The organism is Phocaeicola plebeius DSM 17135 (assembly GCF_000187895.1).
Taxonomy (GTDB): Bacteria; Bacteroidota; Bacteroidia; order Bacteroidales; family Bacteroidaceae; genus Phocaeicola; species Phocaeicola plebeius.
The window spans coordinates 1-57,671 of the sequence record NZ_DS990126.1 but is presented as its reverse complement, the minus strand read 5'-3'; the positions used below and the strand labels follow the sequence as shown (position 1 = coordinate 57,671).

At 41.5% G+C, this 57,671-nt stretch carries 42 protein-coding genes and 2 rRNA genes (1 of these 44 running past the window's edge); 30 read left to right on the top strand and 14 right to left on the bottom strand.

The genetic code is table 11. From position 1 onward, the window contains the following. Positions 1-46: the 3' end of an AraC family transcriptional regulator gene (locus BACPLE_RS06870; RefSeq protein ID WP_007560193.1), read on the top strand. The gene continues 848 nt to the left of window position 1, outside the view; 46 of the gene's 894 nt are visible here — the last part of the coding sequence; its start codon lies beyond the left edge, outside the window; the stop codon is at positions 44-46. An 85-nt stretch (positions 47-131) separates the two neighbouring features. On the opposite strand, the gene BACPLE_RS06865 is transcribed toward BACPLE_RS06870, so the two are convergent. The 5 genes from BACPLE_RS06865 to BACPLE_RS06845 form a co-directional block, all read right to left on the bottom strand. Beyond that, positions 132-3,548 carry an alpha-L-rhamnosidase gene (locus BACPLE_RS06865; RefSeq protein ID WP_007560191.1) on the bottom strand — a complete coding sequence of 1,139 codons (3,417 nt, stop codon included), beginning with the start codon at positions 3,546-3,548 and terminating at the stop codon, positions 132-134. A gap of 122 nt (positions 3,549-3,670) precedes the next feature. Beyond that, on the bottom strand, positions 3,671-5,137 hold the full coding sequence (locus tag BACPLE_RS06860) for a RagB/SusD family nutrient uptake outer membrane protein (RefSeq protein ID WP_007560189.1): 1,467 nt from the start codon (positions 5,135-5,137) through the stop codon (positions 3,671-3,673). Between the two features lie 12 nt (positions 5,138-5,149). Next, the gene (locus tag BACPLE_RS06855; RefSeq protein WP_007560187.1) at positions 5,150-8,461 is read right to left on the bottom strand and encodes a TonB-dependent receptor; all 3,312 of its coding nucleotides are present in this window, start codon (positions 8,459-8,461) and stop codon (positions 5,150-5,152) included. Between the two features lie 230 nt (positions 8,462-8,691). Continuing rightward, the gene (locus BACPLE_RS06850; protein WP_007560183.1) at positions 8,692-9,696 is read right to left on the bottom strand and encodes a FecR family protein; all 1,005 of its coding nucleotides are present in this window, start codon (positions 9,694-9,696) and stop codon (positions 8,692-8,694) included. 67 nt (positions 9,697-9,763) lie between these two features. After that, positions 9,764-10,372, bottom strand: coding sequence for an RNA polymerase sigma-70 factor (locus BACPLE_RS06845; RefSeq protein ID WP_235777911.1), 609 nt, complete (start codon positions 10,370-10,372; stop codon positions 9,764-9,766). Between the two features lie 449 nt (positions 10,373-10,821). Here BACPLE_RS06845 and BACPLE_RS06840 point away from each other — a divergent pair, with 449 nt between their 5' ends. From BACPLE_RS06840 to BACPLE_RS06815, 6 genes are read left to right on the top strand one after another with little or no spacing between them, the layout of a single operon-like run. Next, positions 10,822-11,142 (top strand): DUF3836 domain-containing protein, encoded by a 321-nt coding sequence (locus tag BACPLE_RS06840; RefSeq protein ID WP_007560181.1) that lies wholly within the window; start codon positions 10,822-10,824, stop codon positions 11,140-11,142. A 25-nt stretch (positions 11,143-11,167) separates the two neighbouring features. Next, positions 11,168-12,037, top strand: coding sequence for a CPBP family intramembrane glutamic endopeptidase (locus BACPLE_RS06835; protein ID WP_007560180.1), 870 nt, complete (start codon positions 11,168-11,170; stop codon positions 12,035-12,037). After that, positions 12,024-12,638 carry a DUF2975 domain-containing protein gene (locus tag BACPLE_RS06830; protein ID WP_007560179.1) on the top strand — a complete coding sequence of 205 codons (615 nt, stop codon included), beginning with the start codon at positions 12,024-12,026 and terminating at the stop codon, positions 12,636-12,638. The genes BACPLE_RS06835 and BACPLE_RS06830 overlap by 14 nt, the downstream gene beginning before the upstream one ends. A gap of 16 nt (positions 12,639-12,654) precedes the next feature. Next, positions 12,655-13,302 carry a DUF2975 domain-containing protein gene (locus tag BACPLE_RS06825; protein WP_007560178.1) on the top strand — a complete coding sequence of 216 codons (648 nt, stop codon included), beginning with the start codon at positions 12,655-12,657 and terminating at the stop codon, positions 13,300-13,302. Between the two features lie 14 nt (positions 13,303-13,316). Next, the gene (locus BACPLE_RS06820) at positions 13,317-13,559 is read left to right on the top strand and encodes a hypothetical protein (RefSeq protein ID WP_007560177.1); all 243 of its coding nucleotides are present in this window, start codon (positions 13,317-13,319) and stop codon (positions 13,557-13,559) included. Positions 13,560-13,565: 6 nt separating this feature from the next. After that, complete coding sequence (locus BACPLE_RS06815) at positions 13,566-13,775, top strand: helix-turn-helix domain-containing protein (RefSeq protein WP_007560176.1); 210 nt, start codon at positions 13,566-13,568, stop codon at positions 13,773-13,775. A gap of 62 nt (positions 13,776-13,837) precedes the next feature. On the opposite strand, the gene BACPLE_RS06810 is transcribed toward BACPLE_RS06815, so the two are convergent. Then, positions 13,838-15,046 carry an ROK family transcriptional regulator gene (locus BACPLE_RS06810; protein ID WP_007560175.1) on the bottom strand — a complete coding sequence of 403 codons (1,209 nt, stop codon included), beginning with the start codon at positions 15,044-15,046 and terminating at the stop codon, positions 13,838-13,840. 299 nt (positions 15,047-15,345) lie between these two features. Here BACPLE_RS06810 and BACPLE_RS06805 point away from each other — a divergent pair, with 299 nt between their 5' ends. The 22 genes from BACPLE_RS06805 to BACPLE_RS06700 all read left to right on the top strand — a co-directional run bounded on the left by BACPLE_RS06805 (position 15,346) and on the right by BACPLE_RS06700 (position 46,599). Then, positions 15,346-16,428 carry a cyclically-permuted mutarotase family protein gene (locus BACPLE_RS06805; RefSeq protein WP_007560174.1) on the top strand — a complete coding sequence of 361 codons (1,083 nt, stop codon included), beginning with the start codon at positions 15,346-15,348 and terminating at the stop codon, positions 16,426-16,428. 91 nt (positions 16,429-16,519) lie between these two features. Further along, entirely contained in the window at positions 16,520-17,437 is a 918-nt protein-coding gene (locus tag BACPLE_RS06800; protein WP_007560173.1) for a dihydrodipicolinate synthase family protein, read from the top strand. Between the two features lie 10 nt (positions 17,438-17,447). Then, on the top strand, positions 17,448-18,632 hold the full coding sequence (locus BACPLE_RS06795; protein WP_007560172.1) for an AGE family epimerase/isomerase: 1,185 nt from the start codon (positions 17,448-17,450) through the stop codon (positions 18,630-18,632). A 38-nt stretch (positions 18,633-18,670) separates the two neighbouring features. Beyond that, entirely contained in the window at positions 18,671-19,909 is a 1,239-nt protein-coding gene (locus BACPLE_RS06790) for an MFS transporter (RefSeq protein WP_007560171.1), read from the top strand. Between the two features lie 19 nt (positions 19,910-19,928). Beyond that, positions 19,929-20,375 (top strand): YhcH/YjgK/YiaL family protein, encoded by a 447-nt coding sequence (locus BACPLE_RS06785; RefSeq protein WP_007560170.1) that lies wholly within the window; start codon positions 19,929-19,931, stop codon positions 20,373-20,375. Positions 20,376-20,390: 15 nt separating this feature from the next. Then, the gene (locus BACPLE_RS06780; protein ID WP_040312564.1) at positions 20,391-22,013 is read left to right on the top strand and encodes a sialidase family protein; all 1,623 of its coding nucleotides are present in this window, start codon (positions 20,391-20,393) and stop codon (positions 22,011-22,013) included. 342 nt (positions 22,014-22,355) lie between these two features. Continuing rightward, the gene (locus BACPLE_RS06775) at positions 22,356-25,721 is read left to right on the top strand and encodes a SusC/RagA family TonB-linked outer membrane protein (protein ID WP_007560168.1); all 3,366 of its coding nucleotides are present in this window, start codon (positions 22,356-22,358) and stop codon (positions 25,719-25,721) included. A 13-nt stretch (positions 25,722-25,734) separates the two neighbouring features. Beyond that, entirely contained in the window at positions 25,735-27,288 is a 1,554-nt protein-coding gene (gene nanU / locus BACPLE_RS06770; protein WP_007560167.1) for a SusD family outer membrane lipoprotein NanU, read from the top strand. Between the two features lie 73 nt (positions 27,289-27,361). Next, complete coding sequence (locus tag BACPLE_RS06765) at positions 27,362-29,374, top strand: family 20 glycosylhydrolase (protein WP_007560166.1); 2,013 nt, start codon at positions 27,362-27,364, stop codon at positions 29,372-29,374. A gap of 27 nt (positions 29,375-29,401) precedes the next feature. Then, on the top strand, positions 29,402-30,064 hold the full coding sequence (locus BACPLE_RS06760; protein WP_007560164.1) for a GDSL-type esterase/lipase family protein: 663 nt from the start codon (positions 29,402-29,404) through the stop codon (positions 30,062-30,064). Position 30,065: 1 nt separating this feature from the next. Continuing rightward, the gene (locus BACPLE_RS06755; protein ID WP_007560163.1) at positions 30,066-32,141 is read left to right on the top strand and encodes a GDSL-type esterase/lipase family protein; all 2,076 of its coding nucleotides are present in this window, start codon (positions 30,066-30,068) and stop codon (positions 32,139-32,141) included. A 299-nt stretch (positions 32,142-32,440) separates the two neighbouring features. Then, on the top strand, positions 32,441-33,961 hold the full coding sequence (locus BACPLE_RS06750; RefSeq protein ID WP_007560162.1) for a THUMP domain-containing class I SAM-dependent RNA methyltransferase: 1,521 nt from the start codon (positions 32,441-32,443) through the stop codon (positions 33,959-33,961). 13 nt (positions 33,962-33,974) lie between these two features. Next, positions 33,975-36,218 carry a S9 family peptidase gene (locus BACPLE_RS06745; protein WP_040312562.1) on the top strand — a complete coding sequence of 748 codons (2,244 nt, stop codon included), beginning with the start codon at positions 33,975-33,977 and terminating at the stop codon, positions 36,216-36,218. A gap of 23 nt (positions 36,219-36,241) precedes the next feature. Then, positions 36,242-37,516: a phosphoribosylamine--glycine ligase gene (gene purD, locus BACPLE_RS06740; protein WP_007560159.1), complete on the top strand. Its 1,275-nt coding sequence runs from the start codon at positions 36,242-36,244 to the stop codon at positions 37,514-37,516. Positions 37,517-37,519: 3 nt separating this feature from the next. Further along, complete coding sequence (locus BACPLE_RS06735; RefSeq protein ID WP_007560157.1) at positions 37,520-38,455, top strand: hypothetical protein; 936 nt, start codon at positions 37,520-37,522, stop codon at positions 38,453-38,455. Then, on the top strand, positions 38,431-38,895 hold the full coding sequence (locus tag BACPLE_RS06730) for a YqaA family protein (protein WP_007560155.1): 465 nt from the start codon (positions 38,431-38,433) through the stop codon (positions 38,893-38,895). Before BACPLE_RS06735 ends, BACPLE_RS06730 begins: the two co-directional genes overlap by 25 nt. Before the next feature lie 88 nt (positions 38,896-38,983). Next, positions 38,984-39,967 (top strand): metallophosphoesterase family protein, encoded by a 984-nt coding sequence (locus tag BACPLE_RS06725; protein WP_007560153.1) that lies wholly within the window; start codon positions 38,984-38,986, stop codon positions 39,965-39,967. Between the two features lie 54 nt (positions 39,968-40,021). Beyond that, a complete protein-coding gene (gene mnmD / locus BACPLE_RS06720) occupies positions 40,022-40,684 on the top strand; it encodes a tRNA (5-methylaminomethyl-2-thiouridine)(34)-methyltransferase MnmD (protein WP_040312589.1) in 663 nt (220 codons plus the stop codon). 71 nt (positions 40,685-40,755) lie between these two features. After that, entirely contained in the window at positions 40,756-41,625 is an 870-nt protein-coding gene (locus tag BACPLE_RS06715) for a metal ABC transporter solute-binding protein, Zn/Mn family (RefSeq protein ID WP_007560149.1), read from the top strand. An 11-nt stretch (positions 41,626-41,636) separates the two neighbouring features. Continuing rightward, a complete protein-coding gene (locus tag BACPLE_RS06710; RefSeq protein WP_007560147.1) occupies positions 41,637-42,404 on the top strand; it encodes a metal ABC transporter ATP-binding protein in 768 nt (255 codons plus the stop codon). Positions 42,405-42,515: 111 nt separating this feature from the next. Beyond that, positions 42,516-45,848, top strand: a complete 3,333-nt coding sequence (locus BACPLE_RS06705; RefSeq protein WP_007560145.1) for a DUF2723 domain-containing protein — start codon at positions 42,516-42,518, stop codon at positions 45,846-45,848. A 139-nt stretch (positions 45,849-45,987) separates the two neighbouring features. Continuing rightward, complete coding sequence (locus BACPLE_RS06700; protein ID WP_007560144.1) at positions 45,988-46,599, top strand: polysaccharide deacetylase family protein; 612 nt, start codon at positions 45,988-45,990, stop codon at positions 46,597-46,599. Positions 46,600-46,666: 67 nt separating this feature from the next. Here BACPLE_RS06700 and BACPLE_RS06695 read toward each other — a convergent pair whose 3' ends face one another. The 6 genes from BACPLE_RS06695 to BACPLE_RS06670 all read right to left on the bottom strand — a co-directional run bounded on the left by BACPLE_RS06695 (position 46,667) and on the right by BACPLE_RS06670 (position 52,644). Continuing rightward, complete coding sequence (locus BACPLE_RS06695) at positions 46,667-47,902, bottom strand: DUF4861 domain-containing protein (protein ID WP_007560142.1); 1,236 nt, start codon at positions 47,900-47,902, stop codon at positions 46,667-46,669. A gap of 94 nt (positions 47,903-47,996) precedes the next feature. Then, positions 47,997-48,791, bottom strand: coding sequence for a gluconate 5-dehydrogenase (locus BACPLE_RS06690; protein ID WP_007560139.1), 795 nt, complete (start codon positions 48,789-48,791; stop codon positions 47,997-47,999). 216 nt (positions 48,792-49,007) lie between these two features. Continuing rightward, entirely contained in the window at positions 49,008-50,423 is a 1,416-nt protein-coding gene (gene dacB / locus BACPLE_RS06685; protein WP_007560137.1) for a D-alanyl-D-alanine carboxypeptidase/D-alanyl-D-alanine endopeptidase, read from the bottom strand. Positions 50,424-50,436: 13 nt separating this feature from the next. After that, complete coding sequence (lpdA, locus tag BACPLE_RS06680) at positions 50,437-51,777, bottom strand: dihydrolipoyl dehydrogenase (protein ID WP_007560135.1); 1,341 nt, start codon at positions 51,775-51,777, stop codon at positions 50,437-50,439. 24 nt (positions 51,778-51,801) lie between these two features. Next, entirely contained in the window at positions 51,802-52,194 is a 393-nt protein-coding gene (locus tag BACPLE_RS06675; RefSeq protein ID WP_007560133.1) for a hypothetical protein, read from the bottom strand. 27 nt (positions 52,195-52,221) lie between these two features. Further along, complete coding sequence (locus BACPLE_RS06670; protein WP_040312587.1) at positions 52,222-52,644, bottom strand: PH domain-containing protein; 423 nt, start codon at positions 52,642-52,644, stop codon at positions 52,222-52,224. Between the two features lie 177 nt (positions 52,645-52,821). Between BACPLE_RS06670 and nadB the strand changes: the two genes are divergently transcribed. After that, positions 52,822-54,408 (top strand): L-aspartate oxidase, encoded by a 1,587-nt coding sequence (nadB, locus tag BACPLE_RS06665; RefSeq protein ID WP_007560129.1) that lies wholly within the window; start codon positions 52,822-52,824, stop codon positions 54,406-54,408. A 417-nt stretch (positions 54,409-54,825) separates the two neighbouring features. Here the strand turns inward: nadB and rrf are convergent. Next, a 5S ribosomal RNA gene (gene rrf / locus BACPLE_RS06650) occupies positions 54,826-54,934 on the bottom strand. A 106-nt stretch (positions 54,935-55,040) separates the two neighbouring features. Beyond that, positions 55,041-57,671 (bottom strand): 23S ribosomal RNA (locus BACPLE_RS06645); the annotation flags it as partial.

Sequence of the window (57,671 nt, the reverse complement as noted above, 5' to 3'; positions counted from 1 at the left end):
AGGATACACCCCACAATCCTACCGAAAAAAATTCGGAAGAGAATAAAAATACAACCTCCTTCTGCGCTGAAGAATTGCTCACAGCAAGCAGAAGGAGGTTGTTTTGTTTTATACCGATGTATAGCCGAGAATTATTTCACTACAAAATGGTAAGTTCCCGACAACAATTCCGCCTTGCACATTCCATCCTGATATGTCACTTCTTTTATACCCTCTTTTCCAGCTTGTAACGCGCGACCATTTTCAGTTACGCTATCCATTGAAGCAGCAGGCAAATAAAGTGTTGCACTGGTATTAGCCGGAACAGTGAATGAATACCTCACCTCTCCATCCTTCACTTCCCATGCACTTTCTATACGTCCATACAGCGAATCATAATATCCTCTGGCAAAAGTCATCTTTCCTGTAGGGTCTACCTTCGGACAAAGCACAAAATGCTTGAATCCCGGATGGTTCTCATCCCGCATAATACCCAGTGAATAGGCATACATCCATGCCCCGACGGCTCCAAAGGAATAATGGTTAAACGAGTTCATCCGGTTGTTCTCGCCAAATCCGTCGACATGCGTATACGAGTTCAGGCGTTCCCAAATGGTCGTAGCTCCCTGCTCCACAGAATACAGCCACGAAGGATAAGTCGTCTGTTGCAACAAGTTGTAGGCCACCTCATCATATCCATTGTCCGAAAGTGCCTTGTTAATCCATGCCGTACCGATAAATCCCGTCATCAGCGAATAAGCCGGATAAGTCTTTCCATCGTCTGCCACATTCTCCCTCTGCACCGTATGCGCCAGATTAGCCGCAAACTGTTCTTTCCATTCCGGGTTCACAATGCCGAAAGACAAAGGAAGTACATACGAGGTTTGTATATCCACCAATTTTCCCCTTTCCGGACCGTTTGCCCCAGAAGAAATCGTTTTCGTTGTCTGCGGGTCAATATATGTACGGTTGAAGAACGCCTTACGTTCGTCATACAACTTCCCAAACTTTTTCGCATCCTCCTTATTACCTAAAATTTGAGCCACTTTTTTCATAATGTCCAAATCATAGAGGAAGTATGCTTCCCACATCAGTGTTTTGTCATTCTTGTTATCCTCCGGTCCCAGCCAGTCGCCCAAGTTTCCCCAGACCTTTTCCTGTTCCAATATGCCCGTCTCCGGATTGATATTCCTGGTCCGTACATAATCCACATAACGGCACATCGCCTCATAGTGCTCTGCCAGCAAGCTCTTGTCACCATATTGCTGATACACTTCCCACGGCACTGTAATACCAGCACTACCCCACAGCAAGCCACCAAATCCGCCACCTAGAGGAGCCACATCCGGGAAACGGCCATCCTCACGCTGTACGTCCCTCATGGCACACAAATAACGACGCAAGAACTGCGGAACATCTGCCAGGTAAGTGGCCGTACGGGAGAACACCGATATATCACCCGCCCATCCCAAACGCTCGTTACGCTGCGGACAGTCGGTCGGAATGGAGAAGAAATTGGCATAAGTAGACCACACAATATTGTGCCACAACTTATTAACCTTCTCATTAGATGTTTCATACTTGGATGCCAGTCCGTCAATCGAACTTAACACCACTCCTTTCACATCCTCCAGCGGCAAAGCTTTGTCTATGCCCGTAATCTCAATGAAGCGGTAGCCATGATAGGTAAATCTCGGAGCAATCGTTTCATTTCCTCCTTTCGTAATGTATTTATCCTGCGCCATGGCTGCACGGATATTTTCCAGCATAACCATCCCCTCGTTTCCGGCATAACGCGGCAGGTCGGGATATTTCACCTCGGCATAACGCAGATTGATTTCCTGTCCTGCCTTCATTCCCTTGAGTGTGATTTCTGGCACTCCTACCATATTCTGTCCCATATCGTACACAAAAATGCCCGGACGAACCTCTTCTACCGATTGTGCCGTCAGCTTCTGAATGGCCTTTACCGTCTGACCGTATTGAGCCATCAGGTGGAAATTGGAATAATCATCGACTTTAGGCATTGTTCCTCCACCTAACCGACTGACATGACCTCCAAGCGAGACTTCTACAGCTTTCTTCCAGGCCGAATCATCATATCCCGCTTTTGTCCATCCTTCAATCGCTTTTTCTCTCAAGGCATCATATACCTCTCCCTGAAAGAAACTACCATACACCACAGGCCCCTGATTAAAATACTTCCACGTATCTGGAGAAGTTACAATCGTCTGTACCTTTCCATCCTCATAAGTCACAACCAACTGTGCCAGCAATGACTGACGGTCGCCAAAGAAATTCCAGTTTTCTCCGGCATAAGTTGCTCCTCCACTCCACCATCCTTCGGCCAAAATGGCTCCAACAGCATTCTTTCCTTTCGCAATCAACGTCGTCACATCGTATACCTGATACAGATGCGTTTTATTATACTGTGTCACGCCCGGGTTAAAATAATCCTCTCCTACGCGCTGTCCGTTGAGATACATTTCATAAATACCACGAGAGGTAACATACAAACGGGCCTTCCGAACCTTATTAGAGGAAGTCTCAAACTCCGTACGCAACATCGGCATAGCGTTACGGCTGGGATTCTGTACATAGCACTTCTTTACGCCATTCAACTGTGTAGCATCCAAGGTTACAGAAGCTAACTTGTTCTCCGGACTCCGAAAATTGCGAATATCCGTTCTGACTTCTGAAAAATCAGTTGCATGCTCCAACGCATACCCCACATCACCGACTACCGGAAAAGCCACAAAATCACCTCCTTGCCCCAACGGGTTCAGATTCACTTCTCCAATCTGCACCTCTCCTTTTTTCAGTGTGGTGAAGCCCAAATTGGAATACAAAGAGAACGTATGCGGCTGATATTGATTCTTCGCATTCAGCACATCAACGGGTAGCATAAAAGATTTCAAAGGAACAGAAGGTTTATCATCCGGCTGATAACCGGCACGATAAATATGTATCCAGGCATTTCGTCCGTCTTTCAAAGGAGACAAATCAAACTCCACTTTTATGTATGACTCATCCTTTCCACTGGCAATGTGATAGATGTTCTTATTCGCGTCCATCAGACGTTCATCGTTAGCACCATACACAAAGGCTATCTTGCGCGACGTGGCCTGTTTTTTCATCTGAAATGAACAATCCAGTCTGAATACTGGCAAATAATGTGAATACAGCACCATATCCTCGTCGCCGCCTCCAATCCAACGCGCTCCATTCCAGCCTTCTTTATCATTAGACGTCATCAGGCTTGTCTCAAACCAAGAATCTTTTTCCGCAATTTCTCCCTTATTGTTCCAGATTTTTACTTTCCAGGTATAACGGGTAGCCGGCTTCAACGCATCTCCCTGATAAGTCACATGCTGAGACACATCTGTTGGCACTTTTCCGGAATTCCAGACTACCTTACCAGCCTCATCCTTTACCTCTAATTGATAAGCTGTCTGATATATGCCTCTTTCGTGTGGATTGCTTACAAGTTGCCAGCCGAATCTAGGAGATGGCACATCCAAAGCAAGTGGACACTGATTATATTCTACCTCTAGTTTCTGTAACCCCATTGAGAGTGCAGGAGAAATTAACATGCTACATAAAAAATATAAGCAAAAAAGAGATCGGTACTTCATAAGTTTCATAGGTTAAAAACGAGACAGTATAATACTGTCTCGTTTTTCATTATAAATTAAAAATAAGGACTCAACGCTGCCTCCGAAGCTGGTAACGGGAACAAGATACGAATATCCGTATAAGAATTAGGTGCAACCGAATATCCTGCCGGGAAATAATAAGCAGAAGGATTAGACTTCACTCTCTCTCCATACGCTTTCATCACCGTTTCGACTTCTCCTGAACGAGTTAAATCCAACCACCTTTTATTTTCAAAAGCAAGCTCAACCCGACGTTCTTGTAAAATAGCCTTCCTTACAGCTTCTTTCCCTGTCGCCTGACTATCATCCAATCCAGCTCTATTTCTAACCTTATTCAAATAAGGTAAAGCTTCATCTGTTTTATCTTGTTCATTTAACGCTTCTGCTAAAAATAGTAATACCTCTGAATAACGATAAACCGGCCAATTATCATTCGTATTATTCGTTAGAGCATGTGCATGGCAATATTTCTTTATATAAGGATATGGATTCCCTGATGCTGTAAGCCAACCTATAGAAGCATCCTTTCTTTCATCACCTTGCTCATAAGCAGCAATAATATCTGGAGTTGGAATATTATATCCTTCTACAATGTAAGAATTCTCTTTTATTCCAGTGATAGCCGAAACTTCTTCTGCAGTAATAGGTTGTGGCAAAAATACATAAAAGAAATTACTTGCATAGCCTTCATTACCTTCTTTAAACTGAACTTCAAAAATAGATTCTATTCCATTCTTATTGGCTGGTTCAAAGGCATCCGCATAATTATCCCATAAATCATATCCGGTTACTTCTTTCAATACTTTTTCAGCTTCACTCCAATTTTTTCGAGCAATATATACATTTCCTAAAAGAGTTCTCGCTGCCCCAGAAGTAGCCCGTCCAAGTTCTTGTTTACTTTTATCAGGCAACAACTCAATAGCTAGTTTTGCATCTTTAATAATCTGTTCATAAACAGCATCTACTTCTGATAAAGGCAAAGCTGTTTCTTCCATGGTCTTTACTGGAGTCAAATGTAAAGGCACAGAACCAAAATATTGAACCAAATCAAAATAAGCCAAAGCCCGTAGAAAATATGCTTGCCCTTTAATATTATTCTTTACAGATTCATCAAAATCAACTCCATCTATTGGTTCCAAAAGATAATTGACATTAGAGATAATACTATAATTTGTCACATATTTATGATAAGGAACACTGTTATTCGCATCATCCAAAAAATCTTTTACAAATTCAGCTGAGATTGTTCCTCTTTCTGTTGGATTATACACATAAGTTGTATTATCAGACCTTAATTCACCCATTGCCCATGCTCCATTACTTCCACTATATAAATCTCGTAACAAAGCATACGCACCATTTATTCCCTGTTCAAAATCACTTTGTGATTTATAATAAACTTCAGAACTTAGTGATGTCTCAGACGGTATATCTAGGAAATTATCACAGCTTCCTAATAATGAAGCAAATAATATTGTATATAAAGATACTCTAATTTTCATAACTTTTTTCTTTTAAAATGAAACATTTAGTCCAACAGTAAATGTCCGCGGTATAGGATAAGTAGAGAAATCTATACCTTGCAACAACGCATTAGGAGCATTTCCGTCAAAATCAACCCCAACTTCCGGATTTGCATATTTATATTTAGTAAAAACAAACGGTTGTTGTACACTTGCATACAAACGTAAACTCTTTACATACTTAAGAATATGAGTAGGGAATGTATACCCGAAAGTAATATTTTTAACAGTCAAATGACTTCCGTCACAAATAAACCTAGAATGTAAAATATCTCTTTCACGACCTGTACCACTAGTACTCTTTCCGTATTTCCCTGCACCTGGATTTTCGGGAGAACGCCATCTGTCTTTTACTTCTTTCAATACATTAAAGTTACCATCCAAATTGGTTGTTCCTTGTTCACTCACAGCCACAATCTTATTTCCATAAGAACCTGAGCAAATAATAGATAAATCAAAATTCTTATAAGAAAAATTATTTGTAAACCCAAAAGTAAACTTAGGATATGGATTTCCTAATTCAGTCTTGTCTCCTCCCATGTCATCATAAGTTATACTTCCATCTCCATTTACATCTTTAAACTTAATAGTACCAACTTCAGAGTCTACAGCCTTCGGAGAGCTATCATAATCTGCCTGATCCACATATACCCCTTCTTGTACCATACCATAAAATTGACCTATTCTGCCTCCTACCTTGGTGATAGTTTGCACAATTCCTGTAGACGCCAGCATATAATCACTCATACCTGATAAAGCCAGCACCCTATTATCACTAAAAGCGATATTGAAATTAGTATCCCATTTGAAAGCTCCCACGAGGTTATGTGAGTTAATACTAATTTCATGACCCCAGAATTTTATTTTACCCACATTTCCTGTAATTGTAGAAAAACCCGATTCTCTTGGGACAGACAAGGAATAAAGCAAATTATCCGTAATTTTTTTGTAATAGTCATAAGTAAGAGTAATACGATTATTCAGGAAAGAAAAATCTATACCTAAATCTAATTGTTTTGTTTTTTCCCATCCTAAATTTGAGTTTCCCAAATTAGTTACCTGACTTCCGTTCACAACCGTACTCCCAAATACTCCCCCTTTTGTAATATTGATTGTGTTATATTGGGTATAATTCCCTATATTATTATTACCTATTACTCCATAACTACCACGTAATTTCAACAATGAAACCCATGAAAGCTTCTTCATAAAGGCTTCATCACTAACTAACCATCCCGCAGATATAGCAGGGAAATTACCCCAGCGGTTATTCATTCCAAAACGTGAAGAACCATCCCTACGTATACTAAATCCCAACAAATAACGTCCTTTAAAATCATAATTAAATCTACCCAAATAAGACATCATACTCCATTCTTGAACATCCATTGTTGGATTATTCTTTATTAAAGCAGCATTTATTGTCTGAATACGGTCATCAGCAAAATTATACCCAGACACAACTCCATATTGAGCATGATACTTTTGAACAGTAAATCCAAGTAAGGCATCAATATGATGGTCACCAAAATTTTTTGAATAGTTAGCTGTCGTTTCCGAAAGATAAGAATAATAATCATTATCTTCTTCCCTCAAATTAGCATTAAGAGCGCTTGGTTCTGAATTAAAAGCCCTTCCAGCAGTAGAAGGCTGAAAATAATGTCTGTCTTCATACCCTAAATCTGTACTAATGCTAGTTTTTAAAATTAAATTCTTAACAGGTTCATATTCAAAATAAGCATTAGCCAATATACGCAATGTTTTATATGCATTCTCTGTATCCTGAATAGAGCGTACCCAGTTAGGAGTAGGATTCATAGTAACCCCCTCCGTTGTTACAGATACAGGCATATTTCCGTCCTCATCTTGATATGGAAGAATGGGAGGAGTTAAATTTGCATTAGCCAATAAGCCGCCACCTCCAAAAAATGCTCCATCACTTAATGGGCGATTCTCAAAAGTATAAGTAGGTGCGATATTAAAGGCTACCTTCATCTTGGGATTTATTTTATACAATGTATTAGAACGCAAAGAAATACGTCTATAATCTGAGTTTAAGACCACTCCATCCTGATTAAAATATCCTAAGACAGTTGAATTCTGAAGTTTTTCAGAACCAGACTGAATAGAAACATTATAATCTTGTATTAAGGCATTCCTCAACATTGTATCATACCAATTATATCCTTCTCCGTATTGAGATGGATTTTGAAAAGCTTCTGGAACAGGCTGTCCTAAATCTTCATAATGTTCTTTTCGGAATTGTGCCCATTCTGTTCCATTCATCATATCTGGCCTACCTTTTTCAGGAACAACCTGAACTCCCCAATATCCATTAAAACTTACGTTTGTTTTACCTGTTTTTGCTCCCTTTGTCGTAATCAATACAACTCCAAATGCAGCCCGCGAACCATATAAGGCTGTTGCAGCAGCATCTTTCAATACGGTCATTGACTCTATCTCATTAGGGTTCAAATTATTAATATCACCCACAATCGGAAAACCATCTACCACATACAATGGGCTTGAATCTGTGGATAAAGATGCAGCACCACGAATTCTAATATTCATTCCCTGTCCTGGAGCACCAGTCCCTTGATTAATCTGAACTCCAGTAATCTGACCTTGAAGTTTTTGCGCAAATTGTGCTGCCGGAATATCGCCAAGCTCATCAAATTTCACCGTTTCCATTGAACCCGTTACATTTCGTTTTGTTTGCGTTCCATAAGCCAAAATAACAACTTCATCTAGATTCTGAGTATCCTCTTTCAATACCACAGAAAGAGGTTTTACTGAAGATGCAATCTCTACCGAACGATAACCTATATAAGAAATATCCAGTAAAGCTCCTTTACCTGTTTCCAAAACAAAATTTCCATCTAAATCTGTGATTGTACCGTTTGATGTCCCTTTCTCTTTAACAGTTGCACCTATAATCGGCTCTCCATTCGCATCAACAACCCGTCCTTTTACCTTAGAAGTGACAGCTGTAGCTGTACTTGTCCCTTTCTTTAAAATAATCTTCTTATTCTGAATCTGATAAGTTATTCCGTCTTGCCCTGCTAAAATTTGCTTAATCGCATCTTCTATTTTCCCATTTTGAACAGATATAAACACATTTTTTTGGGTATCCAAGTCCTCAGATGAAAATACAAATGAATACCCTGACGACTTCTTCAACTGTTCCATCGCCTCCTTTACCGTTACATTACCGGTTTTCAGTGTAATATTCTGAGAAAAGACCGATAAGTTCAGGCAAAGCGCAGCCGAGGCTACTAACATAGCCTTATTGAAATATCTCATAATTCTGTTGATTTTTAATTAAATAACTAAAAGTAAGAATTGTAAGAATCGAAGAATACCTATCTTTGCGGCATCTTTGATTCAAGTTTTTGCCCTATGCAGAAGACTTGCAAACCTGCAAGGAGGATGTGCCCGCATCTTCCTTGTTTTTATGTCTTCGCCTTATGGACCCTGTCAGCCGGAAGATTCTATGTTCATGGTGTTTCTCTTTTTAAGGTTTGACAAATTAGTTAATAAAGGATGTATTTTTCATTTTCGTATCGATACTTCATACGATTGGTTGAGGCAATAGTTTCCAGTACTTCTTCTATAGTGTTACCCATCACCTTGAAACTACCGTAGAAACGACGGTTCTTCAGGCTGTCGGCTATCTCAATTCGTACATCGTAGCTACGCATCAGTTTCTTGGCTATGTCTTCCAATAACTCCTCGTCAAAAAATAGCTCATCGTTTGTCCATAACATGGAATTCTCTACACGGGTTCTCGATTTCACCATTTCGCCCGTACGCTTGTTCAGCACCATCTTCTCATTAGGAGAGAGATATAAGTCTGACATGGATTTCAAACTATTATGCAAGGAAACCTTTCCCTCCAATAGACTAACCGTCACTTCTTCATCATCCGAGTAGTTCTTGAAATTGAACTTGGTACCCAATACACGTAAGTCTACTTCATGCGTATGGATCTCAAAAGGAAGGTCTTGGTTGTGAACTACCTCAAAATAGCCTTCTCCTTCCAAACTGAGCTGACGGTTATCCATGCCAAAACCCTGTGAATAGGTGATTTTGGAACCGGCATTCAACCACACCAACGTACCATCGGGCAAATACAGCTTAGTACGTGCTCCCAACGGAGCTTCCACCACCATATCCGAGAACGTCTGACGAAGTGTTTCCTGTCCTTTCCAGTAACCAACCAGCGGAAGTAGCACAATCAGTATCACAGCTGCCACCCGGTAGAAGGTCTTCCATGGGAAACGGTACACTTTCGGCTCTTTATTTCCGATTCGTTTCTGGAAACGGGCAAAAGCTTCTTCTTTATCAAACACCTTATCTTTTGCAGCTACTCCCGATGAAAACCAGACCTCTATCTGATTGCGGACATACATACGGTTCTCGTCCGACTGCTGACTCCAGCTTTTCAATTCCTGAAAAGCATCTGCCGTCAGGCTACCGGAAAGGTATTCCGCAATCAACTGATCAATCCGTTCATTTTTCATTTCTTCGTGCTGCATAATTTGCTGTGTTTATAAGTAAGACAAAAAAGAGAAAAAAGAGGGTAGTCAAAAAAGAAGATTTTTTTCAATTTTCCAAGAAAATATACCACACAAGAAGTTTCAGATAGCCTGACATACGCTTCTGAAGAAATGCTAATGCATTCTTTATGTGATACTTAACTGTGTTAACAGAGATATTCAGCTCGCGGGCTATTTCTTCATATTTTTTCTGCTCAAAGCGACTTTTCTTGAAAACCATACGACATTCTTCCGGTAGGGTCTCAATACAACGCTCGAGTTCTTCCTCCAGTTCCTGCTCCAACAGATAACCTAACGGATGGTCTTTCTCTATAAATAAGGTATCCAAAAATTCCGCATTCTCAGGAAGAGAAAAAGAGGAAAAGTGCAATTCTTCACGGTGTGTAAGCGAATTCAGTTCATTCAAACAACGGTTGCGAACCGATTTCATCAAGTAAGCTCTCAATGAATAAGTGATTTCCACCTCACCTCGATACTCCCACAAATAAAAGATAACATCATCTACCACTTCTTCCGACAAAGAAATATCATGAAGATACAAATCGGCGAAACGGCAAAGAGGAACATAATGCCGCTCATAAATGCATCTGAAAGCAGACTCATTTCCACATCGCAGTTCTTCTATCAGTTGTTTTTCCGTCATAACTCGATTCATACTCAGCAAATTTAGAGATTTTCTGTTTATCTGCATGATTTTCCTTCATTATTTAATTTAGAAAATGGTGCATCAATAAACAGAAAATGTCTTGAAATATTCTATATCTCACAACCCAAAACCCTACATTTCCCTACACGAAAACATACGGCTCTGCCTTGAGAAACGTACGTTTCCCGTACGCAAGACATAGAACATATAAATTCATCCTCCAATCTACACAATGGGACTTTCCTCTTTATCCCTCTCCCCTCACAACACCTGAATTTGGTATCTTCAGATGAGATTTTCCTCAAAAAGGCAAATTTTTATCGTTTTTCGATAAAATATTTCTGTTTTTCTTTTGCAGTTCAAAAATAATATCTACATTTGCATATCGAAAAACGATAAATATTTATCGAATATAAGCGCAAACAAACACTATTATTTACACACAAACACGTACAATTATGAAAAAGACATTCACAAAAAAGACACTGGTAGCAGGAATCGCTGCTGCATTAATGACATTGACAGCCACAAATGTAAACGCAAAAGAAACCTTCATTTACGGACAGAACCAGCAAAGCCTGATTGTTTCTACCTTGAATGAAGACGGCAAAACACTTACTCCCAAGTGGAAGTACGAATACCAGTACGACACGTTGGGAACTATGACCGAGAAAAAAGCTTACCGCTGGGATGCAGAACAAATGAACTGGACACCAGCTTATCTGCTGACCTGGGGAGCTGAGGGACCAGCCCTTCAGAAGCTTTCTAGAAACAAATAAACTAACCACTTAAAACGCACACATTATGGGACGCACTATCAAATTATTACTGTATTTCTTCGCTTACCAATTAGCTTTCATGGGAGTAGCCATCTGTGGATACATGTTGTATCAAGGCAGTTATGAAGTTCCACAGACGCCCGACAGTCTTTATACAAACCTTATCATGCTGGCACAAATCCTCTCTACCGCTGCGGTAGGTATCCATTTACTGGTGGGGAAATATGTGGGACTGGACCAGAAGACTTGGGGGTATCACAGCTCACCCAAATTGTTAGCTACCTCAGTGGTATTCATTGTAGCGATGGGCTTATGGACCAACTACTTTAATGAGCTGGCCGACTTACCTAACAACATGCAGGAGGCGTTCGAAATGATAATGCGTAACCCACTGGGTATCATTTCCGTGGTTATCATGGCTCCTATCATAGAGGAACTGCTGTTTCGCGGAGCCATTCAGGGACATTTACTTCGCAAATGGAAACATCCGGCAGGAGCCATCGTAGTTTCGTCATTGATTTTCGGAATAGTACATGGCAACTGGGTACAGGCGCCGTTCGCCTTCGTGACTGGCTTGGCACTGGGATGGATGTATTATCGCACAGGCAGTCTGTTGCCCGGCATCCTGATGCACTTTGTCAATAACAGCGCAGCCGTAGCTTCTTTCTTATTAGCAGACGATCCGAATGCTACCATGGTTTCTACTTACGGACAAACGGGAGCAGCTCTTATGGCGGCTGGAGGAATGGCTCTTACCATCATCTGTGTGCTGTTTATTCAAAAGAAACTGGTTCCACAACCGGCTGTATGGCATCAACCTGCCCAGGCAGAAACGATCGAAATAGAAAACAACATATTATCTTCACAAACACATTCACACGATGAAAACATTTAAAATCATTGGATTAATAGCCCTATTAATTGTGCTTTTTGAGTTCATAGGCGGCTTTAACGACGGCTGGAACGATGTAGATAAACTGGCTCCCATCAGTATGGAGCGCACCAATCCGGCTTTTGACAAAGTAACCGCAACCACCTTCGATGTATTGCCCGATTCCGCCATACAAGCAACGAACTCGCAAACCGGTACAGTCGTTCCTATCGGATTTATGCAATGTCATTCGTACATCGTACCCAGCGGACTGACAAATTTCACTTATATACTGCTTGGAATCACAGGGCTGGTATCCGTTTATGGACTTTACAACCTCATCCGTCTGTTTATCTCTATCATCCGCAAAGAGGTTTTTACCTCCATCAATATCCGACGGATACGGTGGGGAGTTTATCCTCCTATTGCCTATCACTTGATTAAATATTTACTTAACTGGAGTGAAACCCGTGATGCCATGGCACAACTTACAATTCCGGGGTACACCATCCAGCCCGCATCTCCTTTTGAGTTCAGTTGGATAGGTATATTGTTACTGATACTTCTCACAGAAGTATTTGTAGTAGCGGTAAAACTGAAACAAGAAAATGACTTGACCATTTAAAATCTTCATCTGCATTATGAAAAAGAGACTGAATATATTCTGTGCATGCATGATTGCTGCCTTCCTATTGTCCGTTTCCGGAAATGTATATATGCTTGTAAAAGTATTTATCAACGGAGTAGAAATTGGCATGAAAGCAGCTCAAGGAGAAACAATAGATATTCCTGAGTACAAAATGGCTCACATCCTGCCTACTGACATGATGGAAACGACTGGTACGGTTACCAACCTGAAAGATGGCAAGCAATTAGCCATCAAACCACTCACAACTCTTATTGAATGCCCTTACACACATTCCAATTCTTGGCTTGAAGCCCTGCAGGGAATTATCGGACTCATAGTCCTTGTCGGGTTCATCTATGCCACTATCTATTTTGCCAAACTGATAATACATATCAACCGCAATATCGTATTCGACTGGATTAATGTAAAACACCTGCGTTGCATCGGATGGAGTATGGTGGGAATATGTGTGCTTTCTTACATTAGTGTATGGATTTCAAGCCATCAGCTTGCACAGTCCATTGAACTGGCAGGAGGTGAATTAAATATACTCATCACTTTCTCTGATTCCACGCTGATTTTAGGCTTTGTCGCCCTCTTAGCTTCAGAAGTGTTTGCCATCGGCTTACGGTTGAAAGAAGAGAATGAATTGACCATTTAACTTTGAATGCAAAGATGAAAACTACTAATACTAAATGGAAAGCTGCAATCGGTATCATTCTGACAATGATACTTACCTTGATGCTGCTGACCATCATTTACTGGCTGTTCATCGAGCAACAGATAGAGACACGTTCCCACCGCGTGTTAATCATGACGGGAATGATTTATGGTGGAATGTACCTGCACCATGTATTAATAAAACGCTACACCTGCTGGTGGGATATAGTAACAAAAGAAAAAAGAAAAGAAAACTAAATATTTATGCCGATTATCGTAAATCTAGATGTGATGATGGCGAAACGAAAGATTTCGCTGGGAGAGCTTGCTGAAAGGATTGACCTTACGCCGGCAAATCTCTCTATTTTAAAAACAGGAAAAGCCAAAGCCATACGTTTCTCCACCCTGGAAGCAATCTGCAAAGAACTGGACTGCCAACCGGGAGATATATTGGAATACAGAGTGGAAGAATGAGTTTAATATGTAGCAAGAATGCAGCTATCCGGAATGAAAAATCTCAGATAGCTGCATTTAAATTACCATTCAAATAGTTTGCTTCTTGACAATAGGCAAGCTCCAACAACTCCAGCTTTAGCTTGTAACTTAGATAATACAACAGCTGAATCTTTGCTTACTAAATTTAAAGAATACTTACGTATAGCAGTCTTTATAGGTTGCAAAATGTAATCCTCTGTCAACGCCAATGTTCCTCCGATTACAACTAATTCCGGATTAAACAAATTTATCAACCCAGCCAGATAGCGGCCTAATTTACGACCTATTTCCTCAACCAGCTCAATACACAAAATATCTTCTTTATTGGTCGCATCTACAATTTCTTCTAATGTAAGAGACGTTTCTCCTGTAAGAATCCGTTTTGAAAGAATAGAACTTTGACCACTCTTCACTTTCTCACAAAGAATCCGATGTAAGGCTGAGCCTGAAACTTCTGTTTCCAGACAGCCTTTTTTCCCGCAACGACAAATTATCTCATTATCAAACACACTAAAATGGCCAAATTCGCCTGAAAAGCCGGAACGACCTGTATAAATTTTCCCATCAATAATAAAAGCGGATCCTAATCCCCAGCTAATATTGATAAAAACAATATCTTTTTCTCCTTTCACAGCACCCTTCAACAATTCTCCGTAAGCCATTGCACGAGTATCGTTATCAATGCTTACAGGAATACCTATCTTTTCACCCAGAATCTCCGCCAAAGGACGTTCTTCAAAATTGAACATGCTGAAACTATACCCTTCTTCAGGATTTACCCGTCCTGAAATATTTACCCCAACCTGAAGGATTCTTTCTTTGACAGTTTCATGCTTATCGATAAAATTACGGATATGTAGAGTCAACTCTTCCAAACTTTCCAGCGTATTATAAAGCCGACACTCAACTCCCATCTGAACATCTACCATATCGCCCGTGAAATTCATCAGGCCGATGTTCAAACAAGAAGCTTTGATATCGACTCCTACCATATAGGCAGAATCAGGATTCAAGCCATAGAGATTGGGAGGTCTACCTTCACTGGTCTCTTGTTTTCCATAATTCATAATATACCCTTCTTCTACCAGCTCCATTATAAACTTAGTCACAGTAGGAATACTCAAGTCTATATCCTTTGCCAGATCGGGAATAGTAGATGAATGGTTATGCATCAGATAAGTAATGATACGCTTCTGGGTAAGCATATTTTTTGTTCCACTTCCTAATCCTTCAATTAATCTTTGTACCATAGTCACAGCATTTAGGGTTAAACCTATAGTAATCTATATTATATTCTGTTTTAGTTCCTACAACTTCATTAATAAATTATTATATTTAAGGCTTTTAAATTTAGAAATCCCTTATTAACTTTTACCTAATAATAGGACTGCTAAAATAATAAAATTAATAATACCATACAATAAAACAAAGTATTAATTATATCGGGAAGCTCTCAAAAAATCTTTCATTAAATAGCCATTATTTTAAATATTATGCTTATTTTAGCATACATGAGTTTCTACAACCTTAACCTGATAAAAACATCGTTATGAAAAAATTATTTTTGATTTTAGGCATACTAATTGCCCAATGCACAATAAATATGGCACAAGTTCCTACGCTGCTTCCTGATTACCCTATTACAAAAGGCGTATCTGCACCTTTCGCCGGCTTTATAAGAAACTGGCTAATTGTGGGGGGAGGTTGCAATTTCCCGACAATTCCTGCAGCCGAAGGAGGGGAAAAAGCCTATTACAATCAATGCTATGCACTGGATATTCATGCCGCATCTCCTCGTTGGACAAGAATATCTGATCTTCCCTGTTCCGTAGCGTATGGTTGCAGTGTAGAAACACCTCAGGGACTAGTCTGCATTGGGGGAATGAATACAGATTCTTGTCTGACCAGCGTATTCCGGATTCAAAAAGATCCTTCCTCTGAAAGCTTTCGAATCCACCAGCTACCTTCTCTTCCTGAAACAATAGACAACGCCTCCGCCACAATGTTGAATGAATGTATCTACATCACAGGAGGAAATCAACAACTGCGACAAAACGCATTATACAAACTGGACTTAAAAACATGTGACAGATGGCAAAAATTATCTTCCTTCCCTGGACCTCAACGAGTACAACCTATTCTGGTCAATGATGGAAAGAAGCTTTATTTGATTGGAGGTTTTCAAGCCCCATCGGATTCTTCTACCAGTATCCTTTCACATGACATATTATGTTATACTCCAAAAACTGACCGTTGGGAATACGATTCTCACATTCCTTATCAGGGAAACAAAGAAAAACGTTGCATGGCAGGAGGTAGCGGTGTGCAGACAGACACACATCTTATCCTGACAGGAGGAGTTAATTATCACATCTTCAAAAACGCACTGGATGGAAAAGCAGGAAAAGATTATTTAACTCACGCCCCCTCTTGGTACAAATTTAATAATGATATTCTATTTTATGACTTTACCCATAAAACATGGACCATAAAAACAAATATTTCAGGTATGGCACGTGCAGGAGGCATCCTGCTACATCGTGAAGGTTATTTATATATGATATGCGGAGAAATAAAACCAGGCATAAGAACTCCAAAAATTACAGTTTATCCTCTCAAAAAAGAAGAATAATTTCAAAATAAGCACATAAAACCTTGTAATATAAAAATTATATCCTTATTTTTGTAGCTATTAAATAAACTAATTTATTAAATATAATATTATGGAAAAGATTATTGGACTAATTGATGCCCCGTTTACTCCATTTTATGAAAATGGTGAAGTAAATTATGAACCCATTGCTGCTTATGCAAAAATGTTAGCAAAAAATGGACTGAAAGGTGTGTTTATCAACGGTTCATCTGGCGAAGGCTACATGCTGACCGAAGAAGAACGTATGAAACTGGCAGAAGAATGGGTGAAAGCTGCTCCCGAAGGTTTCAAGGTAATTGTACACGTAGGAAGCTGCTGTGTAAAGGCAAGCAAGATGCTGGCCGAACATGCTCAAAAGATTGGTGCATGGGGTATCGGTGCCATGGCTCCTCCATTTCCGAAAATTGGCCGTATCGAAGAACTGGTGAAATATTGTGAAGAAATCGCAGCAGGCGCACCCAACCTTCCTTTCTATTATTATCACATTCCGGCATTCAATGGCGCTTTCTTACCGATGGTAGAATTGCTGAAAGCTGTAGACGGAAGAATTCCTAACTTCGCAGGTATCAAATATACATACGAAAGCATTTACGAATACAACCAGTGCCGCTTGTACAAGAACGGAAAATTCGACATGTTGCACGGCCAGGATGAGACCATTCTTCCGTCATTGGCTATGGGCGGTGCACAAGGTGGTATCGGTGGTACAACTAATTATAACGGTATCAACTTGGTTGGCATCATCGATGCATGGAAAGCTGGTGACATCGAAAAAGCACGCGAACTGCAGAACTTCTCTCAGGATGTGATCAACGTGATTTGCCATTACCGCGGCAATATCGTAGGTGGTAAACGAATCATGAAACTTATCGGGCTGGATTTGGGTAAGAACCGTACTCCGTTCCAGAATATGACAGACGAAGAAGAAGCACGCATGAAGGCTGAACTGGAAGCCATCAACTTCTTTGACCGTTGCAACAAATTCTAAATCCATCCTTATGTCTATAGAAACTTACGCTAAATATTGGGCCGAGAACTACAAGGAAGATCTCACCCATAACATCATGCCATTCTGGTTGAAGAATGGTCTTGACAAAGAACACGGTGGCATATACACCTGCGTAGCACGCAACGGTCAGTTGATTGACACCACTAAATCGGTCTGGTTTCAGGGACGCTTTGCTTTCATTTGCTCGTACGCATATAACAATATTGAAAAAAATCCTGAATGGCTGGATGCTGCAAAGCTTACACTCGATTTCATCGAAAAGCATTGTTTCGACACTGATGGAAGAATGTATTTCGAGGTAGCAGCAAACGGAACTCCGCTCCGGAAAAGAAGATACGTATTTTCTGAAAGTTTTGCTGCCATCGCCATGTCGGAATATGCACTGGCTACCGGTAATAAGGAATATGCCCAAAAAGCACTTGACTTATTCAAGCGCATGCGCCACTTCCTGAATACTCCAGGTATACTTGAACCGAAATATTTACCCACTGTTCAGGCACAAGGCCATTCCATCACCATGATTATGGTCAATGTGGCTTCCAGCATCAAGAAAGTCATTTCAGATCCTGAACTCGATACACAGATTGAAGAATCTATTTATGCATTGAAAAACTATTTCATGCACCCTGAATTCAAGGCTTTACTGGAAATGGTTGGCTCTAAAGGAGAATTTATCGATACAATGAATGGCCGTACCATCAATCCGGGACATTGTATCGAGACCTCTTGGTTCTTGTTCGATGTAGCACGTAACATGAACGACAACAAAGAGCTCATTGACATGGCTCTGACCATTCTTGACTGGTCCTGGGAATGGGGATGGGACAAACAGTATGGAGGTATCATCAACTTCAAGGATTGCAAGAATCTTCCTCCACAGGATTATTCACAAGACATGAAATTCTGGTGGCCACAAACAGAGGCCATCATCGCTAACTTATATGCATATAAACTGACCAAGGACGAGAAATACCTGAAACGTCACAAACAAATCAGTGACTGGACGTATGCTCACTTTCCTGACAGTGAATTTGGAGAATGGTACGGATACTTGCACCGCGACGGAACAGTAGCCCAACCTGCGAAAGGCAACCTCTTTAAAGGTCCTTTCCATATTCCAAGAATGATGATAAAAGGATATACATTATGTAAAGAAATACTTGCCGGAGAATAATCCGGCAAGTTACATTACTAACTGAATAACCATAATATATGAAAAACTCAAAAATTTATCCGTGGATTGTTGTAGGCCTACTATGGGGGGTGGCATTGCTTAACTATATGGACCGACAAATGCTTAGCACCATGAAAGATGCGATGCAGGTCGATATTGTAGAACTGCAATCAGCTACCAATTTCGGCTATCTGATGGCAATCTTTCTCTGGATTTACGCACTAATGAGTCCCGTATCGGGTGTCATAGCCGACCGTATGAGCCGCAAATGGCTGATTGTTGGAAGTTTGTTCGTATGGTCTTCCGTAACCTATCTGATGGGAATAGCCGAAACTTTCAACCAAATTGTCTTTCTGCGTGCTTTAATGGGAGTGAGCGAAGCACTCTACATTCCCGCCGGACTTTCCTTGATTGCAGACTACCACACCGGAAAATCTCGCTCTTTAGCCGTAGGTATCCACATGACCGGTTTGTACACAGGACAAGCTATCGGAGGATTCGGAGCAACTGTAGCCGATGCTTTTTCCTGGCACACCACTTTCCATTGGTTCGGTATCATCGGAATTGCCTATGCCGTAATTCTGATGTTATTTTTACATGACAAAAAAACAGAGATTCTTCCTACAGAAAAACTGCAAGCCAATCCACAAAAAGAGAAAGATAGCGTCTTTACCAGTCTGAAATCCTTGCTAACCAACGTAGCTTTCTGGGTAATCTTACTCTACTTTGCAGCCCCAAGTCTCCCCGGATGGGCTACCAAAAACTGGCTCCCGACCTTGTTTGCCGAAAACCTTGATTTACCCATGTCACAAGCCGGACCTATCTCTACTATAACTATCGCCGTATCTTCGTTTATCGGAGTCCTTATTGGCGGTCCTTTATCGGATAAATGGGTACAGAAAAATCTACGTGGACGCGTATATACCGGAGCTATCGGTTTGGGACTGACCATTCCGTCACTACTTCTATTAGGATTCGGACATAATCTGGTAGCAGTAGTAGGTGCCGGACTGCTGTTTGGTATCGGCTATGGAATTTTTGATACTAATAACATGCCTATCCTCTGTCAGTTTGTATCTCACAAACAACGGGCTACTGCCTATGGAGTGATGAATATGATTGGTGTATCTGCCGGTGCTTTCATTACTCACCTTTTAGGACGATGGGGTGATAGCGGCAATTTAGGAGCCGGTTTTGCCATGCTAGCCATCGTGGTGGCTATTGCTCTTGGCGTACAGTTGTATTTCTTACGTCCTAAAACTGACAATATGGAATAACTAAAAACTTTTATATATTATGATTGTTTCCAATTTACAAAATAGTAGCAGAATCGAACCGCTACATCCTTTATTTAAACAATTGTTCGATTACGTAAAGAGTCACGACTTACTGCATACACCATGTGGAAGAATAGAACTGGATGGAGATAACCTGTTTATCAACAACGTAAATCCCACATGCGTGAAAGAAGCTGAGCAGGTTTTGGAAGTACATCGTGACTACATTGATATACATATCCTCCTAGAAGGGAAAGAACGTATCGGTTGGAAAGCCATTGAAGATGTAAACCAACTGAAACAAGCATATCAGGAAGAAGGTGATTGCGCACTCTATTCAGATGTACCCACCACCTTTGTTGATTTACTTCCCGGACAATTTGCTATCGTATATCCGGAAGATCCACATGCACCTGTAATCGGAGAAGGGAAAATAAGAAAACTAATAGCAAAAATAAAAATCTAAACCAGCAACTGCATTATGAAAAAACTATTATCCTTATGTATCGGAATGCTTTCCATCGGTCTGCACGCTGCTGATACCGTCTTTGTTAAAACTCCACAAGTACCGATATTAATAGAAAGACATGATAATGTCTTGGCTTATCTGCGTCTCGATGCCAAAGAAACAAAGACCCTTGACAATGTCACTATCTCGTTCGACAAGAACGTACCTTTGTCACAAATCAAAGCTATTAAATTGTATTATGGAGGAACAGAAGCCCCACAAGACAGAGGGAAAAAACGCTTTGCTCCCGTAGAATACATTTCCAGCAACAATCCGGGACAAACCCTTTCGGCTAATCCGTCCTATTCTATAAAAAAAGCAGAAGCAACACCTAAGAGCAATACTCTAACACTCGAAGGAAAACAAAACCTCTTTCCTGGATATAATTTCTTCTGGATTAGCATAGAAATGCAGCCTACCGCTTCACTACATACAAAAATCTGTGCAGAAGTAACTCAAGTAAAAGGTGACGGAAAAATTATACCTACAAAAAGTACAACTGAACAAAAAGTCGTACAAAGAATGGCAGTAGGAGTTCGCCATGCAGGTGATGACGGTTCAGCCGCTTTCCGTATTCCCGGACTGGTTACTACAAACAAAGGCACTTTGTTGGGAGTATACGATGTACGTTACAACAGCAGTGTAGATTTACAAGAACATATCGACATAGGTCTCAGCCGCAGTACAGATGGAGGAAAAACATGGGAGAAAATGCGCTTGCCTCTATCGTTCAAAGAATACGGTGGACTTCCTTCAGCTCAGAATGGTGTAGGTGACCCTTCTATCTTAGTAGACACCAAAACTAACACTGTATGGATTGTAGCAGCATGGACGCACGGAATGGGTAACCAGAGAGCATGGTGGAGTTCACATCAGGGAATGGACTTGAACCATACCGCTCAATTGGTACTTGCCAAAAGTACAGATGATGGAAAGACCTGGTCAGAACCAATCAATATCACAGAACAGGTGAAGCTTCCGGAATGGTATTTTTTATTGCAAGGACCGGGACGAGGCATCACAATGGAAGATGGTACATTGGTATTCCCCATTCAGTTTATCGACAAAACCCGAATCCCCAATGCGGGTATCATGTATAGCAAAGACCGTGGAGAAACATGGACCATACACCACCATGCACGTACAAACACTACGGAAGCACAAGTAGCAGAAGTTGAACCTGGCACTTTAATGCTGAACATGAGAGACAACCGAGGAGGAAGCCGCGCAGTATATACTACCAAAGATTTAGGTAAAACTTGGAAAGAACACGAATCATCTCGTACTGCCTTAATAGAACCCGTATGTATGGCTAGTCTGATTAGTGTAAAAGCGAAAGACAATGTATTGGGTAAAGATCTTTTAATTTTCTCCAACCCCAATTCAACAAATGCCCGCAAAGACATGACAATTAAAATCAGCATGGATGGAGGAAATACCTGGAGTCCGGAACATCAGCTTCTGTTAGATGAAGGATACAATTGGGGATATTCCTGCCTGACAATGATAGATAAAGAAACTATCGGTATACTATATGAAAGCAGTGTAGCTCACATGACTTTCCAAAGCATCAAGCTAAGAGACATTATAAAATAATTTATTATATAAAGATTTCAATAAAAGAAGGGATATCATAATTGATATCCCTTCTTTTATGGCTGAATATCAGCATATATAAATAATATTTTTATCATTATACGTATAATCAGAACCATAATAAAAGAAATTCAGCTTTATAAACTATCGGCAGAAACAGAAATACAATACAAATAAAATCGACATTTCATAAAATATTTTATCAAATAATTGTGATATCAAATTTTTATTTCTATATTTGTCGCATGCAAATAGACGTATTAATAAAATTCATTTTAAAAAGGCCTTAAGTTAACTGAAGAATCATCAATCGCAAACTTTAACCTTATATATGCATGAATTATGAATAGAAAAATGAAGTCAGTCGGTATGTGGCTGTTACTAGGCAGTTTATCTACGGGTATGGCATATGCGGACTTATCAAAAAACGAATCTGAAATTGACATTGTACAACAATCTGGTATATGTCAAGGTATTGTGAAAGACGCAACAGGTGAATCTGTCATTGGAGCTTCTGTAATAGTAAAAGGAACTACAAATGGAACAATTACAGACATTGACGGAAACTTCTCTCTATCAAACGTAAAGAAAGGAGATGTTATTGAAATTTCTTTCGTAGGATATATTACACAAACCATAAAATGGGATGGTACTCCGATTAACATCATTCTGAAAGAAGATACCCAAACATTGGAAGAAGTTGTCGTAACCGGATATGGTGGTTCACAGAAACGAGCTGCATTGACTACGGCCATTTCAAAAATGGATGATCAAGTTCTGAAAAATGCTGCTATGAGTAACGCAGGACAGGCTTTACAAGGTTCTGTAACAGGTTTGCGAGTTATCAATACAACAGGACAGCCTGGAGCTGAACCTGATATCACTCTTCGTGGTGGAGCAACAATTACCGGTGGTAATAGTAAAGCATTGATTGTTGTTGATGGTATTATTCGCGAAAGCATGAGTGACATCAACCCTTCAGATATTGAATCTATACAAGTATTGAAAGATGCCGCTTCTACTGCTATCTATGGTGCACGTGCCAACGGAGGTGTTATCCTTGTAGAAACAAAAAGCGGAAAAGCAGGTAAAGCTTCAGTAAACTATAAATTTAAACTGGGTGTAAACTTTGCACGTTACGGATATGATTTCTGTAATGCCCACGATTATCTTTACTATAACCGTCTGGGTTATAAACGTTATACAAACAACGTACCGGGAGCAGCAAGCGTAGATACTCAAACTGGATATGGTACACAAAATGACCTTATCGACGTAAAATATCTAACCGATGAAAATTCTCATCTAAGAAATGAAGGTTGGTTAGTTATGGATGATCCATACTATGAAGGTAAACAGCTTCTTTATAAGGATTATAGTGGTCAGTTGGATGATGCAGTTTTTGCTAATACAGCTTTGACACAAGATCATTATGTAAATATTACCGGAGGAAATGATAAAGGTACTTACATGGCCAGCATGGGATATTACAATGAAGATGGTCAGATTAAGGGAACTGGATACAAACGCTTCAACGGATCTGTAAGCGGTACCTACAAGATTTTCCCATTCTTAAATGTGAAAGCCGGTGCTACCTACACATGGTCACAGCAACCATCGTTATGGATTGGTTCTTATGAATTATTCTATCGTACACGCTCACAACGTCCGACATGGAATCCATACAACGAAGATGGTTCGCCTGCATCAGGTTGGGGAACAGGTGATGGTAATCCTGAATATTATCGAGACAAACTGACTAGTGAAGATGGTACACGTAAAGCGACATATAACTTTGGTTTCGATCTGGATATTATTCCTAAAAAGCTGACATTCAGCGGAAACTCATCGCTTTACCATTATGATTATCAATATGAAACATTCAATAAATCATATCAAACTCAAACCTCATCAACACCCAATAATACACGTGATGCTAGTGCAAAGATAGAACGCTATACTCAGATTCAGGTCAATGGAACATTGAATTATAAGGATACATTCAAAGACAAGCACAATTTGGATGTAATGGTAGGAAGTGAATACTTCGGCTATAATGAGTTTATGATGGAAGCTAAAACTCAGAACTCTCCAACAGACGATATTCCAACTCTGAATGCTGGAGCTACACGTACATCTACCACTTCTGAAAAAACAGGTTATCGAATCGCATCAGTATTCGGCCGTATCAACTATAACTATCAAATGAAATACCTGCTTTCATTAGTAGCTCGTTACGACGGTATTTCTCGATTGAAAGACAACCGTTGGGGTTTCTTCCCTGGAGTTTCTGTGGGATGGAATGTCACAGAAGAAGATTTCTGGAAAGAATCTAAAATTTCAGAAGTAATCAGTAACATCAAACCACGTTTAAGTTATGGAGTAAACGGTAACGTAAATGGTATCGGAAACTTTGATATTTACGGAATTTATAAACAGATTGGAGCAGGTAACTATGATGGTGCAACTGCATACTATAACTCTTCATTAATAAATACAGGACTAAGATGGGAACAGAGCCGTTCATTTGAAGCCGGTTTGGACTTAGGATTCTTCAACAATCGGTTAAGCTTCATCTTCGACTATTACAACAGAACAACAGATGATTTGCTAACCGATGTGAATCTGCCTGCATATACTGGTTTCTCAAGCATGAAAACCAACTTGGGAAAATTGCGTAACTCAGGATTTGAAATGGAGGTAAGAGCTAATATTCTGTCTAATGCCAAAGGTTTTAACTGGGAAGTTTCTGCTAACTTAACCTCAGTGTCAAACAAGGTTTTAAAATTACCTACAAGTGACAAACCATTTAACCAGATTGATGGTTATGAAGTGGCAGCTGGACTCTACAACCCTGAAACAGGAGAGACTCCGACCAAATGGATTGGCGGCTATAGAGAAGGTGGAAAACTCGGTGATATGGTAGGTTATGTACAGAATCATATCTTTAGAGATTGGAATGATGTAAAAGCTAACGCCAACATGGTCATTGACGAAGTTGCCAACTTGTATGGACCAGGTATGGCCAATGAAATAAACCCACAGACAGGTGTAACTTATGCTGAATCAAACGGATGGAAACCCATAGAACCAGGAGATGTATGCTGGGAAGACATCAATAAGGATGGAAAGATTAACAGCCTTGACCGTGCTGTAGTTGGTAATATATTCCCTAAAGTAACAGGTGGATTCTCAACGACCTTATCTTACAAGAACTGGTCATTGTACGCACGTTTCGACTATGCCGTAGGACACACTATTTACAACGACTTAAAGGCCCGTTCTTTAGGACAGTATCAAGGACAGTTTAATATCATAGATAAAGTGCATGACACATGGAGTGAAACGAATCCTGATACGGATCTTCCAGTCTTCACTTATGCTGACCAGTTGAACAAGAAAAACATTACTCGTTCTAACAATGGTACTACAGCTGTCGATAATAATAGTTCACGTTTCTATGAAAAAGGAGATTATCTGGCACTAAGAGAGATTACCCTCAGTTACTCTTTGCCAAAGAAATGGATTGGTAAAGCAGGTATGCAAGATGCATCTGTATATGTAACAGGACAAAATCTATTCTATATTACTGGATATGACGGTGTATCGCCTGAACCAGCCGTATCTACAGTTTACGGACGAGGTATTGATAATGGCCGTTATCCAACTCCTAGAACCTTATTGTTTGGCTTATCTGTAACATTCTGAAAAAACAACAATTATGAAAAAAATATTCAACTATATTATAGCCGGATGTCTGGCAACATCTTTTACTGGTTGCTTGGACATGGAACCTGTTAGTAGTATTACTGATGTAAACTATTGGAAAGATGCGGCTCAATTTGAGGCATTTAATGTGGGACTTCACGGTCTGCTCCGCGAAAGATCTTATACTATTTTCGAATTGGGAGAACCTCGCGCTGATATTTACAATTCCAATCCATTCACTGGAGAAGCTACTCAAGGAGTGGAGAGAATGATTGACAACACTTTAAATGCAGCCAACCCTGTGATTAGCAATTATGGAGATTTCTATGTATTAATTAATCAATTAAACTTGATGATTAGTCATACTGAGTCTACAGATTTACTAGATGCAAGTACTAAAAACTATTACCTAGGAGAAGCTTATGGTTTAAGAGCTTATGTATATTTCCATTTGCTACGTTCATGGGGTGATGTAGTACTCCAGTTAGATTATACTAATGGTAACTCCATTGATATAGGTAATCCTAGCAAAGCCGCTTCATCTGCAGCTGATGTAATGACCCAAATTAAAAAAGATATCCAAAGTTCAGAAGATGCCTTTGGTGATGACTATTCTTTCAAATACGGCAAATGCTATTGGTCAAAAGCAGCCACAATGATGCTGAAAGGAGAAGTTTACTTATGGAGCGGAAAACAAATGAATGGCGGAGAAAGTGATTACACTACAGCTAAGAATGCGTTAATGGCAGTAAAAACAGCTGGTGTAGGATTGTTGAACGACTTTAAAAAAGTATTTGCATACGATAATAAAGAAAATGACGAAATCATTTTCGCTATACATAACGGAAGAAACGAATACAGCCTCTGGAATGACCAATATCGTATGAATATGGTAATGAACCAGCAATTCTTCTCTTCTTACTGTGACGAAAATGGAACTCCATTATCTAATAGTGAAATTGCAGATATTAACGGACTTATACGTTACCAGATTGAACAAGATCTATACACTCAACTGTACCGTGAAGGAGACAGCAGAAAAGCAAATTCTTTAAAAGGAATTTATAGCAAAGAAAATGAGCAAATTACATTCAAAGCGCCCATCGCTTATAAATTCCAGGGAGTATTATTGGATGGTGACGCAACTAGAAGCTGGCTAGATGACTATCCAATCTACCGATATGCAGACTGCCTGCTTGCATTAGCAACTGCCAAAGCCTTCTTAGGAGAAGATATTTCTGCAGAAATCAATGAAGTGCGTGAACGTGCCTATGGGACAGAATATTTTAACGAACATAGAAACGAAATAGCATACCCCAATGACAAAGATGCTTCCTTCTATGCCAATAACAGATTTGTAGGCAGTGATGACAATCCTATTGAAACTATTCTGAAAGAGAGAATGAGAGAATTCTTATTTGAAGGAAAACGCTGGTATGATATCCGCCTTATGGGAGATGATTATGCAACCAAATATTCTGATGCAAATTCTTCACGCTTGCTATGGCCTATTGACGAAAATACTTTAGGAGAAAATAGTGCACTAAAACAAACACCAGGATATTAAATCTTGAATAATAAGTTTAATTCCAAGAGGATATTCCTGAAAGGGAATATCCTCTTCTTCTATATATACCACCATGAAACGCTGCTTACTTACGATTCTCATTTTGCAACTATTTTTGTTCCCTTGCAAAGGAAACAATTTCTACCCTCTTCTACCCTATCCACAAAAAATAACTTTTACCGGAAAACAATTAGTATTAGATCAAATACATCTTGAAACAACAGAAAGTAATATATCAAAAGAATGGGAAGACTGGCTACAAGGCAACAAGGCATCCTCAACCTCTGTACAAACCGATAAGATCATTAAAATTAGCATTATAGATAACCTACCTGAAATTCCTATTAATTCAAATGAAGGTTATAAACTAAAAATTACAGAAAAACAAATCTATGTCACAGCGACCTCTTCTACAGGAGTATACAGAGCTTTGCAAACTATACAGCAATTGACTTGCAAAAGTAATGAATATCATTTTCTTCCTACCTGTGAGGTTATTGACTGGCCTGCTTTTCGCATCAGGGGATTTATGCATGATGTAGGACGTACTTATATTTCCATGGAAGAACTAAAAAAAGAAATTGATTTACTCAGTAAATTCAAAATCAACGTATTCCATTGGCATCTAACAGAAAATCAAGCTTGGAGACTGGAAAGTAAAATATACCCCGAACTCAATGCTCCTGAAAACATGAGCCGTATGCCTGGAAAGTATTACACCCTACAAGAAGCCAAAGATCTTGTGGCTTTCTGCAAACAGCGACATGTCACATTAATTCCCGAAATTGATATGCCCGGACATAGTGAAGCTTTTGTCAAAACCTTCCGAACTGATATGCAAAGTGAAAAAGGAATGACTATTCTAAAACAACTCATGGATGAGGTGTGTGAAACATTTGATACACCTTATATACATATTGGTACAGACGAAGTACAATTTACAAATCCACAATTCGTACCAGAAATGGTAACCTATATTCGCCAAAAAGGAAAGAAAGTCATTTCATGGAACCCAGGTTGGCAATACCAAGCAGGCGAAATAGACATGACACAGCTATGGAGTTACCGAGGAAAAGCCCAATCAAGTATTCCAGCAATCGACAGCCGCTATCATTACATTAATCATTTTGATATTTTTGCTGATTTGGTAGCTTTATACAATAGCCGTATTTATAATCAAGATATGGGAAACGAAGATATTGCAGGAAGTATTTTGGCTATATGGAACGACCGTTATCTCAGCGATGAAAAACAAATCGTAGCAGAAAACAATCTATATGCCAACATGCTGGCTCTAGCAGAACGAAGCTGGAAAGGAGGAGGATATGGGTATTTTGACGAGCAGACTAACCTTTTATGGAAAAACGACACAGGAATCTATACTCAGTTTGTTGATTTTGAAAATAGAATGCTTTGGCATAAAGAACATACATTCACAAACGAACCTTTTCCCTATGTTAAACAAACTAATGTAGTATGGCGCATCACAGATGCATTCCCTAACGAAGGGGATTTGCCCCGTTCATTTCCACCAGAAAAGGAAGAAAAAGAAAGCTATTTATATAAAGGAAAAACCTATCAAAGCCGCATCATTTATGGAGCCGGAGTATACTTACGCCATGTATGGGGAGATTTAATTCCTGGGTTCTATACTTCTCCAAAGGAAAATCATACAGCTTATGCTACTACTTGGGTATTTTCTCCTTACGAACAACACGTAGGACTATTCTTGGATTTTCAGAACTACAGTCGTTCCGAAAGTGACCTAGCCCCAAAACAAGGAACATGGGACTATAAAAGTAGCCGTGTTTGGCTGAATAATAAAGAACTACTTCCACCTGTTTGGAAGAATACCCATAAAGACCGATCAAATGAAATTCCATTAATGAATGAAAATGCAGCCTCCCGTCTGCCAATACAAGTCACTTTACAAAAAGGATGGAACAAACTCTTCCTCAAGTTACCTGTAGGAAAGTTTAAAATCCCAGAAGTCAGATTGGTAAAATGGATGTTCAATGCTGTCTTTGTATCTCCTGACGGGAAAAAAGAAATAGACAATATTATTTATTCCCCCGATAAAAAATAATTTTAATCTGTTTAATACTATATACCCATGAACAAAATAATATTATTCATCATAGGCTTAGCAGTAAGCCTATCTACTTTCGGACAAACAGAAAGAAAATATTCTACTTATTACTACCAACGAGCTTCATTATTTGAACAACTTCCAACAAGTTCGGATGATATTCTTTTTATCGGAAATAGTATAACCGACGGAGGAGAATGGAGTGAATTATTCCAAAATCCCCATGTCAAAAATAGAGGAATCAGTGGAGATACTACTTGGGGAGTCTATGATAGAATCTCTGTCCTCCTTAAAGGAAAGCCTGCACAAATCTTTCTAATGATTGGAATCAACAACGTTCCTCAAGGAGAATCTCCGAATAATATTGCCTCTGATATACAACAAATCATACAAAAAATAAAAAAAGAGTCACCGTACACAGAAATCTTGATACAAAGTGTATTACCTGTTACCACAAAATACAACATGTTTCAAGAACATACCTCCCATTGGCAAGAAATCCCTGACATTAATCAGGCTATTTTAAATATTTGCCAAAAAGAAAATGTGAAATATATTGATCTTTTCACTCACTTTGTAGATGATAATGGACAAATGAAACCAGAATATACCAATGACGGACTACACCTTTTAGGAAAAGGTTACATGTTATGGAAAGAAATAATTACCCCTTATCTAAAAAAATAAAATGAAACAATCTATCTTAATTTCACTAGTATGGCTGTTTGCCTTTTTGCGGCAACCGATACAAGCTACAGAAACAATAAAAGTCGCTTGTGTAGGAAACAGTATCACATATGGCACCGGCATCACAAACCGTGATGCAGACTCTTATCCTGCACAATTACAGAAGCTACTGGGAAAGAAATATTCTGTGGGTAATTTTGGAAAGCCAGGCGCCACTCTACTAGCACATGGACATCGTCCTTATATTCAACAAGAGGAATATCAAAAAGCTCTTGATTTTTCTGGAGATATTGTAGTCATTCACCTTGGTATCAATGACACAGATCCAAGAAACTGGCCTAACTACAGAGATGAGTTCGTTCATGATTATTTGAAGCTAATAGAGTCTTTTAAAAGAGTCAATCCTCAATGCCGCATTCTATTGGCATACATTACCCCAATAGCTGACCGACATCCTCGTTTTATCTCAGGTACCCAACAATGGCATGAAGAAATTCAAGAAGCAATTAAAGTCGTTGCACAAATAAGTCAGGCAGAGCTCATAGATTTCCATACCCCATTATACCCTTACCCTATTTTATTGCCTGATGCCATTCATCCTAATGAAGAAGGAGCACATATTCTGGCTCAGACAGCATACTCAGCTATCACTGGCGATTATGGAGGGCTTAAACTACCGATGCTCTATACTGATTATATGGTATTACAACGTAATACCCCACTACGTATTCATGGCACAGCTAATACGAAAACTCCTGTCACTGTAAGTATTGACGGACAAAAGAAAAAAACAATTGCTGATAAAAACGGTAAATGGGAAGTAATCTTAGATCCGATAAAGGCTGGAGATAATTATGAACTTTCCATACAAACTCCACAGCAATCACATACTTTTCATCATGTAGCAGCAGGAGAAATATGGCTATGCTCTGGCCAATCTAACATGCAGTTCATGTTGCAACAAACCCAAGATGGCTCTACAGCTGTATCCCAAGCATATAACTCTCAGATTCGTTTATTTCATATGAAAGGGAAATGGGAGACTAATGCTTCAGAATGGCCCACAGATGCTATTGATTCTGTTAATCACTTACTATATTACCAGACTACTTCATGGAAAGAATGTACCCCCAATACTGCTGCAACTTTCTCTGCTGTAGCATACTATTTCGGAAAAATGTTACAAGACAGTTTAAAAGTCCCTGTAGGACTGATCTGCAACGCTGTAGGAGGATCTACCACTGAATCCTGGGTTGATCGTCACTCTTTAGAAAAGTATTTTCCAGCAATACTGAAAGACTGGACAAACAACGACTTTATCCAAGACTGGGCTAGAGAAAGAGCCTTATTAAATTTAAAACAAAGTACAAATACATTCAAACGACACCCGTATGAACCTTGTTATTTATATGAAGCCGGCATACTTCCTCTACAACAATACCCGCTCAAAGGAATAATCTGGTATCAGGGAGAATCAAATGCTCACAATATGGAAGCCCATTATAGATTATTCAAACTTCTAGTTAATGGATGGAGAGACAACTGGAATAACCCTGACATGCCTTTTTATTTTGTACAACTTTCAAGCCTAAACCGTCCCTCATGGACCTGGTTTCGAGATAGCCAACGACGCTTAATGAATGAATTACCCCATACTGGTATGGCTGTCTCCTCCGATAAAGGTGATTCACTGGATGTACACCCTAAAGATAAACGTCCTATTGGAGAGCGTTTAGCTAGATGGGCATTAAATCAAACTTATCATTATTCTTTACTCCCATCCGGTCCTCTTTATAAAAAAGCAATAAGTAAAAATAATGAAGTTATTATAGAATTTGATTATGCAGAAGGGTTACACAGTTCTGACGGAAATCCTCTTACAGGTTTTGAATTAGCAGAACACGAAGGAATGTATTTCCCTGCCCAAGCTATAATTGAAGGGAATAAAATTAAGGTTTATACTAATCAGGTAAAGAACCCCCAATATATACGTTATGGATGGCGGCCTTTTACACGAGCAAACTTAGTCAACAAAGACCAACTTCCTGCATCTTCATTCCGAGATAAAATTCAATAGGTCAACATTACATAGGCTGTTTCAACATAGATATGAAACAGCCTATATTAATTATATCCGATAAAAACGAGTCATATTTCTTTACAAAAAGAAAACATCTCACAATAATAAAACAGAAAAACAAGAATTCTGCAAATTAAAATCTTAATAAGAAAGATACTTATAGTATCTACATATCATAACCTAATTTTCCATTGCAAGATAAGCTCTTTACATAGAAAACCAAATCAAACAGTTGACTAGCAACCTGAAATTTCGTATTTTTGCCCAATCAATTGAAATTACGTAATTTTATCAAGATGAATCAAGAATTCGAGCTTATCGCCAAGACCTTCCAGGGACTGGAAGAAGTTCTGGCACAGGAACTCACGGAATTAGGAGCCAGCAACATTGAAATCGGACGACGTATGGTTTCTTTCACCGGAGACAAAGCCATGATGTATAAGGCTAATTTCTGCCTTCGTACTGCCATCCGTATCTTAAAACCTATCAAACATTTTACTGCGAAGACTGCCGACGAAGTGTATGAGGCCGTAAAGAGTATCGCATGGGAAAACTATCTGGACAACATGAGTAGTTTCTCGGTGGATGCCGTAGTGTTCTCTAATGAATTCCGTCATTCTAAATTCGTGGCATACAAAGTGAAAGATGCGGTAGTCGACTATTTCCGCGAAAAGACAGGCAACCGCCCTTCTATACGTATCAGTAACCCGGATTTGGCTATTCACATCCATATTGCAGAGGAAGAGTGTACACTTGCCTTGGATAGTTCAGGTGAATCACTTCACCGTAGAGGATACCGCCAGGAACAGGTGGAAGCACCGTTGAATGAGGTATTGGCAGCCGGTATGATTTTAATGACAGGCTGGAGAGGTGAATGTGACCTGATAGACCCGATGTGCGGTTCAGGAACTATACCTATCGAAGCTGCTTTAATTGCACGCAATATCGCTCCGGGTGTATTCCGTAAAGAATTCGGATTCGAGAAATGGAAAGACTTTGACCAGGATTTGTTTGACGCCATCTATAACGATGATTCACAGGAACGTGAATTTACTCATAAGATTTATGGATACGACAACAATCCGAAAGCAAACGAAATTGCTCAGCATAACGTGAAAGCTGCAGGAGTAAGCAAGGATGTCATCCTGAAAATCCAACCGTTCCAGCAGTTTGAACAACCTGCCCAGAAAAGTATTATCATCACCAATCCTCCTTACGGAGAGCGTATTTCTTCAGAAGACCTGCTGGGACTTTACCAGATGATTGGTGAACGCTTGAAGCATGCATTCACAGGAAACGACGCCTGGATTCTGAGTTACCGTGACGAATGCTTTGACCAGATTGGACTAAAAGCTTCTATAAAGGTACCATTGTTTAATGGAGCATTGGAATGTCAGTTCCGTAAATACCAGTTGTTTGACGGGAAATACAAGGAATTCCGTTCCGACAACAGTGACAAGGAGTTTAAGCCGAAACGTGAAGAAAGACCGGCACGTCCACGCCGTCAGGGAGAAAAAGTGGAATACGGCCGTAAGGAGCGCAAAGACGGAGGTCGTGGAGAACGGAAAGAAGGTTTCCGCAGCGACCGTAAAGAAGGATTCCGTAAAGATGCTGACCGTAAAGAAACATTCCGCGGACGTAAAGCAGGTGACGGAAAAGAATTTACCCGTGAACGCCGTAAAGAATTCAAATATAAAGAAGATTCGAAACCACGCACTCCGCGTCCTTCTACAGATGACGGACGCCCGAAAGCGGCTCCTGCCCCACGCTACATGCACAGACGCCGCAGCGAGGAAGAAGGTAACTCACAAGATTAAAAACGGACAGAATATGAAACGTATATTCTTTTTATTCTTTTTGTGCTGTATGACCACTCTCACCACTTTTGCCCAGGAAAAGAAAGCCTATACACTGGAAGATGTGATTCCGGGCGGAAACAATTATTTTAACCTAGTTCCTAAAAACATTCCGGGACTGCAATGGTGGGGAGATGTATGTATACGTGCGGATGTGGAAAACATCCGCAGCATTCAGTTGAAAGACGGCAAGGAAACCATACTTGTCACACTGAAAGAGGTAAATCAAGCTATTGAAAAAGGAGAAAAGCCCTATCAGCTGTCGCATGAACTAAAACCGCTTCGCAGCCTGATGTCGGCTTCATTGCCTTGGGCAGAACGTAAAGTCATTGTATTTCAGCAGAACAATTATTGGGTGGAATATGACTTCGGCCAGAAAAAAATTACAAATATTTTCCGTCTGAACGAAAAAGCTTCCAACCTTGACTTTTGCAAAACCAATGACAAAGTGGCCTATACCGTCGGTAACGGTTTGTTTGTAACCGGCAAAGGGGAGGAAAGTCACCAGATTAATCCTTCACAAACAGAAGAAGGGGTAGTTTACGGACAAGCTGTACATCGTAACGAATTCGGTATTTATAAAGGTACATTCTGGAGCCCGAAAGGAAGCTATCTGGCTTTTTATCGTATGGACCAGAGTATGGTCACAGACTATCCTCAGGTGAATACATCGACTCGTATCGCAACTCTTGAGCCAGACAAATATCCGATGGCAGGAATGACCAGCCACAAAGTAACGGTAGGAGTGTACAATGTAAAGACTGGAAAAGTAACTTACCTTCAGGCTGGTGACCCGACCGACCGTTATTTTACCAACGTTAGCTGGTCGCCCGATGAGCAGCATATTTATGTCATCGAACTGAACCGTGACCAGAATCATGCCCAACTTGTAAGCTATCAGGCTGCCACAGGTGAACGAGAAGGGGTATTGTATGAAGAAAAGAATCCGAAATACGTAGAGCCTCAACATCCGCTGGTATTCCTGCCGTGGGACGAAAGTAAATTTATTTATCAGAGTCAGCGCGACGGTTTCAACCACTTGTATCTGATAGATACAAAGGTAAAAGGAGAAGGTACATGGAAAAATGGCAAATTGGAAGGAAGTACCTATCTGGAACACCTGAAAGTAACTCCTTTGACGCAAGGCGACTGGCTGGTGCAGGATATTCTTGGATTCAATGCAGGAAAGAAGGAAATTATTATCGGTAGCACAGAAATATCTCCGCTGCAAACCAATCTGTTCAGCCTCAACGTAAAAACCGGAAAACGAACATTACTAGGAGAAAAAGACGGCATGCACCGGGCTTCACTCTCTGAAAGTGGTACTTACCTGATTGACAACTTCTCTTCATTCCAAGTAGGACGTGAAATCACTTTGCTGCCTACCAACGGAAAGAAAGGAACTACATTGCTGAAAGCTGATGACCCGATGAACAGCCTGTTTAAGTTGCCGGAAATTACCATCGGTACCTTTAAGGCGGCAGACGGAAAAACAGACTTGTATTACCGCCTGATTAAACCCGTGGACTTTGACCCTAACAAAAAATATCCGGCCATTATCTACGTATATGGTGGACCGCATGCACAGCTCATCCACAACACACGTTTTTATGATGCCAGAGGATGGGATTTATACATGGCTCAGAAAGGGTATGTGATGCTGACAGTAGACAGCCGGGGAAGTGACAACCGAGGATTGGCTTTTGAGAACTGTACATTCCGCCATTTGGGAGTAGAAGAGATGAAAGACCAGGTAAAAGGTGCTGAGTTTCTGAAATCACTGTCTTATGTAGACGGTGAACGAATCGGCGTACATGGTTGGAGCTTCGGTGGCTTCATGACAACCAACCTGATGCTGACTTATCCTGACATCTTCAAGGTAGGTGTGGCTGGAGGACCGGTCATTGACTGGAAGTTCTATGAAGTAATGTATGGTGAACGTTACATGGACACACCACAGTCTAATCCGGAAGGATACAAGGGTTCCGACCTGAAACAGAAGGCTGGCAACCTGAAAGGCCGTCTGGAAATCATTATCGGAGGTACGGACCCCACTTGTGTACCACAACACAGTTACTCATTCCTGAGAGCTTGTATTGAAGCTGGTACCCATCCGGACTTCTTCGTTTATCCGGAAGATGGACATAACATGATGGGACGTGACCGTGTACACCTGCACGAACACATCACCCGCTATTTTGAAGACCATTTGAAATAATAGACTAAAAAACAGATACATATATGAAACTTTTACTTTTAGGTTCAGGAGGACGCGAACATGCACTGGCATGGAAAATCGCACAAAGCCCGAAAATTGAAAAGTTATACATCGCTCCGGGAAATGCCGGTACGCGTGAAGTAGGCGAAAACGTGGCTATCAAAGCCGATGACTTTGAAGGTATCAAGCAGTTTGTAACGGCCCACGGCATTGACATGGTAGTAGTAGGTCCGGAAGACCCATTGGTGAAGGGGGTATATGATTTCTTCAAAAACGATGACGAATTGAAGCAAGTACCAGTTATCGGTCCATCAAAGGCTGGAGCCGTACTCGAAGGAAGCAAGGAATTTGCCAAAGGTTTCATGCAGCGTCATCATATTCCGACTGCCGGATACAAGAGCGTAACTGCAGCCAACCTGGAAGAGGGACTGGCTTTCTTGGAAACCCTGAAAGCTCCCTACGTACTGAAAGCTGACGGATTGTGCGCAGGAAAAGGTGTATTGATTCTCCCCACATTGGAAGAAGCCAAGAAAGAACTGAAAGAAATGCTGGGCGGTATGTTCGGAAATGCTTCTGCTACAGTAGTTATCGAAGAGTTCCTGAGCGGTATTGAATGCTCGGTGTTCGTACTGACTGATGGAAAGAACTATAAAATCCTGCCAGAAGCCAAAGACTACAAACGTATCGGTGAAGGTGACAAAGGATTAAACACAGGCGGTATGGGTTCTGTTTCTCCGGTTCCATTTGCAGATGCGGAATGGATGAAAAAGGTGGAAGACCGTATCATCCGTCCTACAGTAGAAGGACTGGCTGCAGAAGGTATCGATTATAAAGGATTTATCTTCTTCGGACTGATTAACGTAAAAGGTGAACCGATGGTAATCGAATATAATGTCCGTATGGGTGACCCTGAAACAGAAAGCGTCATGCTGCGCATCAAGAGTGACTTAGTAGACTTGTTTGAAGGTGTGGCTCAAGGTAATCTGGACGAAAAGACATTGGAAATTGATCCACGTTCTGCAGTCTGTGTCATGCTGGTATCTGGCGGCTATCCGGAAGCTTATGAAAAAGGATTCCCGATGACAGGCATTGAAGAAGCAAAAGCAGGAGGAAGTATCGTATTCCATGCCGGAACAGCTTTGAAAGACGGACAGGTAGTAACTGCCGGAGGACGTGTCATTGCTGTCAGCTCTTACGGAGCCAACAAGGCAGAAGCTTTGGCACAGTCTTTCCAAAATGCAGGTAAAATCTGTTTTGAGAAAAAATATTTCCGTTCAGACATCGGGTTTGACCTGTAACACATGCTTTCCCGAAATAGATTTCAATATGAACTGGCCACCGGAAGAGCAACTCTTCCGGTGACTATTATTATCTGTCTTATCATGTATGGCATCACCTATCAGGAAAAGACAGATTTACTTTCTTTGGCCATCCACGGAGCTATAGTCTACTGCCTGATTGAATTGAACACCACATTCTCACTCATCCGGACACGTACAACACTTCATGCGGCCATATTTCTATTCTTTTTAAGTGGGCTACCTTTTTTGCACGCCTATTCACATGAGCAATGGATTCCCTTATTGTTCACCGTATCTTTCTCTTATTTGTTCCGAAGCTATGAATCGGTATATGCTCCGGTTCCTATTTTTCATAGCTTCCTCTGTCTCGGTATCAGCAGTTTTCTACTTCCGCAAGTGCTATACTTTGTCCCGCTGATTTATTTCTATATGATTGGTTTAAGGGCTTTTACCCTCCGTACATTCTTTGCAGGGCTCATCGGTCTCCTCCTTCCTTATTGGATTGCATTGGCCTATCATCTTTACGCTGGAAACATGGAAGAAACCTGGCTACCTTTCAAAGCACTTACCTGTTTTTCTCCAATCGACTATTCTATTCTTTCTTTACCGCAATTAATTTCCGGAGGTATTGCAATCTTATTCATAGCCATTTGTAGTATAGAATGTATACTACATAGTTACCAAGACAAAGTACAAACGCGTATCATGCTCCGTGTCCTGATAATTACAGGAATAGGCACATTGGCTTGTATGCTACTTCTGCCTTCACATTTCAATACTTATTTTCTTATGACATTAATCGTAGGTTCCGTCATGGGTGGTCACTTACTGGCACTGACCTTCAACCGGTTTACCCGTATCTTTCTTTGGGTATCCCTTGGAATCTGGACCTGCGTATGTATCATGAATTTATGGATGCATTTATTCAATTTCTAATAGACTGGGGATACTGGGGAATGTTTCTCTCTGCATTCCTGGCCGGTACCATCCTACCGTTCAGTTCGGAAGTTGTGCTACTAGCCTGCATCGGATTAGGATTGGACCCTGTATGGTCCACACTTTTCACAACTGCAGGAAATGCACTCGGAGGTTTTACCTGCTATTGGATAGGGCGAATTGGCAAAACTGAATGGATTGAAAAATACTTCAAAGTAGACAAAAAACAAATGGACAAAGCCATCCGGTTTATTCACGGAAGAGGGTCGTGGATGGCCTTCTTCTCTTTTCTTCCCGTCATTGGAGACGCCTTACTTATTGCATTGGGATTTATGAGAGGCAATGTATGGATTACCACTATTGCTATGACTATTGGCAAACTGGCACGCTATGCCATCATCGTAGCCACAGCCTTGGGAGTATTCCGGTTCATCGGATAGAAAACCAATGCAAATTTTTCATGCTCAAAAGATATGACTATCTTTGCGAAAACGACCGAAAATCGTCTTCGAAAAAATTAATAGGAACATGAAAAAACTTCTTTGCATCTATTACTTGTTATGTATAGCCACATTGGCTTATGCACAAGACTTAAGATTTAATGCCAACGGAAAATTTAAAATCGTTCAGTTTACTGACGTACACTATATTTTTAATGATTCGCGCGCAGAAGTAGCCATTGAACGCATCAATGAAGTGCTGAATGCTGAAAATCCAAACTTGGTAATGTTTACTGGAGATATTATCTACGGCAAACCCGCAGAAGAAGGAATGCGCACCGTATTGGAACAGGTATCTAAACGAAAAATCCCTTTTGCTGTAACTTTCGGAAATCATGATGACGAACAAGGACTTTCCCGTGAAGAGCTATTGAAAATCATTCAACGTATTCCCTATAGCCTGACTTCCACCACAAAGGGCATTTCAGGTACCACCAACTTTATTCTGCCAATCAAATCATCCGATGGACAGAAGGATGCTGAAATCCTTTATATATTCGATTCCCATTCTTATTCACAGATAAAGGGCGTGAGAGGATATGATTATATCGATTTCAACCAAATTCAATGGTACCGTGAGAACAGTTCAAAATATACACAGACAAACGGTGGAACTCCCCTTCCTTCGCTGGCTTTCTTCCACATTCCTCTTCCTGAATACAATCAGGCTGCAGCCGATGAAAATGCAGCATTGTTCGGCACCCGGAAAGAAAAAGCATGTGCCCCTGTCTTAAATTCAGGTCTTTTCACCGCAATGAAAGAAATGGGTGACATTGAAGGAGTGTTTGTAGGACATGATCACGATAATGATTATGCGGTAATGTGGCAAGGCATTCTTTTAGCATACGGGCGCTACACCGGTGGAAATACGGTTTATAACAACTTGTCCAACGGAGCTCGTATTATCGAACTGACCGAAGGCGAAAAAGGATTCCGTACTTGGATTCGTACTAAGAATCATACAGAACAAGAGGTGAAATTTCCGGAAAGCTTTTTAAAACCCAACAAATAGCTCCACAAAAGAATAGCCAGATTTGTTTAACAAAAGACTGTTGATATAAAAATGATTACACTTGAACCGACGGCTGATGGAAGCAATACATTATACGTTCCTGAATTGAATGAACATTATCATTCCGTGAAAGGCGCATTGACTGAGTCAGCACATATTTTTATTCAAATGGGATTGAATCACGCTCAGGCAATAAACCCTCGCGTACTTGAAATAGGTTTCGGCACAGGGTTGAATGCCTTTCTGACTTTGTTGGAAGCAGAAAAAAGTCAAAGAGCCATTCACTTTACCAGCATTGAACGATTTCCTCTTTCGGAAGAGATTGTACATAAACTGTCCTATCCAGAAACAATTGCGCCCGAAGAATGTGAGAAATTCTATGCACTGCACACTGCTCCTTGGAACCAGGAAGTAAAAATAACACCTTATTTCACATTACATAAAATAGAAAATGATTTTACTCACTTTTCATTTAGTGAATATTATGATGTGGTCTATTTTGATGCCTTTGCTCCCGAAAAGCAACCAGAGATGTGGAATCAAGCACTTTTCAATAATTTATATAACCAAATGAATCCTGGTGGAATCCTAACTACTTACTGCGCAAAAGGAGTGGTTAGGAGAATGTTGCAAGCAGCTGGGTTCACCGTAGAACGACTCCCTGGCCCTCCGGGAGGTAAAAGAGAAATTCTTCGGGCAACCAAAGAAAGAACCTAAAAATAAACAAATGCGTCTCCCGCTACCAAAAGAAACTACTATATTTGTATTATACTTTACGGCACAAACAAATGAAAAAATATTTTTTTGCTTTAATAGGTATCTTGCTTCTCACTATATCTTGTACGGGACAGCAAGGAAAAGAAAACGCCCCCACCCTGACAGTCACCATTGAGCCGTTACGGTTCTTCACAGAAGCTATTGCTGGAGATAAATTCCAAGTGGTCAGTATCGTTCCCAAAGGAGCTAATCCGGAAATATACGACCCTACTCCTCAGCAACTCGTCGAACTGGCACGAAGCAAGGCTTATTTGCGCATCGGCCATATCGGATTTGAACAAGCATGGGCAGAAAGATTGCAAGCTAACACCCCCAAACTACCTTTCTATGATATGTCACAAGGAGTAGATCTCATTCATGAAATACATCCTCATGCCCATACACATGGAAATATAGACGGAGTAGAACCTCATATCTGGAATTCTATTTCGAATGCACGCATTATTTCCTCTAACATCTGCAAGGCATTGTCTGAAATAGATCCTGACAACCAGGCTTACTATCAGACACGACTGGACAGCCTGCAACAGGTCATCAACCGTACCGAACGTGAAATGCAGAGCTATTTGGCGAACGCTGACTATTGTTTCCTGATTTACCATCCGGCATTAAGTTACTTTGCCCGAGACTACAGCCTGCAGCAAATCAGTATCGAGGAAGGAGGAAAGGAACCTTCACCGAGCCATCTGCAAGAACTGATGAAAACTTGCAAACAAAAACAAGTAAGAGTCGTATTCGTGCAACAGGAATTCGATCAGCGTAATGCGGAAGTAATCGCCCAGGAACTGGGACTAAAAATCGTTCCTATCAACCCGTTAAGCTATGACTGGAACAAAGAAATGATTCACATAGCCAAATCACTGAGCAAAAACAATAACTAAAACTTATCTTAATGAACCAACCGCTTATCAGACTGACTGAGATTGCCGCTGCATACGATCAGAAAAAAGTGCTGGAACATATCAACCTGGAAATTGCAGAAAAGGATTTTCTTGGAGTTATCGGCCCGAACGGAGGAGGAAAAACCACCTTGATGAAAATTATTTTAGGCTTACTAAAACCTACGGCTGGAAAAATTCAGTTTTTTCATCAAGGAAAGGAAGTGAGTGAAATTACAATGGGGTATTTACCCCAATACAACACTATAGACAAGAAATTTCCCATTTCAGTGTACGAAGTGGTTCTTTCTGGACTAAATAAACAAAAATCATTGTTCCGTTCATTCTCTAAGGCACAGCATGACAAGGTACGGGAAACTATTGTTCGCATGGGACTGGAAGGTTTGGAACAAAGAGCCATCGGACAATTAAGTGGCGGACAACTGCAAAGGGCCTTATTGGGACGCGCACTCGTCTCCAATCCAGAAGTCGTCATTCTGGATGAACCCAATACATACATTGACAAGCGTTTTGAGGCTCGTCTTTATGCACTGTTGGAAGAAATCAACAAAGAGTGCGCCATCGTGCTGGTGAGTCACGATATCGGCACCATCCTGCAAAACGTAAAAAGCATTGCCTGTGTAAACGGCACACTGGATTACCATCCAGATACGGAGGTCTCTGCCGAATGGTTGGAAGCACATTTTGAATGTCCTATCGAACTGTTAGGACACGGCAATCTGCCTCATCGAATATTAAAATGCCATCACCATGAAGAGTAGAAGGCTGCTTTTAACGCCTTTTGCAACATTATCATTTACTTTTGAGACTTGATTAGCAAATGTTTGCTATCTTTGCCGCATTGAATTTTAACGAGAAACTAAAAATAATTCATGAAACAGTACAACAAGATTAACAATCTGGTAGGCTGGCTCGCTTTTGCAGTGGCTGCATTTACTTACTGCATGACCATTGAACCGACAGCCAGCTTCTGGGACTGTCCGGAATTTATTACCACCGGATACAAACTGGAGGTAGGACATCCTCCTGGCGCACCTTTCTTCATGCTGACAGCCAACCTGTTCAGCCAATTTGCCAGCGATGCAACTCAAGTGGCTAAAATGGTGAACATAATGAGTGCCCTGATGAGTGCGGCATGTATCCTGTTCCTATTCTGGAGTATTACTCACCTGACCAAGAAACTGATTTGCCCCGATGACAAAGAGATGACTACGGGCAAGCTGATTACCATCATGGGAGCTGGTCTGGTAGGTGCACTGGCCTATACATGGAGTGATACATTCTGGTTCAGTGCAGTAGAAGGTGAAGTATATGCATATTCCAGCCTTTTCACTGCCGTTGTTTTCTGGCTGATTCTGAAGTGGGAGAACCGGGCTAACGAGCCTCATAGCGACCGTTGGCTGATATTGATTGCTTACCTCACAGGATTGTCTATCGGTGTACACTTGCTGAACTTACTGTGTATTCCGGCCATCGTACTGGTATATTATTACAAGAAAAACCCCAACGCCAACCTGAAAGGCAGTCTGATAGCCTTGGCTGGTTCCATGATTCTGGTAGCTGTCGTATTGTATGGCATCGTACCGGGTATCGTGAAGGTAGGTGGATGGTTTGAGTTGCTGTTTGTCAACGACTTCGGTCTGCCATTTAATACGGGTGTCATCATTTACATGATTATTCTGGCCGCAAGCATCATCTGGGGTGTGTACGAAAGCTATACCGTGAAAAGTCGCAAGCGGATGAATATCTCTTTCCTGACCACTGTCGGTCTACTGGGTATTCCGTTCTACGGCCATGGCTGGAGCAGTGTCTTCATCGGCATCATCGTACTGGCTATTTTAGCAATTTACCTCTTTGCCAATATCGGTGAGAAATACCGTGTCAGCGCACGCACGCTAAATACCAGCTTACTAGCCATGATGATGATTGTGGTAGGTTATTCTTCGTATGCAGTCATTGTCATCCGTTCTTCGGCCAATACACCAATGGACCAGAACTCTCCGGAAGACATCTTTACTTTGGGAGAATACCTGGGACGTGAACAATACGGTACCCGCCCGTTATTCTACGGACAGACTTATGCTTCCAAACCTGCATTGAAACCTACTGAAGGAGGATGCGTGTATGACGTGGAAGAAGGTGCTCCGGTATACCAGCGGAAAGAAAAGGAACGTCCGGATGAAAAAGACAGTTACGAAATTGTACGTCATAAAACAGAGTATAAATACGCTCAAAACATGTTGTTCCCACGTATGTACAGCGATGCACATGCACAGGCCTACGAAGACTGGCTGGGAGGAGTAGAAGGACGTCAGGTTCCCTACGACCAGTGTGGAGAGATGATTATGGTCAAGATTCCGACACAATGGGATAATATCAAGTTCTTCTTTATCTACCAATTGAACTACATGTACTGGCGTTATTTCATGTGGAACTTCGCCGGACGTCAAAATGACATTCAGGGACAAGGAGAAATTGAACATGGAAACTGGATTACCGGTATTTCATTTATCGACAACATGTTGATAGGCGACCAGACGCTGCTCCCAAGTGAACTGAAAAATAACAAAGGACACAACGTATTCTACTGTTTACCGTTGATTTTGGGACTTATCGGTCTGTTCTGGCAGGCTTATAAGGGAGAAAAGGGTATCCAGCAGTTCTGGATTGTCTTCTTCCTCTTCTTCATGACCGGTCTGGCCATCGTGCTTTACCTGAACCAGACACCGCAGCAGCCTCGTGAACGAGACTATGCATACGCCGGTTCGTTCTATGCATTTGCCATCTGGATTGGACTGGGAGTGGCAGCCATAGCCGAATACCTGAGCAAGAAAATCAATGAAAAGCCTGCGGCTATCTTAGCCAGTGTGGTCTGCTTGCTGGTGCCCGTGCAAATGGTAAGCCAGACATGGGACGACCACGACCGCAGCGACCGCTATACATGCCGCGATTTCGGACAGAACTACTTGAACTCTGTACCGGAAAAGGGAAATCCGATTCTCTTTACCAACGGTGATAACGATACATTCCCCTTGTGGTATAATCAGGAAACAGAAGGTGTACGCACGGATGTACGTGTCTGCAACCTGAGTTACTTGCAGACTGACTGGTACATCGACCAGATGCGCCGTCCGGCATACGACTCTCCTTCAGTACCTATCAACTGGGATCGTATTGACTATGTATCCGGTCACAACGAAGCGGTGTACGTACGTCCTGATGCCATGCCGACCATTCTTGAATTCTACAAAAAGAATCCGGAAGAGGCAGCCAAGGAGTTTGGAGATAATCCATACGAACTGAAAAACATTCTGGAACACTGGGTACGCTCACCGAAGGAAGACTTACAGATGATTCCGACCGACAGTATCGTCATAAAACTGGATAAGGAAGCCATCAAACGTTCAGGTATGCTGACACCTGATTCTATTCCGGAATACATGCATATCTCGCTGAAAGGTAAACGAGTGCTGTATAAGAGCGAACTGATGATGCTGGAAATGTTGGCCAACACCAACTGGGAACGTCCGATGTACATGGCTATCACCGTGGGTTCTGACAATCACCTGAACCTGACCAATAACTTCTTGCAGGAAGGTCTGGCTTATCGCATTACTCCGTTTGACAATGCGAAATTAGGCAGACGACTCGACAGCGAAAAGATGTACGACAACCTGATGAACAAGTTCAAGTTCGGCGGCATTGACAACCCTGACATTTACCTGGATGAAACGGTATTGCGCATGTGCGATACGCATCGCCGCATGTTCGTACAGCTGACCAGCCAGTTGATTAAGGAAGGCAAGAAGGATAAGGCACTGAAAGCATTGGATTATTGCGAAAAAGTGATTCCTTCGACCACCGTTCCGCACGATTACCTGATGAGCAGTTCCAAGGAAATGGCAGAAAACTACCTGGCATTGGGACAAACGGAGAAAGCTGAAAAGATTCTCAATGAACTGGCCAACAATGCAGTAGAATATGCTACCTGGTATTTGAGCCTGGACGATGCCCGTTTCGCAAGTTCATACGAAAACTGCATGCGTTATTTCTATATTCTGGATGATGTATGCAAGACCATGGCACAAATGAAGGACAGCAAGACAGGTGAAGAGAACAAATCAGCTTTGCATTATGCTCAAAAGTTCGACCAGCTGTACAAACTGCTGGAAAAACGAGTAGGCAATAGCGCTCCTGCTCAATAATACAAAAGAGATTGAATGTATCAGATACAGAATGTCATTCTGAATACCACAGAGAATATTACCACCTTTGCCGGTTCAGAATGACATTCTTTCTTTTAATTCTTTCTGCAAAACAAACCTCTTAAAAACGACGAAAAACATGTTCATAGAACAACCTCCACAATTTATCCGTCTGCTTTATCCAAAAGCTTTCTGGCGCATGGATAAAACAGAAAGAGCCGTCTACCTCACTTTTGATGACGGCCCCATACCTGAGGTAACTCCCTGGATACTTGATTTACTGGACAAATATGGAATTAAAGCTACCTTCTTCATGGTGGGCGATAATGTAAGGAAGCATCCCAAAGAATTCCAGATGGTAGTGGAACGCGGACACCGTATCGGGAATCATACTTTTAACCATATACGAGGATTCGAATTTTTAAGTCAAAATTACCTGGCCAATACCGATAAGGCCAACGCTTATTTGCAGACCAACTTATTTCGTCCTCCTCACGGACACATGCGGTGGATGCAATACCATGTGTTGAAAAAGAAATACCAGATTGTGATGTGGGATTTGGTTACGCGAGACTACAGCAAGCGGCTCAATGGTCCGCAAGTATTTGAGAAGGTAAAGAAATATGCCCGGAACGGTTCTATCATCACGTTCCATGACTCCCTGAAATCGGAAGAAAACCTTAAATATGCTCTTCCCCGCTCCATTGAGTGGCTGCTAAAGGAAGGATATGAATTCAAGGTCTTTCCCTAAGAAACAGAAAGGCGCAAAGCAAATCCTTGTATCTGCTTTGCGCCTTTTTTATAATTATAGGTATATATTATTTCTGAATGGTAACCACCAGCGGATTACGTACCTTTTCAGCATAATCCTTCAAATAATTTGTCCAGTCTTCTGCTTTCTCAAAGCCATATTTGCTCCAGCCTGAACCCCAATAATATACAAAATCATTACCCGGTTCATACGTAGAAATACCTAATACATGACCCAATGCATCTCCTACCGGTTTTTCAAATAACTGTGTAGTAGTCTGTACCGAAGCAGGGAATACCGCTCCTACATATACAATACCGTTACCAGCCTGAGCATTTGTGGTGGGGTCCGCATAAGAGATATATCCTTTAGCTGCATCATACGCATATCCTTCAGGATTTGCTGCATGAAGCACCAACCCTGCTGCTACCGGAGTAGCCTGTGTCAGATATTCGTATGAAACCGTAGTCTTGTTCAGCTGAGAGCCTTTATCAAGCTGTATGATACGAGTTTCTACCACATTTGAATCGTTCTTTACCACCAAAGGGTTGAATACCAGTTTCACGGTAAAACGCAAAGGCCCGTTATCCAAAATCTCATAATCTTTGTAACAATAAGGATATACAATCGCAGAATCCGGCATCAAGGCTGCAGTACCACCTCCCAAAGTAGGGCCAACCGCATAGCAGTCCATTCCGTTTCCATGGTCAATATGATAAGAGATAGCACGCGACAAGCTGTCTGCCTCCTCTTTCTTTCCAGCTTCTCTCAACGCTTTGATTTCCGCACGTGAGGCAGAATCCAGCTCCATTGCATAACGGTCTTCTACGACGAGTTCTTCTACACTCTTTGTAAAGACATCATATCCATAGGCTCTTTCTCCGCTCTTCTGCAATGCCGGACCGTATGCACGATAAGCCGCACGGTCATTCTCCCACGCAATGTCATCCAGACGTTCCGGATAGCAACGGCCATACACTACTGCATTAACCATTGAAGGAGTTCCTTGCTGTACTGTATAATTCACTGAAGCGTTTGAAGCGATAGACACAGGAAATATCACCTTCTCATCGTATGTCAACTGATAAGGAACCTCCTGAGCTTTCTCATCATAGATTACAAACTGCGCAGTGTCAGAAAGATTTAACTGCGTATAAATATCGTTTACGGGAATTTCCACCATTTCCCCTGTACGTTCTATAGCCAAGGGATTGGCAATTGTCACAGTGACAGATTCTGATTTACTACATCCGGTCCACAATACAGTGGCACAAGCAGCGGCAGCAAACAAAGTCTTTCTCATAATATTATCTTTAGCTATTTACCAAAAAGTCATTCTGAGAAAGTCCATACATACTTCCCCAGAATGACATTCTATCTACAAAATAAATATTAACTTATTTAGGTTGTTTACCGATATAAGCCAAAATACCACCGTCCACATACAATACGTGACCGTTTACAAAGTTAGATGCGTCAGAAGCCAAGAATACAGCAGGACCCATCAAATCTTCCGGAGTTCCCCAACGAGCAGCCGGAGTTTTAGCCACGATAAATGCATCGAACGGATGACGAGAACCATCAGCCTGACGTTCACGCAAAGGAGCTGTCTGAGGAGTAGCGATGTAACCCGGACCGATACCATTACACTGAATATTGAATTCACCATATTCAGAAGCAATGTTACGAGTCAACATTTTCAAACCACCCTTTGCAGCTGCGTATGCAGAAACAGTTTCACGGCCCAATTCACTCATCATAGAACAGATGTTGATAATCTTTCCGTGACCTTTCTTAATCATGCTAGGAATAACAGCTTTTGAAACGATAAACGGTGCGTTCAAATCCACATCAATAACCTGACGGAACTGGTCTGCTGACATCTCACACATCGGAATACGTTTGATGATACCTGCATTGTTTACCAGAATATCAATTACACCTACTTCTTTTTCTACCTGTGCTACGAGTGCATTTACGGCTTCTTCATTGGTTACGTCGCATACATAACCATGTGCATTGATTCCTTCTTCTTTGTATGCAGCCAAACCTTTGTCAACCAATTCCTGTTTAATGTCGTTAAACACGATAGTTGCACCAGCTTTAGCAAAGGCTGTAGCAATAGCAAAACCAATACCGTAAGAAGCACCTGTTACAAGGGCTACCTTACCTTCAAGTGAAAAGTTTACCATAATAATTATAAATTTTAAAATCTTCCGTTGCTCCCCGAAAAACAGAGAACAACTTTATGTTATTGTTTAAAGTTCTTTCTCTCTACGCAGACAAAAATACAAAAGTTAGTCGAAATCCAGGTACAATATTTGTTCACAAAACCTATAAAATTGTGCTACTTCTTGTGTATTTATTGATTTTTTCTACTAAAAATACGTTTCATCGTACTTTCTTACTCAATTCATACGTATCAATAACTCACAAATTTTATCCTGTAGTTTACGAGCCTGACGAGCCTTCAGTATATTCTGATTAATGATAACAAAAGAAATTTTGTGCCCGTTCACGGATGTCAAATAACCAGCCAACGAACTAATTCCTGTAACAGTTCCTGTTTTTGCCCTTACATTACGGAATGCTTTCCCCGTACGCATTCTACCTTGAAGTGTACCGTCTACTCCTGCTACAGGCAGACAATCATAGAAAACCCGAAATAAGGATGGATGACGATAAGCATAATTTAAGTAAGCCAAAACGAGACGCGGAGATACATAATTATACAAAGAAACACCGCTCCCGTCTACAATCTGATAATTCTCAGAATCGTATCCCAATGTATTTCGCATAAATCCTTCCACTACTCCCTGACAATCCTTAAAAGAAATATGCGAAGTATGCTTTCCATTCATACATCCTAACTGACGGAACAAAGCCTCTGCAGAAAGATTGTCACTTTCTTTTAAAGCACGCTTCAATACAGCTTCTACCGGACGACGACAAGTATAAATCCATTGTACTGTATCGGGAGTTGTCAAAAAGAAGATACTATCTTTCGATACGGACAATCCTTCTTTCTTAAGCTTGTAACAAAACGTATCCATAAAGAACCGCTTGGAATCATACAGATTCAGCGTACGCTTACGAACAGAAGAAACACTGCCGGAAACATCTATCGTATTGCCGTTTGTGAGCCAGTCACGCGTTATTTTCAGTTTTCCAGCTTCGGGATGCAGACTTATAGAACGATTATTCAACTGATAATAATCCGATTCTGGAGTAATTTCCACTACGCCAGCTTTCCCTTTAGAAGAAGGAGAAACCTTAATATCCACACATCCTCTGTTCAGCATAAGCGGTGAAAGATAAGGCTGGAAAGCTTCTGGAGTATCATCCCATGACCAGCCCTCTCCCCAGTATATGGAATCCATCAAAGAAACATCACCCACGAGTTTTCCGGAAATAGCTTGTATGCCCGCCTCTTTCACGGCTCTAACCAGAAAGTCCATATCCAACTCCATAAACTCCGGATCAAAGTCTCCTTTTACGTACAGATTTCCTTTCAATATCCCTTTTTCCACCACACCATCGTATGAAAGTGTAGTCTGAAACTGAAAATCCTTTCCTAATACATCCAAAGCCGTTACTGCAGTAATCACTTTCTCAATAGAAGCCGGCCGGTACAACTTGTCTGCCTGATAGCTATAAAGCTCCTTGCCTGCAGTTAAATCATGAACCACAATACCTACTTCCGAGGTTTTCAACAAGGGGTCGGTAGATATTAACTTGTTTAACTCATCTGTTAATAACGTCTGGGCATGAAGAAAACCGGCCCAAAGAAATAAAAAAAATAATACTCCGCTTATCCGTTTCATTCAACACTTCAATTTATAACTCGCGAAAGATTTCGCCTACCGTAGGATGTGGAAAGACATACTTTTTCCAGTCCGAAAGTTTACGTCTGTCTTCTATCATCATTCCTGCCTGAATAATTAATTCAGAAGCCGGATTTCCCAGCAAATGTACTCCTAAAATCTCTTCATCTTCTCCTACCAATACCTTGCAGACTCCATTCACACCTTCATTTTCAGCCACAAAACGACCTGAATAAGCTGCGGGCAAGCTTATTACACGATAAGCACGGCCTTCACGTGTAAGCGCTTCTTCCGTACAACCGACAGAAGCAATTTCCGGATTGGTATAAACAACTCCCGGTATGGCACGATAGCTCATGGCATCTGTTTTTCCTAAAATATGATGAACTGCCACCTCTGCTTCACGTACAGCCGTATGAGCCAGCAAAGATACTCCATTCAAATCACCACACACATATACTCCCGGCACAGAAGATTGCAAATGTTCATCTACTTTCACCATTCCACACGCCGTAAGTTCCAGATTCAGGTTTTCCAATCCGAATCCGTTCATTACCGGCCGGCGTCCTACGCTCATCAACAGTTTTTCGGCACAAACGGTATTTTTTTCTTCTCCGCAAGTATATTCTATTTCTATTCCGTCTTCCTTCTGTGTCACTCCGGTTACTTTCGTATTCAGTAAGAACTTCACTCCTCTCTTGGCATAATCTGCCCGTAGAAGACCTGACAACTCCTTGTCCATTCCTCCTAAGATTTCATCCATCATTTCCACAACCGTTACTTTTACTCCTAAACTGTGGAAGAATGAAGCAAATTCCATACCGATAACTCCCCCTCCTACAATGACCAAAGAAGAAGGAATTTCTTTATTATCCAGTGCCTCCCGATGTGTCCAGTAGTTCACCGAATCAAGCCCTGCCACAGGAGGAATAAAAGTCGCACTGCCTGTACATACTATCATCTGTTCACACTCATACAACTCCTCACCACAACGAACTGTATGTGTATCCTGGATATAAGCCTCCCCATGCACCAAAGTGACCTTCTGTGCCGTAAGCTTTGCCTTGATACCCAGTACCAATTTTCTGACCACTTTTGTTTTCCGAGCTACAATCTTTCCTAAATCGGCTGAAACCTCTTTCACGTTGACACCGTATTTCGATGCATGCAAAGCCGTATCGTGTACTTTCGCCGCATACAGCAAGGTCTTTGTGGGAATACATCCCTCATTCAGACAAACTCCGCCCACGTTGTTCTTTTCAAACAAAACTACACTCAGTCCTCCTTTTCCGGCCATCTCAGCAGCTGTATATCCAGCCGGGCCACCACCAATTATAGCTAATTGATACTTCATAATCCATTCAAGTTTTAGAAATGATTATTCTTCACGATAGTCTGCATGAGGATTGCGTTCTTTCGCACAAGCCACAAATCCTTTTAAATCGGCCGGGTCAAAATTAATGAACCCTTTCGTATAATATATGGTAATTCTTCCTTTCAGCAACGAATCTTTCTTACGCAATGCAATCCGTCTTACTCCATACGCCTTGATACTTCCACTAAAACCTCTTTTCAACCAAATATCCCCGTTTTCCTGTACCTGAATACGCGTCATCTGCTCATCAATCAACAATAAAACGGGAAGCACAATCGGCATCAAATTCCAATAGTTTTCTGTATGCAACGCCATCAGCACAATGGCTACAATCACAATAATGACTCCTAACCACACTTTAAAAGGAGTTCTGCGGATTTTAAACTCACGTACCATAGTATTTTTATCAGTTAATTATTTGTCTCAATCATAAAATTGAATTACCTCGTTCTTTTTCAACAAGCAACGGATAAAATCTTCCTGATTCTTAGGAGAGAGAGAAATGGAGCGAACCTTTCCATGTTTTTTAAAAACGACTTCTAGCCGCTCGAACGACAAAGCAGGTTGCCAGAAAGCCATCGAACGGACTTTCCGTATACGAAGAATCTGATCTATTTCAAGTGATGCATTGGGGATAAACCGTCCGGTCTCTACTTTTAGCCAGCCATCTTCTGTAATTACATACTGCGTATGAATCAGCATCTCGATTTCAAAAATCACCACAGTTGCACACAGAATTGTACACAGCAGATAATGTTCCCAGAAAAAAAAGAATAACAACACAGAAGTTATTCCTATCACTATCCAATACCACCAACCAACTTTTGATTGAAAAGTACGATTCATTGTCTGATTTTTTGATTTAATTTCCCGTGAAGATAAGAAATTCTGCTTGAAAACAAAACATCTCCAACGCATCTTTAAGTATTTTAAAAATCAATCTACAGAGACACACAAAAAAGAATGCTTTTGAGCATCATATAACTGACTTTTTTGTAGTTTTGCGTTATAATACCCAATCTTATGATAAGAAAATTCGATTTTCTCGTTATCGGTTCAGGAATTGCCGGAATGAGCTTTGCGCTGAAAGTGGCGCATAAGGGTTCGGTTGCACTGATCTGCAAGGCCGGACTGGAAGAAGCGAACACCTACTATGCACAGGGAGGCATCGCTTCAGTAACCAACCTGAAGGTGGATAATTTCGAAAAACATATCCACGACACCATGGTTGCAGGAGACTGGATCAGCGATCCTGCCGCTGTAGAAAAGGTTATCTGCAATGCGCCTTCTCAAATAGAAGAGTTAATTAAATGGGGAGTAAACTTTGACAAGAAAGACAACGGAGAGTTCGACCTGCACAAGGAAGGCGGACATTCTGAATTCCGTATTCTCCATCATAAAGACAATACTGGTGCTGAAATACAGACCAGCCTGATAGAAGAAGTAAAACGTCATCCCAATATCACCGTCTTCAGTAATTTCTATGCGGTAGAAATCATCACCCAGCACCATTTGGGAATTATCGTTACGCGTCACACGCCGGGAATCAAATGCTTTGGTGCTTATGTGCTGAATGAAAAAACAGGTGAAGTAGATACATTCCTTTCTAAAATTACCGTCATGGCCACTGGAGGATGTGAAGCGGTTTACACTCATACGACCAATCCATTGGTTGCTACAGGCGACGGTATTGCTATGGTATATCGCGCCAAAGGAGTTGTCAAAGACATGGAGTTTATACAATTCCACCCTACTGCCTTGTATCATCCGGGCGACCGTCCCAGCTTCCTTATCACAGAAGCTATGCGAGGATACGGAGGTGTACTGAGAAACTTGTCGGGTGAAGAATTCATGCAGAAATACGACCCGCGCCTCTCATTGGCTCCTCGTGACATCGTGGCACGTGCCATAGACAATGAAATGAAACAACGTGGTGAAGACCATGTATACCTGGATGTAACGCATAAAGATCCGGAAGAAACAAAGAAACATTTCCCCAATATTTATAAAAAGTGCCTGAGCCTGGGAATTGATATTACGAAAGACTATATCCCGGTAGCACCAGCTGCACATTATTTGTGTGGAGGTATCAAGGTCGATTTGGACGGACAATCCAGCATCAAGCGCCTGTATGCTTTGGGAGAATGTTCTTGCACAGGATTGCATGGAGGTAACCGTCTTGCATCCAATTCACTGATAGAAGCCATTGTTTATGCGGATTCTGCCGCTAAACACGCACTCAGTGTACTCGACCGTTACGATTTCAACGAAGATATTCCGGAATGGAATGAAGAAGGCACTATCAGCAACGAAGAACGAATTCTGATTACACAAAGTATGAAAGAAGTCAATCAGATTATGGAGTCGTATGTAGGTATTGTACGAAGCAACCTCCGTCTGGTGCGTGCATGGAACCGTCTGGATATTCTCTATGAAGAAACAGAACGCCTGTTTAAACGTGTAAAGGCTTCCAGAGAGATTTGCGAGCTCCGTAACATGATTAATGTAGGTTACCTGATCACTCGCCAGGCAATGGAAAGAAAAGAGAGCAGAGGGCTTCATTACACGATTGACTATCCTCATCCAAGCAAAGACAATACAGAGAAATAAAATTTCTAATTAATATTTTCACAGGCCGGGGTAAATACTCCGGCTTTTTTTATGTTCTCCTCTGAAAATTCTACTCTAAACACAACATTCCAAAATAGCCCCTCTTCCAAAGGGATTTTCGTGCGTTCTGAGCGCATCCAGAGCTTCCGATAAAGAATGATTCTCCTTTTCGGAGAAAACGCCTCCAGGCGCATTTCTGAAAGCCGTCCGGGTGAGCGGTAAGGAAACAAAGGATAGCAAGGGGAGAAAGAAAGAAAGAAAGAAAGAAAGAAAGAAAGGAAGGAAAGGAAAGAAAGAAACCGTCAGCAGAGGGAGGAGGCCTGCTGCGGAAGGAGCGGAAACGGACGCAGTCACAGACGCACGGACAGTACGGACACAAAAAAACCCTGAAGTATCTCTACCTCAGGGTCTCTGTTAAGACGGCGACTACCTACTCTCCCACTTGCGCAGTACCATCGGCGTGACGAAGCTTAACTTCTCTGTTCGGAATGGGAAGAGGTGGAACCTTCGTGCAATAGTCACCTGAATATCATTTATGTATTCATGACTCACAAGCAAGCAATTTCAGCACTTCTTTCATGCTAAACGTATATATCATCCTTCCGATGAATTTTCCATCCGCTCCGCGCGGATAAGGAAAGCTGACGGGCAATTAGTAATGCTCGGCTTTGCTGTCTCCAGCTTTACACCTGCATCCTATCAACGTTGTCGTCTTCAACGACCCTGAGAAATCTAATCTTGTGGCCGGCTTCGCACTTAGATGCTTTCAGCGCTTATCCGATCCCGACTTAGATACCCGGCGATGCGCCTGGCGGCACAACCGGTAAACCAGAGGTCGGTCCAACACGGTCCTCTCGTACTAGTGTCAGAGCCACGCAAATTTCATACGCCCACGATAGATAGAGACCGAACTGTCTCACGACGTTCTGAACCCAGCTCGCGTGCCACTTTAATGGGCGAACAGCCCAACCCTTGGGACCTTCTCCAGCCCCAGGATGTGACGAGCCGACATCGAGGTGCCAAACCACTCCGTCGATATGAGCTCTTGGGAGGGATCAGCCTGTTATCCCCGGAGTACCTTTTATCCTTTGAGCGATGTCCCTTCCATACGGAAACACCGGATCACTATGCTCTAGTTTCCTACCTGCTCGACTTGTCTGTCTCCCAGTCAAGCGCCCTTATGCCATTACACTCTGCGGACGGTTACCGATCGTCCTGAGGGCACCTTTAGAAGCCTCCGTTACGCTTTTGGAGGCGACCACCCCAGTCAAACTACCCACCAAGCAATGTCCTTCAACCCGAAGTTAGAACTCAAACAAACGAAGGGTCGTATTTCAACAGCGGCTCCACAAACACTGGCGTGCCTGCTTCAAAGCCTCCGACCTATCCTACACATCGCGTGCCCAAATTCAATGCTAAGCTATAGTAAAGGTTCACGGGGTCTTTTCGTCCCATCGCGGGTAATCGGCATCTTCACCGATACTACAATTTCACTGAGCTCACGGTTGAGACAGCGTCCGGATCATTACACCATTCGTGCAGGTCGGAACTTACCCGACAAGGAATTTCGCTACCTTAGGACCGTTATAGTTACGGCCGCCGTTTACTGGGGCTTCAATTCAATGCTTCTCTTGCGATGACATCTCCTCTTAACCTTCCAGCACCGGGCAGGTGTCAGGCTGTATACGTCTACTTTCATATTAGCACAGCCCTGTGTTTTTGTTAAACAGTTGCCTGGACCTATTCTCTGCGCCCTCCCATTTCTGGGTAGGGACCCTTTATCCCGAAGTTACAGGGTCAGTTTGCCTAGTTCCTTAACCGTGATTCACTCAAGCGCCTTAGTATATTCAACCCGACTACGTGTGTCCGTTTGCGGTACGGGTACCTCTGAAGTTATGTTTAGCGGATTTTCTCGGCAGTCTGCTTACCCGCACTATTGGATTGTCCCGAAGGACGTTCCATACTGTCAAGTTCGACTCTTTCCGTGGATTTGCCTGCGGAAATCTACGTCTACACTCTTTAACCGGCTATTCCGTCAGCCGGCGGCGGTGTCACTGCTGCGTCCCCACGTCACCCTCAAAGGTAGTAACGGAATATTAACCGTTTCTGCCATCGGTCTCGCCGTTCGGCTGAACCTTAGGACCCGACTTACCCTGATCCGATTAGCGTTGATCAGGAAACCTTAGTCTTTCGGCGAGGGGGTTTCTCACCCCCTTTATCGTTACTTATACCTACATTTGCTTTTCCATACGCTCCAGAATGGCTCACGCCACGCCTTCAACGCTGAATGGAATGCTCCCCTACCAATCATTGCTGATTCTATAGCTTCGGCAGACAACTTGATACCCGATTATTATCCACGCCCGATTCCTCGACTAGTGAGCTGTTACGCACTCTTTAAATGAATGGCTGCTTCCAAGCCAACATCCTAGCTGTCTTAGCAATCAGACTTCGTTAGTTTAACTTAGCTGTCATTTCGGGGCCTTAGCTGATAGTCCGGATTCTTCTCCTCTCGGGCACGGACCTTAGCACCCATGCCCTCACTCCCGCGGTAAAACTGATGCGCATTCGGAGTTTGTCAGGACTTGATAGGCGGTGAAGCCCTCGCATCCAATCAGTCGCTCTACCTCACATCAGTAACCCGCGAGGCTGCACCTAAATGCATTTCGGGGAGTACGAGCTATCTCCAAGTTTGATTAGCCTTTCACCCCTACCCTCAGCTCATCCAGAAGCTTTTCAACGCTTATTGGTGCGGACCTCCATCTGGTGTTACCCAGACTTCATCCTGGCCAAGGGTAGATCACTTGGTTTCGCGTCTACCGCATCTGACTTGACGCCCTGTTCAGACTCGCTTTCGCTTCGGCTGCAGGTCTCGTGACCCTTAACCTTGCCAAATACGGTAACTCGTAGGTTCATTATGCAAAAGGCACGCCGTCACACTTTCGTGCTCCGACCGCTTGTAGGCGCACGGTTTCAGGTACTGTTTCACTCTTCTGTTCGAAGTGCTTTTCACCTTTCCCTCACGGTACTGGTTCGCTATCGGTCTCTCGGGAGTATTTAGCCTTACCGGATGGTCCCGGCAGATTCACGCAGAATTCCTCGTGTTCCGCGCTACTCAGGATACCACTATGCTTCGTCTTGCTTCGAATACCGGACTGTCACCGTCTGTGGTCAGTCTTTCCAGGCTGTTCTTCTCACAAGATTTCTTGCAACGCCGTGGTCCTACAACCCCACACATGCCGTAACATGTGTGGTTTGGGCTG

What these genes read in the sequence shown, in the direction of transcription:
- nadB (WP_007560129.1), top strand. Translation starts at nt 52,822, where the DNA reads ATGATAAGAAAATTCGATTTTCTCGTTATCGGTTCAGGAATTGCCGGA.
- nanU (WP_007560167.1), top strand. Translation starts at nt 25,735, where the DNA reads ATGAAAAAAATATTCAACTATATTATAGCCGGATGTCTGGCAACATCT.
- BACPLE_RS06735 (WP_007560157.1), top strand. Translation starts at nt 37,520, where the DNA reads ATGCTTTCCCGAAATAGATTTCAATATGAACTGGCCACCGGAAGAGCA.
- BACPLE_RS06830 (WP_007560179.1), top strand. Translation starts at nt 12,024, where the DNA reads ATGAAAACATTTAAAATCATTGGATTAATAGCCCTATTAATTGTGCTT.
- BACPLE_RS06715 (WP_007560149.1), top strand. Translation starts at nt 40,756, where the DNA reads ATGAAAAAATATTTTTTTGCTTTAATAGGTATCTTGCTTCTCACTATA.
- lpdA (WP_007560135.1), bottom strand. Translation starts at nt 51,777, where the DNA reads ATGAAGTATCAATTAGCTATAATTGGTGGTGGCCCGGCTGGATATACA.
- BACPLE_RS06725 (WP_007560153.1), top strand. Translation starts at nt 38,984, where the DNA reads ATGAAAAAACTTCTTTGCATCTATTACTTGTTATGTATAGCCACATTG.
- dacB (WP_007560137.1), bottom strand. Translation starts at nt 50,423, where the DNA reads ATGAAACGGATAAGCGGAGTATTATTTTTTTTATTTCTTTGGGCCGGT.
- BACPLE_RS06820 (WP_007560177.1), top strand. Translation starts at nt 13,317, where the DNA reads ATGAAAACTACTAATACTAAATGGAAAGCTGCAATCGGTATCATTCTG.
- BACPLE_RS06825 (WP_007560178.1), top strand. Translation starts at nt 12,655, where the DNA reads ATGAAAAAGAGACTGAATATATTCTGTGCATGCATGATTGCTGCCTTC.
- BACPLE_RS06840 (WP_007560181.1), top strand. Translation starts at nt 10,822, where the DNA reads ATGAAAAAGACATTCACAAAAAAGACACTGGTAGCAGGAATCGCTGCT.
- BACPLE_RS06860 (WP_007560189.1), bottom strand. Translation starts at nt 5,137, where the DNA reads ATGAAAATTAGAGTATCTTTATATACAATATTATTTGCTTCATTATTA.
- BACPLE_RS06675 (WP_007560133.1), bottom strand. Translation starts at nt 52,194, where the DNA reads ATGGTACGTGAGTTTAAAATCCGCAGAACTCCTTTTAAAGTGTGGTTA.
- BACPLE_RS06790 (WP_007560171.1), top strand. Translation starts at nt 18,671, where the DNA reads ATGAAAAACTCAAAAATTTATCCGTGGATTGTTGTAGGCCTACTATGG.
- BACPLE_RS06785 (WP_007560170.1), top strand. Translation starts at nt 19,929, where the DNA reads ATGATTGTTTCCAATTTACAAAATAGTAGCAGAATCGAACCGCTACAT.
- BACPLE_RS06810 (WP_007560175.1), bottom strand. Translation starts at nt 15,046, where the DNA reads ATGGTACAAAGATTAATTGAAGGATTAGGAAGTGGAACAAAAAATATG.
- BACPLE_RS06690 (WP_007560139.1), bottom strand. Translation starts at nt 48,791, where the DNA reads ATGGTAAACTTTTCACTTGAAGGTAAGGTAGCCCTTGTAACAGGTGCT.
- BACPLE_RS06750 (WP_007560162.1), top strand. Translation starts at nt 32,441, where the DNA reads ATGAATCAAGAATTCGAGCTTATCGCCAAGACCTTCCAGGGACTGGAA.
- BACPLE_RS06815 (WP_007560176.1), top strand. Translation starts at nt 13,566, where the DNA reads ATGCCGATTATCGTAAATCTAGATGTGATGATGGCGAAACGAAAGATT.
- BACPLE_RS06855 (WP_007560187.1), bottom strand. Translation starts at nt 8,461, where the DNA reads ATGAGATATTTCAATAAGGCTATGTTAGTAGCCTCGGCTGCGCTTTGC.
- BACPLE_RS06755 (WP_007560163.1), top strand. Translation starts at nt 30,066, where the DNA reads ATGAAACAATCTATCTTAATTTCACTAGTATGGCTGTTTGCCTTTTTG.
- BACPLE_RS06695 (WP_007560142.1), bottom strand. Translation starts at nt 47,902, where the DNA reads ATGAGAAAGACTTTGTTTGCTGCCGCTGCTTGTGCCACTGTATTGTGG.
- BACPLE_RS06730 (WP_007560155.1), top strand. Translation starts at nt 38,431, where the DNA reads ATGGATGCATTTATTCAATTTCTAATAGACTGGGGATACTGGGGAATG.
- BACPLE_RS06780 (WP_040312564.1), top strand. Translation starts at nt 20,391, where the DNA reads ATGAAAAAACTATTATCCTTATGTATCGGAATGCTTTCCATCGGTCTG.
- BACPLE_RS06775 (WP_007560168.1), top strand. Translation starts at nt 22,356, where the DNA reads ATGAATAGAAAAATGAAGTCAGTCGGTATGTGGCTGTTACTAGGCAGT.
- BACPLE_RS06760 (WP_007560164.1), top strand. Translation starts at nt 29,402, where the DNA reads ATGAACAAAATAATATTATTCATCATAGGCTTAGCAGTAAGCCTATCT.
- BACPLE_RS06700 (WP_007560144.1), top strand. Translation starts at nt 45,988, where the DNA reads ATGTTCATAGAACAACCTCCACAATTTATCCGTCTGCTTTATCCAAAA.
- BACPLE_RS06835 (WP_007560180.1), top strand. Translation starts at nt 11,168, where the DNA reads ATGGGACGCACTATCAAATTATTACTGTATTTCTTCGCTTACCAATTA.
- purD (WP_007560159.1), top strand. Translation starts at nt 36,242, where the DNA reads ATGAAACTTTTACTTTTAGGTTCAGGAGGACGCGAACATGCACTGGCA.
- BACPLE_RS06705 (WP_007560145.1), top strand. Translation starts at nt 42,516, where the DNA reads ATGAAACAGTACAACAAGATTAACAATCTGGTAGGCTGGCTCGCTTTT.
- BACPLE_RS06805 (WP_007560174.1), top strand. Translation starts at nt 15,346, where the DNA reads ATGAAAAAATTATTTTTGATTTTAGGCATACTAATTGCCCAATGCACA.
- BACPLE_RS06845 (WP_235777911.1), bottom strand. Translation starts at nt 10,372, where the DNA reads ATGAATCGAGTTATGACGGAAAAACAACTGATAGAAGAACTGCGATGT.
- BACPLE_RS06800 (WP_007560173.1), top strand. Translation starts at nt 16,520, where the DNA reads ATGGAAAAGATTATTGGACTAATTGATGCCCCGTTTACTCCATTTTAT.
- BACPLE_RS06795 (WP_007560172.1), top strand. Translation starts at nt 17,448, where the DNA reads ATGTCTATAGAAACTTACGCTAAATATTGGGCCGAGAACTACAAGGAA.
- BACPLE_RS06865 (WP_007560191.1), bottom strand. Translation starts at nt 3,548, where the DNA reads ATGGGGTTACAGAAACTAGAGGTAGAATATAATCAGTGTCCACTTGCT.
- BACPLE_RS06710 (WP_007560147.1), top strand. Translation starts at nt 41,637, where the DNA reads ATGAACCAACCGCTTATCAGACTGACTGAGATTGCCGCTGCATACGAT.
- BACPLE_RS06765 (WP_007560166.1), top strand. Translation starts at nt 27,362, where the DNA reads ATGAAACGCTGCTTACTTACGATTCTCATTTTGCAACTATTTTTGTTC.
- BACPLE_RS06850 (WP_007560183.1), bottom strand. Translation starts at nt 9,696, where the DNA reads ATGCAGCACGAAGAAATGAAAAATGAACGGATTGATCAGTTGATTGCG.
- BACPLE_RS06670 (WP_040312587.1), bottom strand. Translation starts at nt 52,644, where the DNA reads ATGAATCGTACTTTTCAATCAAAAGTTGGTTGGTGGTATTGGATAGTG.
- BACPLE_RS06745 (WP_040312562.1), top strand. Translation starts at nt 33,975, where the DNA reads ATGAAACGTATATTCTTTTTATTCTTTTTGTGCTGTATGACCACTCTC.